The sequence below is a fragment of the Marinobacter sp. DSM 26671 genome (genome assembly GCF_900112835.1).
GTDB lineage: Bacteria > Pseudomonadota > Gammaproteobacteria > Pseudomonadales > Oleiphilaceae > Marinobacter > Marinobacter flavimaris.
In genome coordinates this window covers 1-57,671 of the sequence record NZ_FONF01000016.1, presented here as the reverse complement: position 1 = coordinate 57,671, position 57,671 = coordinate 1, and the positions used below count along the sequence as shown (strand labels likewise).

General features: G+C 59.0%; 53 protein-coding genes (1 of these 53 running past the window's edge). 24 read left to right on the top strand and 29 right to left on the bottom strand.

The genetic code is table 11. The annotated features are described in order from the left end of the window. On the bottom strand, positions 1-794 hold the 5' portion of the coding sequence (locus tag BM035_RS16235; RefSeq protein ID WP_008174191.1) for a PilT/PilU family type 4a pilus ATPase. It extends 328 nt beyond the left edge of the window; only the first 794 of its 1,122 coding nucleotides appear in the window; its start codon is at positions 792-794; its stop codon lies beyond the left edge, outside the window. 194 nt (positions 795-988) lie between these two features. Then, positions 989-2,023, bottom strand: a complete 1,035-nt coding sequence (locus tag BM035_RS16230; protein ID WP_008174189.1) for a type IV pilus twitching motility protein PilT — start codon at positions 2,021-2,023, stop codon at positions 989-991. Between the two features lie 140 nt (positions 2,024-2,163). Here BM035_RS16230 and BM035_RS16225 point away from each other — a divergent pair, with 140 nt between their 5' ends. The 10 genes from BM035_RS16225 (at position 2,164) to BM035_RS16180 (ending at position 11,220) form a co-directional block, all read left to right on the top strand. Beyond that, complete coding sequence (locus BM035_RS16225) at positions 2,164-2,868, top strand: YggS family pyridoxal phosphate-dependent enzyme (protein WP_039882033.1); 705 nt, start codon at positions 2,164-2,166, stop codon at positions 2,866-2,868. A gap of 61 nt (positions 2,869-2,929) precedes the next feature. Next, on the top strand, positions 2,930-3,763 hold the full coding sequence (proC, locus tag BM035_RS16220; protein WP_014575886.1) for a pyrroline-5-carboxylate reductase: 834 nt from the start codon (positions 2,930-2,932) through the stop codon (positions 3,761-3,763). Positions 3,764-3,785: 22 nt separating this feature from the next. After that, positions 3,786-4,370, top strand: a complete 585-nt coding sequence (locus tag BM035_RS16215; RefSeq protein WP_008174183.1) for a YggT family protein — start codon at positions 3,786-3,788, stop codon at positions 4,368-4,370. Between the two features lie 243 nt (positions 4,371-4,613). After that, positions 4,614-6,578, top strand: coding sequence for a dynamin family protein (locus BM035_RS16210; RefSeq protein ID WP_008174181.1), 1,965 nt, complete (start codon positions 4,614-4,616; stop codon positions 6,576-6,578). 128 nt (positions 6,579-6,706) lie between these two features. Next, on the top strand, positions 6,707-7,855 hold the full coding sequence (metX, locus tag BM035_RS16205; RefSeq protein WP_008174179.1) for a homoserine O-succinyltransferase MetX: 1,149 nt from the start codon (positions 6,707-6,709) through the stop codon (positions 7,853-7,855). Further along, positions 7,852-8,451, top strand: a complete 600-nt coding sequence (gene metW, locus BM035_RS16200; RefSeq protein ID WP_008174176.1) for a methionine biosynthesis protein MetW — start codon at positions 7,852-7,854, stop codon at positions 8,449-8,451. The genes metX and metW overlap by 4 nt, the downstream gene beginning before the upstream one ends. Positions 8,452-8,453: 2 nt before the next feature. Continuing rightward, the gene (locus tag BM035_RS16195; protein ID WP_008174175.1) at positions 8,454-8,909 is read left to right on the top strand and encodes a DUF4426 domain-containing protein; all 456 of its coding nucleotides are present in this window, start codon (positions 8,454-8,456) and stop codon (positions 8,907-8,909) included. Between the two features lie 6 nt (positions 8,910-8,915). Further along, positions 8,916-9,515, top strand: coding sequence for an RdgB/HAM1 family non-canonical purine NTP pyrophosphatase (gene rdgB / locus BM035_RS16190; RefSeq protein ID WP_008174172.1), 600 nt, complete (start codon positions 8,916-8,918; stop codon positions 9,513-9,515). Between the two features lie 5 nt (positions 9,516-9,520). Beyond that, positions 9,521-10,687, top strand: a complete 1,167-nt coding sequence (gene hemW, locus BM035_RS16185) for a radical SAM family heme chaperone HemW (protein ID WP_039882032.1) — start codon at positions 9,521-9,523, stop codon at positions 10,685-10,687. Beyond that, positions 10,687-11,220 (top strand): hypothetical protein, encoded by a 534-nt coding sequence (locus tag BM035_RS16180; RefSeq protein WP_008174168.1) that lies wholly within the window; start codon positions 10,687-10,689, stop codon positions 11,218-11,220. Before hemW ends, BM035_RS16180 begins: the two co-directional genes overlap by 1 nt. A gap of 17 nt (positions 11,221-11,237) precedes the next feature. Here BM035_RS16180 and trmB read toward each other — a convergent pair whose 3' ends face one another. The 3 genes from trmB to BM035_RS16165 form a co-directional block, all read right to left on the bottom strand. Beyond that, the gene (trmB, locus tag BM035_RS16175) at positions 11,238-11,969 is read right to left on the bottom strand and encodes a tRNA (guanosine(46)-N7)-methyltransferase TrmB (RefSeq protein ID WP_008174166.1); all 732 of its coding nucleotides are present in this window, start codon (positions 11,967-11,969) and stop codon (positions 11,238-11,240) included. 72 nt (positions 11,970-12,041) lie between these two features. Next, complete coding sequence (locus BM035_RS16170; RefSeq protein WP_092033164.1) at positions 12,042-13,574, bottom strand: YifB family Mg chelatase-like AAA ATPase; 1,533 nt, start codon at positions 13,572-13,574, stop codon at positions 12,042-12,044. Between the two features lie 63 nt (positions 13,575-13,637). After that, positions 13,638-13,892, bottom strand: coding sequence for an accessory factor UbiK family protein (locus BM035_RS16165; RefSeq protein ID WP_008173270.1), 255 nt, complete (start codon positions 13,890-13,892; stop codon positions 13,638-13,640). 381 nt (positions 13,893-14,273) lie between these two features. On the opposite strand from BM035_RS16165, the gene glnK reads away from it, so the two are divergent. Next, entirely contained in the window at positions 14,274-14,612 is a 339-nt protein-coding gene (gene glnK, locus BM035_RS16160; RefSeq protein ID WP_008173268.1) for a P-II family nitrogen regulator, read from the top strand. A 73-nt stretch (positions 14,613-14,685) separates the two neighbouring features. After that, positions 14,686-15,969 carry an ammonium transporter gene (locus tag BM035_RS16155; RefSeq protein WP_092033161.1) on the top strand — a complete coding sequence of 428 codons (1,284 nt, stop codon included), beginning with the start codon at positions 14,686-14,688 and terminating at the stop codon, positions 15,967-15,969. A gap of 64 nt (positions 15,970-16,033) precedes the next feature. Here the strand turns inward: BM035_RS16155 and speE are convergent, their stop codons facing one another. Next, positions 16,034-16,915, bottom strand: coding sequence for a polyamine aminopropyltransferase (gene speE / locus BM035_RS16150; protein ID WP_014575878.1), 882 nt, complete (start codon positions 16,913-16,915; stop codon positions 16,034-16,036). 211 nt (positions 16,916-17,126) lie between these two features. Between speE and speA the strand changes: the two genes are divergently transcribed. Continuing rightward, the gene (gene speA, locus BM035_RS16145) at positions 17,127-19,037 is read left to right on the top strand and encodes a biosynthetic arginine decarboxylase (protein ID WP_053114204.1); all 1,911 of its coding nucleotides are present in this window, start codon (positions 17,127-17,129) and stop codon (positions 19,035-19,037) included. Positions 19,038-19,043: 6 nt separating this feature from the next. On the opposite strand, the gene BM035_RS16140 is transcribed toward speA, so the two are convergent. Next, the gene (locus BM035_RS16140) at positions 19,044-20,081 is read right to left on the bottom strand and encodes an AraC family transcriptional regulator (protein WP_092033159.1); all 1,038 of its coding nucleotides are present in this window, start codon (positions 20,079-20,081) and stop codon (positions 19,044-19,046) included. A 239-nt stretch (positions 20,082-20,320) separates the two neighbouring features. On the opposite strand from BM035_RS16140, the gene BM035_RS16135 reads away from it, so the two are divergent. Together BM035_RS16135 and BM035_RS16130 are read left to right on the top strand one after the other, a co-directional pair. Further along, the gene (locus tag BM035_RS16135) at positions 20,321-20,920 is read left to right on the top strand and encodes a sigma-70 family RNA polymerase sigma factor (protein WP_053114200.1); all 600 of its coding nucleotides are present in this window, start codon (positions 20,321-20,323) and stop codon (positions 20,918-20,920) included. After that, on the top strand, positions 20,917-21,555 hold the full coding sequence (locus BM035_RS16130) for a ChrR family anti-sigma-E factor (RefSeq protein WP_053114198.1): 639 nt from the start codon (positions 20,917-20,919) through the stop codon (positions 21,553-21,555). The genes BM035_RS16135 and BM035_RS16130 overlap by 4 nt, the downstream gene beginning before the upstream one ends. Positions 21,556-21,634: 79 nt before the next feature. Here BM035_RS16130 and BM035_RS16125 read toward each other — a convergent pair whose 3' ends face one another. After that, positions 21,635-22,378 (bottom strand): SDR family oxidoreductase, encoded by a 744-nt coding sequence (locus BM035_RS16125; protein ID WP_092033156.1) that lies wholly within the window; start codon positions 22,376-22,378, stop codon positions 21,635-21,637. Between the two features lie 170 nt (positions 22,379-22,548). Between BM035_RS16125 and BM035_RS16120 the strand changes: the two genes are divergently transcribed. From BM035_RS16120 to BM035_RS16110, 3 genes are all read left to right on the top strand, one after another. Then, positions 22,549-24,324, top strand: a complete 1,776-nt coding sequence (locus BM035_RS16120; RefSeq protein WP_092033153.1) for an acyl-CoA dehydrogenase C-terminal domain-containing protein — start codon at positions 22,549-22,551, stop codon at positions 24,322-24,324. A 272-nt stretch (positions 24,325-24,596) separates the two neighbouring features. Then, entirely contained in the window at positions 24,597-25,388 is a 792-nt protein-coding gene (gene tcdA, locus BM035_RS16115; protein ID WP_169702126.1) for a tRNA cyclic N6-threonylcarbamoyladenosine(37) synthase TcdA, read from the top strand. Positions 25,389-25,409: 21 nt separating this feature from the next. Then, the gene (locus tag BM035_RS16110; RefSeq protein ID WP_092033151.1) at positions 25,410-27,287 is read left to right on the top strand and encodes a cation:proton antiporter; all 1,878 of its coding nucleotides are present in this window, start codon (positions 25,410-25,412) and stop codon (positions 27,285-27,287) included. Here the strand turns inward: BM035_RS16110 and BM035_RS16105 are convergent. The 4 genes from BM035_RS16105 to BM035_RS16090 all read right to left on the bottom strand — a co-directional run bounded on the left by BM035_RS16105 (position 27,273) and on the right by BM035_RS16090 (position 30,783). Continuing rightward, positions 27,273-28,256: an NADP-dependent oxidoreductase gene (locus tag BM035_RS16105; protein ID WP_008173247.1), complete on the bottom strand. Its 984-nt coding sequence runs from the start codon at positions 28,254-28,256 to the stop codon at positions 27,273-27,275. The genes BM035_RS16110 and BM035_RS16105 overlap by 15 nt on opposite strands. Positions 28,257-28,337: 81 nt before the next feature. Then, positions 28,338-28,799 (bottom strand): acyl-CoA thioesterase, encoded by a 462-nt coding sequence (locus BM035_RS16100; RefSeq protein WP_092033148.1) that lies wholly within the window; start codon positions 28,797-28,799, stop codon positions 28,338-28,340. Continuing rightward, positions 28,799-29,884: an SMP-30/gluconolactonase/LRE family protein gene (locus BM035_RS16095; RefSeq protein ID WP_008173243.1), complete on the bottom strand. Its 1,086-nt coding sequence runs from the start codon at positions 29,882-29,884 to the stop codon at positions 28,799-28,801. The genes BM035_RS16100 and BM035_RS16095 overlap by 1 nt, the downstream gene beginning before the upstream one ends. 101 nt (positions 29,885-29,985) lie before the next feature. Next, positions 29,986-30,783, bottom strand: a complete 798-nt coding sequence (locus BM035_RS16090; protein ID WP_008173240.1) for an alpha/beta fold hydrolase — start codon at positions 30,781-30,783, stop codon at positions 29,986-29,988. Positions 30,784-31,172: 389 nt separating this feature from the next. On the opposite strand from BM035_RS16090, the gene BM035_RS16085 reads away from it, so the two are divergent. The 3 genes from BM035_RS16085 (at position 31,173) to BM035_RS16075 (ending at position 34,440) form a co-directional block, all read left to right on the top strand. After that, positions 31,173-32,249, top strand: a complete 1,077-nt coding sequence (locus BM035_RS16085) for an AraC family transcriptional regulator (RefSeq protein WP_008173236.1) — start codon at positions 31,173-31,175, stop codon at positions 32,247-32,249. Beyond that, on the top strand, positions 32,249-33,679 hold the full coding sequence (gene cls / locus BM035_RS16080; protein ID WP_014575864.1) for a cardiolipin synthase: 1,431 nt from the start codon (positions 32,249-32,251) through the stop codon (positions 33,677-33,679). The genes BM035_RS16085 and cls overlap by 1 nt, the downstream gene beginning before the upstream one ends. An 83-nt stretch (positions 33,680-33,762) precedes the next feature. Continuing rightward, entirely contained in the window at positions 33,763-34,440 is a 678-nt protein-coding gene (locus tag BM035_RS16075; RefSeq protein ID WP_008173234.1) for a GntR family transcriptional regulator, read from the top strand. Positions 34,441-34,446: 6 nt separating this feature from the next. Here the strand turns inward: BM035_RS16075 and BM035_RS16070 are convergent, their stop codons facing one another. Next, positions 34,447-36,663: a patatin-like phospholipase family protein gene (locus BM035_RS16070; RefSeq protein ID WP_053114170.1), complete on the bottom strand. Its 2,217-nt coding sequence runs from the start codon at positions 36,661-36,663 to the stop codon at positions 34,447-34,449. A 7-nt stretch (positions 36,664-36,670) separates the two neighbouring features. Further along, positions 36,671-37,273 carry a hypothetical protein gene (locus tag BM035_RS16065; RefSeq protein WP_008173230.1) on the bottom strand — a complete coding sequence of 201 codons (603 nt, stop codon included), beginning with the start codon at positions 37,271-37,273 and terminating at the stop codon, positions 36,671-36,673. 218 nt (positions 37,274-37,491) lie between these two features. On the opposite strand from BM035_RS16065, the gene BM035_RS16060 reads away from it, so the two are divergent. Continuing rightward, on the top strand, positions 37,492-37,857 hold the full coding sequence (locus tag BM035_RS16060; protein WP_008173227.1) for a hypothetical protein: 366 nt from the start codon (positions 37,492-37,494) through the stop codon (positions 37,855-37,857). 12 nt (positions 37,858-37,869) lie between these two features. On the opposite strand, the gene BM035_RS16055 is transcribed toward BM035_RS16060, so the two are convergent. Next, positions 37,870-40,671, bottom strand: coding sequence for an ATP-binding protein (locus BM035_RS16055; RefSeq protein ID WP_092033146.1), 2,802 nt, complete (start codon positions 40,669-40,671; stop codon positions 37,870-37,872). Positions 40,672-40,767: 96 nt separating this feature from the next. Between BM035_RS16055 and BM035_RS16050 the strand changes: the two genes are divergently transcribed. Further along, positions 40,768-41,001 carry a DUF2789 domain-containing protein gene (locus BM035_RS16050; protein WP_008173223.1) on the top strand — a complete coding sequence of 78 codons (234 nt, stop codon included), beginning with the start codon at positions 40,768-40,770 and terminating at the stop codon, positions 40,999-41,001. On the opposite strand, the gene BM035_RS16045 is transcribed toward BM035_RS16050, so the two are convergent. From BM035_RS16045 to BM035_RS16015, 7 genes are all read right to left on the bottom strand, one after another. Further along, on the bottom strand, positions 40,995-42,488 hold the full coding sequence (locus BM035_RS16045) for a GGDEF domain-containing protein (RefSeq protein WP_008173222.1): 1,494 nt from the start codon (positions 42,486-42,488) through the stop codon (positions 40,995-40,997). The two genes, BM035_RS16050 and BM035_RS16045, sit on opposite strands and share 7 nt — an antisense overlap. A gap of 68 nt (positions 42,489-42,556) precedes the next feature. After that, a complete protein-coding gene (gene xerC / locus BM035_RS16040) occupies positions 42,557-43,489 on the bottom strand; it encodes a tyrosine recombinase XerC (RefSeq protein WP_062783982.1) in 933 nt (310 codons plus the stop codon). A 28-nt stretch (positions 43,490-43,517) separates the two neighbouring features. Further along, positions 43,518-44,264 (bottom strand): DUF484 family protein, encoded by a 747-nt coding sequence (locus BM035_RS16035; RefSeq protein ID WP_053114167.1) that lies wholly within the window; start codon positions 44,262-44,264, stop codon positions 43,518-43,520. A gap of 16 nt (positions 44,265-44,280) precedes the next feature. Continuing rightward, positions 44,281-45,195 carry a diaminopimelate epimerase gene (gene dapF / locus BM035_RS16030; protein ID WP_008173211.1) on the bottom strand — a complete coding sequence of 305 codons (915 nt, stop codon included), beginning with the start codon at positions 45,193-45,195 and terminating at the stop codon, positions 44,281-44,283. Positions 45,196-45,209: 14 nt separating this feature from the next. Beyond that, positions 45,210-46,460 carry a diaminopimelate decarboxylase gene (gene lysA / locus BM035_RS16025; RefSeq protein ID WP_014575857.1) on the bottom strand — a complete coding sequence of 417 codons (1,251 nt, stop codon included), beginning with the start codon at positions 46,458-46,460 and terminating at the stop codon, positions 45,210-45,212. A gap of 41 nt (positions 46,461-46,501) precedes the next feature. After that, positions 46,502-46,663 carry an LPS translocon maturation chaperone LptM gene (gene lptM, locus BM035_RS16020; RefSeq protein ID WP_227497818.1) on the bottom strand — a complete coding sequence of 54 codons (162 nt, stop codon included), beginning with the start codon at positions 46,661-46,663 and terminating at the stop codon, positions 46,502-46,504. A gap of 66 nt (positions 46,664-46,729) precedes the next feature. Further along, positions 46,730-49,588 carry a class I adenylate cyclase gene (locus tag BM035_RS16015; RefSeq protein WP_092033143.1) on the bottom strand — a complete coding sequence of 953 codons (2,859 nt, stop codon included), beginning with the start codon at positions 49,586-49,588 and terminating at the stop codon, positions 46,730-46,732. Between the two features lie 109 nt (positions 49,589-49,697). Here BM035_RS16015 and BM035_RS16010 point away from each other — a divergent pair, with 109 nt between their 5' ends. Next, entirely contained in the window at positions 49,698-52,142 is a 2,445-nt protein-coding gene (locus tag BM035_RS16010) for an EAL domain-containing protein (protein WP_092033140.1), read from the top strand. Positions 52,143-52,169: 27 nt separating this feature from the next. Here the strand turns inward: BM035_RS16010 and argH are convergent, their stop codons facing one another. From argH to BM035_RS15975, 7 genes are all read right to left on the bottom strand, one after another. Continuing rightward, a complete protein-coding gene (gene argH, locus BM035_RS16005; RefSeq protein ID WP_092033137.1) occupies positions 52,170-53,579 on the bottom strand; it encodes an argininosuccinate lyase in 1,410 nt (469 codons plus the stop codon). 354 nt (positions 53,580-53,933) lie between these two features. Further along, a complete protein-coding gene (locus BM035_RS16000; RefSeq protein ID WP_092033135.1) occupies positions 53,934-54,410 on the bottom strand; it encodes a hypothetical protein in 477 nt (158 codons plus the stop codon). An 84-nt stretch (positions 54,411-54,494) separates the two neighbouring features. Continuing rightward, the gene (locus tag BM035_RS15995) at positions 54,495-55,004 is read right to left on the bottom strand and encodes a GNAT family N-acetyltransferase (RefSeq protein WP_092033133.1); all 510 of its coding nucleotides are present in this window, start codon (positions 55,002-55,004) and stop codon (positions 54,495-54,497) included. A gap of 81 nt (positions 55,005-55,085) precedes the next feature. Beyond that, entirely contained in the window at positions 55,086-55,478 is a 393-nt protein-coding gene (locus BM035_RS15990; protein ID WP_092033131.1) for a VOC family protein, read from the bottom strand. 76 nt (positions 55,479-55,554) lie between these two features. Beyond that, positions 55,555-56,301 (bottom strand): hypothetical protein, encoded by a 747-nt coding sequence (locus BM035_RS15985; RefSeq protein ID WP_092033128.1) that lies wholly within the window; start codon positions 56,299-56,301, stop codon positions 55,555-55,557. Positions 56,302-56,411: 110 nt separating this feature from the next. After that, positions 56,412-57,101, bottom strand: coding sequence for a VIT1/CCC1 transporter family protein (locus BM035_RS15980; protein ID WP_092033126.1), 690 nt, complete (start codon positions 57,099-57,101; stop codon positions 56,412-56,414). A gap of 127 nt (positions 57,102-57,228) precedes the next feature. After that, complete coding sequence (locus BM035_RS15975) at positions 57,229-57,636, bottom strand: hypothetical protein (RefSeq protein ID WP_217646357.1); 408 nt, start codon at positions 57,634-57,636, stop codon at positions 57,229-57,231. Positions 57,637-57,671 lie beyond the last annotated feature (35 nt).

Here is a 57,671-nt window from a genome sequence, read left to right as displayed (position 1 = left end):
GCCACGATCGCCTTGAGGTTCAGGGACAGGTCCATCCAGATCTGGTTGTGCTGTTCCGGCGGGAAGAACTGGATGATCCGGTCCAGCGCCTGGTTGGCGTTGTTGGCGTGCAGGGTCGCCAGACACAGGTGACCGGTCTCGGCGAATTGCACGGAATATTCCATGGTCTGCCGGGTACGAACCTCACCGATCAGAATAACGTCTGGTGCCTGGCGCAGGGTGTTCTTCAGGGCCACTTCAAAGCTCTCGGTGTCAATACCCACCTCGCGCTGGGTGACGATACAACCCTGATGCTGGTGCACGAATTCGATCGGGTCTTCGATGGAAATGATGTGGCCACGGCTGTTGCGGTTACGATGCCCGAGCATGGCCGCAAGGGACGTAGACTTGCCGGTACCGGTAGCGCCCACGAACATGATCAGGCCACGCTTGGTCATGGCCAGTTCCTTGATTACCTCCGGCAACGACAGATCATCGATTTGCGGGATCTTTACCTCGATCCGACGCAGCACCATCCCGCACAGGTTGCGCTGGAAAAAGGCAGAAACACGGAAACGGCCAATGCCACGGGCACTGATAGCGAAGTTACACTCATGGGTTTCCTCGAATTCGGCGCGCTGCTTGTCGTTCATGGCGCCGTAAACGAACTCCCTGGTCTGCTCCGGCGTCAACGCGTTCTTGGTGACCGGTAGAACCTTCCCGTTCACCTTCATACTCGGCGGCACACCCGCTGTAATAAACAGGTCCGAACCGCCCTTCTCCACCATCAGCCGTAACAGTTTTTCGAATTCCATTTGTCTACCTATACCTTTTTGTCTTCACCACGCTGACTCCCCGAACATTGTTCGAGGAGCGGGGCGGGCGGCCTTCCCGGGACTGTCTGCAGCATGGATGCTGCAGTCAAGCGTACAGGGACGTATTTACAGCGTGTCCCGGGAAGGCCGCCCGCCTCGCTCCTTCCCCCAAGCTCGACGCAAAGAGCCCAAAGTTAAAAGTTGTCAGGCATCTTGGCCTTGGCCCGCGCTGCTTCTCGGGAAATAAGCCCTTTCTGCAGCAGCCGCTCCAGGCACTGGTCCAACGTCTGCATGCCCAGTGAACCGCCGGTCTGGATCGACGAATACATCTGCGCGATCTTGTCTTCCCGGATCAGGTTCCGGATCGCAGACGTACCGATCATGATCTCGTGCGCCGCAATCCGGCCGCCGCCCATTTTCTTCATCAGGGTCTGGGATATAACTGCCTGCAGGGATTCTGACAGCATCGACCGCACCATGGACTTTTCCTCCGCCGGGAACACGTCGACCACACGGTCAATGGTCTTGGCGGCAGAGGTGGTGTGAAGTGTGCCGAACACAAGGTGGCCCGTTTCGGCCGCCGTCAGCGCGAGGCGGATGGTTTCCAGATCCCGAAGCTCACCCACCAGAATGATGTCGGGGTCTTCCCGCAGTGCTGAACGCAGTGCTTCGTTGAAGCCCAGGGTATCGCGGTGAACTTCACGCTGGTTGACCAGACATTTCTTGGAGTCGTGTACAAATTCAATGGGGTCTTCAATGGTAAGAACGTGTTCGTAGCGGGTGTCGTTGATGTAATCGATCATCGCCGCCAGCGTGGTGGACTTACCCGAGCCGGTCGGGCCGGTCACCAGAACCAGCCCCCGGGGCACTGAAGACACGTCCTTGAACACCTGCCCCATACCCAGATCTTCCATGGTCAGTACTTTGGAAGGGATGGTCCGGAACACGGCGCCTGCGCCACGGTTCTGGTTAAAAGCGTTAACACGGAAACGGGCGACGCCCGGAACTTCGAAGGAGAAGTCGGTTTCCAGGAATTCCTCGTAGTCCTTACGCTGCTTGTCATTCATGATGTCGTAGATGAGCCCGTGGACTTCTTTGTGCTCCATGGGCGGCAGGTTGATGCGGCGTACATCACCATCAACACGAATCATCGGGGGCAAACCGGCAGAGAGGTGCAAGTCAGACGCACCCTGTTTCGCCGAAAAGGCAAGCAGTTCAGTAATATCCATAGGAATCCTCGGAAGGCTTTTTCTTTTATCCCGGTAGCTTCCGCCCGGCGGGGCCCCGGCGCGGTTCACTTGGCATTTCAGTGACCTGCGGGTAACGTGTCACCGTACAAGTGACAGACCGAGCGTGGCATTCTCACACTATGAGCAGCATAGCAGACAACATCGGGAGCGTAACCCGACGCATACAAAAAGCAACATTGCAGGCAGGCCGTGCGCCCGGGTCTGTGCATTTGCTCGCCGTCAGCAAAACCCGACCACCGGAAGACCTGCGGGAAGCCTTCGCTGCCGGGCAGCGGGCCTTTGGTGAGAACTACCTCCAGGAAGCGCTGAAAAAGATCGAGGCGCTGTCTGGTCTTGACGGACTGGAATGGCATTTCATCGGCCCGATCCAGTCCAACAAGACCCGGCAGATGGCCTCTGCCTTCGCCTGGGTGCACAGCGTGGACCGCCTCAAGATTGCCCGTCGCCTGAGCGAACAGCGCGATCCTGCGCTGCCGCCATTGAATATCTGTCTTCAGGTCAATATTAATGAGGAAGAGAGCAAATCCGGCTGCACTCTGGATGAGCTGCCGGATCTGGTGGCCGAAATCGGCGAATTGCCAAACCTCAGCCTGAGAGGGCTGATGGCCATTCCGGATCCGGATCAGCCCGAAGCAGGGTTAAGAGCCAGTTTCCGGAAACTTGCCAATACTCTGAAACAGCTGCGGTCAGACCATCCCGACGCCGGCCCACTCGACACACTGTCGATAGGCATGTCCGGCGACCTGGAAGTCGCGATTGCGGAAGGCGCCACCTGGGTACGGGTCGGCACTGCCCTATTCGGCAAACGCCCAGTAAAGAGCTGAACCGGCCGGTTCCTGCTATGATCAGGGCCGGACGTTTAACCGATCAACCGGGGAGTTAACCTTGAGCACATCACCAACCATTTCTTTTATTGGCGCCGGCAACATGGCCAGCGCCATCATTGGCGGTATGCTGGATAACGGCTATAAGGCCGGCAATATCTGGGTCAGCGCGCCGGATGACGCGCACCTGCAGACAATCCGCAAGCGCTTTGGCGTAAGCGTCACCACAGACAACCGGTACTGCGCCCAGCAGGCTGACATGGTAGTTCTGGCGGTGAAACCCCAGGTCATGGCCGATGTCTGTCGCGACATTGCACCAGTGGTCCAGAACACTCGCCCACTGATGGTATCCATCGCCGCCGGCCTGACAGCGGATACCCTCGATGGTTGGCTTGGTGGCGGCCTGCCGATGGTTCGGGTAATGCCCAACACACCGTCCCTGGTCGGCAAAGGGGCTGCAGGCCTGTTTGCCAACAAAGAAGTGAAAGACAAACAGAAGAAGATGGTGGAATCGGTGTTCGAAAGCATCGGGTCAGCGCTCTGGGTTGAGGACGAAAACCTGCTGCACGCGGTTACCGCCCTCTCCGGCAGCGGCCCCGCCTATTTCTTCCTGATGCTTGAGGCGCTTGAGGAAGCGGCCACCGAGGCTGGCATCGCCGCCGGAACCGCGAGGGAACTGGCTATCCAGACCATGGCGGGAGCCGCGGAAATGGCCGGTCGAAGCGAGCACGATCCCGGCCAGCTCAAGCGTAATGTGATGTCTCCTGGCGGAACCACCGAACAGGCCATCAACACGTTCGAGGAAGGTGGTATGCGCGATCTGGTAGCCAAAGCGTACAAGGCCGCCTTCAAGCGTTCGGAAGAAATGGCCAAAGAACTGGCAGGCAAACAGTAACCGATAACGGAGACACGGCTTCATGCTGGCAGATATTCTGATTACCATCCTGCTCATCGCATCCACCTTTTACCTGACCATTGTGCTGCTTCGGTTCCTGCTTCAACTGGCCAGGGCCGACTTCTACAATCCCATCACTCAATTCGTGGTCAAGGCCACCAATCCACCGCTACGCCCGCTACAGCGGGTTATTCCTGGCCTGGGCGGTTTCGATGGAGCTTCGCTGGTTCTTGCAGTCATCATTCAGGGCATCACCTTCTTCCTGATCCTGGTGGCGCTGAACGGCGGCATTCCGGCCATAAATCCGATTACGCTGCTGGTGTGGGCGGTACTGAACGTACTGGACCTGATCGTGAAGATCTATTTCTGGTCGGTAATTGCAGTGGTCGTCGTCAGTTGGATCGCGCCGGGCAGCGGCCATCCGGCCATCCAGCTGGTCGCCCAGATCACCGAGCCGGTCATGCGCCCGGTGCGCAATATCATGCCCTCCATGGGCGGCCTGGACCTGTCACCCATCATCGTTTTCCTGATTCTGAACGTGATCTCAGTGGTGATTGAACACATGAAAATGGCCGCAGGCCTCGGCTCCATCGGGCTCGGTATGTAAACGCCGTCTCAAATATACACTTTGTAACACTTAGCCACGAAATCCATCATTCCCGAGCTGCAAAGTCATGTAACTGATTTTGCAGCTTTTTTAGTGAATTTCCGGCAAGTTTGGCCATTTCTTCCACTCCGGCCCAGCCACAAACTTGGAAATAACAGGATAGTATTAACGGTAATTAATCCGTCACCCGTGAGCACCCCGTTCTGAGCGGGATACCAGGAAGTCGCGCAGAAGGAAAATCCGATGAACCAACAGGGAACTCTGTCGCAGCAGGTAGAGGCTTATCACAACTGGAAAAAAGAGCTGATCCGCCAGATCGGCAGGTACCGGCTGTGGCTGCAGGATAACAATCTGTTCTCCGACGATGTCAGCACCCGCATACGCCACGGGCTGGAGCTGCTGATTGAGGATGAACTGACCATTGCGTTTGTCGGCGAATACTCCCGCGGTAAAACCGAACTGATCAACGCCCTGTTCTTCTCCGAGTATGGCCAGCGCATGCTCCCGTCTCAGGCGGGGCGCACGACCATGTGCCCCACGGAGCTGTTCTTCGATCGCAGCGCCAATGAAAACTACCTGCTCCTGCTTCCCATCGAGACCCGAAACGGCGAACTGTCCCTGCAGCAGTTGCGCAAGCAGCCGGAACGCTGGGTCAAACATGAGCTGGATGAGCGCGACCCTGAGATCATGCGGGAGGTGCTTGCCGAGGTTGCCCGCGTCAAGAGTGTGCCACCTGAGGAGGCTCGCGCACTCGGCTTCGACGAAGGCATGCTCGAGAATGATCGCAACAACCCGGGCAATGTACTTGTACCTGCCTGGCGGAACGCACAGATCAGCATCCGCCACCCCCTGTTCGAGCGCGGCCTGCGGATCCTCGATACGCCGGGCCTGAATGCTCTTGGCTCCGAGCCGGAGCTGACGATCAGCATGCTGCCCCGCGCCCATGCGGTGATCTTTGTGCTGAGTGCCGACACCGGTGTGACTGCCAGCGACATGACCATCTGGAAAGAGCACATCGACACCCAGCACGCCGATCATCGCGCCGGCCGCTTTGCCGTGCTGAACAAGATCGACGTGCTCTGGGATGACCTCCAGGGCGAGCGCCACACCAACGAGGCGATTGAGCGGGTGCGCGGTTATACGGCCGACCACCTGGGCATGCGCCAGCACGATGTTATCCCGGTTTCTGCCAAGCAGGGGCTGGTCGCAAGGGTAAAGAAAGACAACGACCTGTTTGACCGTTCCAATATCAATCAGCTTGAGCAGCTGATTATCCAGCGCATTCTCATGCACAAGGAACAGCTGATCACCCAGAGTCTGATCAACGACCTGCTAGGCATGCTCCAGAACAGCCAGGCAGCCATGCAGTACCGCCTCGAATCCCTGGAGGAAGAACTCCAGGCGTGCGCGGGCGTTACCATGGACAAGGCAGCGCTGGGCCGCCTCGCAGAACGCGCCCAGAAAGACTACGACTTTTACTACAAGAAGCTGATCACCCTGCGCTCCAGCCGTCGCCTCATGGACTCCCAGGGCGACCTGCTGAAGAAGCTGGTGAGCGAAGACCGCTTCGAAGCCCATGCGGAACATGTCCGTACCAGTATGTCGAAGAGCTGGACCACTGCCGGGATGAACCGCGCGATGGATCAGTTTTTCGAACTGCTCGAAAGCGACTTGACCAACCTTCTGAGCGAAGGGCACCTGGCCGAAAAAATGGTGGGCGCGATTTACCGTCGCTATAACGAAGACAACCGGGCCCGTCACCTTGAGCCCATCCCGCTGCGGGCCGGGCGCCATGTTATTGCCATCCGCGAGTTGCGCAAAAAAGCGAGACGCTTCCGCATCAGTCCGAAGAACCTGCTCACCGAGCAGTCGGTCCTGGTTCGCCGTTTTTTCAATGTCATGGTGGGCGAAGCCCGCACACTGCATGCCCGTGTACGCCAGGACGTTGAGCGCTGGCCATCGGAAGCCCTGCTACCGATCATGCAGTATTCCATGGAGCAGAAGCAGCTTCTGGAGCACCAGATCCGGCGCCTTCGCGATATGGTCCGCAACGACAAGGACAGCCGCACCGAGCGCCTGCGCCTGACCAACACCATTGCCGACCTGCGCAGGCAACTGGAACTGGCCGACGCGATGCAGCGCCAGATCCGCAAACCGGCCCCCACCCTGATCCAGCAAAAAGTGGTGAACATCTCCGGCGCTGTGTAGTGTCCCGCAAGCGCGACCATTCAGGCGGTTGCAGCCATCATGCCCCGGCTTTAAACTGCTGGGCTGGCGATGGCTTTGTCATTGCTTTTCCAGACACTTACGGATCGAACCAGGAACCATTCGCGCCGATGCCTGATACCCTGCCTGCGGATTCTGTCGGGATTGTCTCCCCGCAGACCTATCATTTCGACGCTCCCATCGATCTGGCCTGCGGCCAGTCCCTGGAAAACTACGACCTGGTGGTGGAAACCTACGGCACCCTGAATGCCGACGCCAGCAATGCCGTTCTTATCTGCCATGCCTTGAGTGGCCATCACCACGCGGCCGGCTACCACTCTGCCGAGGACCGCAAACCCGGCTGGTGGGACAGCTGTATCGGCCCCGGAAAACCCATCGATACCGATCGTTTTTTTGTTGTCAGCCTGAACAATCTGGGGGGCTGCCACGGCAGCACCGGCCCCAACAGCATCAATCCCGAAACCGGAAAGCCGTTTGGCCCGGAGTTTCCGGTTATCACCGTGGGCGACTGGGTCAAGAGTCAGGCGCTGCTGGCAGATCGGCTCGGCATTCAATGCTGGGCGGCCGTTGTTGGCGGTTCCCTCGGCGGCATGCAGGCCCTGCAGTGGAGCCTGGACTACCCCGATCGCCTGCGGCATGCGGTGGTGATTGCGTCCACTCCGCGATTGACCGCCCAGAATATTGCCTTCAATGAAGTGGCACGCCAGGCAATAACCTCTGATCGGGAGTTTCACGACGGGCGCTATTACGACTTTGATACGGTTCCCAGGCGTGGTCTTATGCTGGCGCGGATGGTTGGCCATATCACGTATCTGTCTGATGCCTCCATGGGCGAGAAATTTGGCCGCGAACTCCGTGACCAGGCTTACAAGTTTGGTTATGACGCGGAGTTCCAGGTCGAGAGCTACCTCCGCTATCAGGGCGAACGCTTTTCCGAATCGTTTGACGCCAACACCTACCTGTTGATGACCCGTGCCCTGGACTACTTTGATCCGGCCTACGAGTTTGGCGGCGACCTCTCGAAAGCACTGGCAGCGGCCAGTTGCGAATACCTGGTGTTGTCATTCAGCACCGACTGGCGCTTCACGCCGGCCCGCTCGGAAGAAATGGTCAATGCCATGATTGGCGCGCGCAGGAAGGTCAGCTACGCCGAGGTGGACGCACCCTGGGGGCACGACGCGTTTCTGATTCCGACCCCGCGGTACACTGACATCTTTAACGCCTATATGGACCGGGTAGCACGGGAGGTCGGCGCATGAGACCGGATCTCGAAATCATCCAGCAGTGGGTTCAGCCCGGCCACCATGTTCTGGACCTGGGCTGTGGCGACGGCACTCTTCTTGATTTCCTCCAGCGGGAACGGGGTGCCAGTGGCTTCGGCCTGGAGATAAACCCGGACCACATCACCGCCTGCATGGGCCGCGGAGTGGCGGTTATCGAACAGAACCTGGACACCCAGGGGCTGGGGAACTTTGAAGATGGCAGTTTCGATATTGTTCTGATGACCCAGGCGCTTCAGGCGGTCCGGCGTCCTGACAGGGTACTGGATGAAATGCTGCGGGTTGGCAGCGAAGGCATCGTGACCTTCCCCAACTTTGCTCATTGGCGATTGCGCTGGGGACTGACTTTGAGCGGTCGTATGCCCGAATCCGAGGCACTGCCGTATAAATGGTATAACACGCCCAACATAAGGTTGTGCACCTTCAAGGATTTTGAGGCACTGTGCCGTCAGAAAGGCATCAGGATCAAAAGCCGCCGGGTGGTTGATGGCCAGCACCAGAACAGTTGGCTGGCTCGTCTCTGGCCGAACTTGTTGGGCGAAATTGCCATTTACCGAATCACACGGGAGACCTAGCAATGATCGCAAAAACCTTTTCCACATTCCGTACGCTGCTGGCAATCACGCTGATTGGCCTGTTCAGCCTGCAGGCACAGGCCGGCTCGAAGGATTTCGGAGACTACAAGGTACTCTGGAGTGTCCTGCCCAGCACCTTCCTGGCTCCGGAAGTCGCCCAGGCCAATAATCTTCAGCGGAGCAAGGGCATAGGCATCGTCAATATCTCCATCATGGAGGAAAACGACGATGGCTCAATGTCCCCGGTGAGCGGCCAGGTCGAGGGCAAGGTAACCAACGATGTCCAGCAGGTACGCTTCCTGGCGTTCCGCCGCATCCAGGAGGGCGACTCCGTGTACTTTATTGCCGAGTATCAGTATTCCTCCGGCGAACTGATGACTTTCAATATTACCGCACGCCCTACCGGACACCAGCAGGACCTGGCGGTACGGTTTGCTCACACACTGTTCAGCGATTAAGCCTATATGACCAACCGACTTGTCATCGCCAGCAATAACAGGGGCAAAATCGCCGAGTTGACCGAGCTCCTGGCACCTCTTGGCATGACGCCGATTGCCCAGGGCGAACTGGGCGTCGGTGAAGCCGAGGAGCCGGCGGTCACCTTTGTAGAAAACGCGATTCTCAAGGCGCGCCACGCGGCCCGGGAAACCGGGCTGCCAGCACTCGCTGACGACAGTGGTCTGGCGGTGGACGCGCTTGAAGGCCGCCCGGGCGTGCGCTCTGCCCGCTTTGCCGGCGATGATGCAACCGATCAGGACAATGTGGACGCCCTGCTGGACGCCATGGCGGGCGTGCCGGACGGGCAACGGGGCGCCCAGTTTCACTGTGTGCTGGTATACCTGCGCCATGCCGAAGACCCGACCCCGATCATCTGCCATGGCCGCTGGCCGGGCTCGATCCTCAGATCCCCTCAGGGCGATGGCGGCTTCGGTTATGACCCGGTGTTCCTGGCACCAGAGCATGGCTGCAGTGCGGCGGAACTGTCCCGCGCCGAAAAGGGCAGCATCAGCCACCGCGGACGCGCCCTGAAGATTCTGCTGGATCAGCTGAAGGCCGAGGCCTGAAACAGTTGAGTAATACCAGCCCCGGGGACGATCAGCAGCCAGCGGCGGTTAGGCCGCCGTTGAGCCTCTATATTCACGTACCCTGGTGCGTGCGGAAGTGCCCCTACTGTGACTTCAACTCCCACGCTTTCACCGGGACAATCCCGGAATCCGCCTATCTGCAGGCTCTGCTCGAAGATCTCGACCAGGACCTGGCCTTTGCCACCGATCGACCAATAGAGACCGTGTTCATCGGAGGCGGCACTCCGTCCCTGATGAGCGGCGACTTCTACGATCGCCTGTTCAGGGAACTGCGGGCACGCCTTGCCTTCGCCACAAATGCCGAAATTACCCTGGAAGCCAACCCCGGCACGCTCGAAGCCGGCCGGTTCGACGCGTTCCGGGCAGCGGGCATCAACCGTCTGTCCATCGGGGTCCAGAGTTTCAATCCCGACCATCTCAAAACGCTGGGGCGCATTCACGATGCCGATGCCGCCCACCGGGCCATACGCGCCGCTCGCCGTGCCGGGTTCGATAACTTCAATATCGATCTGATGCACGGTCTGCCGGGCCAGACGCCCGGGCAGGCACTTGAGGACATCCAGACTGCCCTGGACTACAAACCACCGCATCTCTCCTGGTACCAGCTGACCCTCGAGCCCAATACCGAGTTTTACAGCCGTCCGCCAGAACTGCCCGACGACGATCATCTCTGGGACATCTATCGCCGGGGTTCCGATTACCTGCACCAACACGGCTACGAGGATTACGAAGTCTCGGCCTGGAGCCTCCAGGGAAGGGCCTCCCGTCACAATCTGAACTACTGGACGTTCGGGGACTACCTGGCCCTCGGGGCTGGGGCCCACGGCAAGATCAGCCTGGTGGACGGGGGTATCAGGCGATACTGGAAGACCCGGCAGCCGGACGCTTACCTGAACCGGATCGGCAGCCGAACGGCCGGTTCTGATGCGATTGCCGTGGACGATCTGCCGCTGGAATTCCTGATGAACGCCCTCAGACTGAAAGAAGGAGTGGATGAAAGCCTTTTTTCTGAACGAACGGGTTTACCCCTGACAACAGTTGGAGTAAAACTTGAACAACTGCGGAATGAAAAGCTGCTGGTAAGCGATCGACTCCAGGCAACCGACCTGGGCCAGAGATACCTTAACAGCCTGTTGGAGCGTTTTCTGTAATGGACCCTGCACACGGAGTGGCAGCATTTCCCAAAAGCCTGAAAGCCAGCCTGGTCGTGGCTGCCGTGCTGCTGTTCGCTCTGCTTATGGTCAACCAGCCTCTGCAGACGGCATCAGCACCCCAGGGTATCGTGAGCTATCAGCTGGCCGGGACTGCCGATCAGGCCCACGCCATTTTTCGCAGCTGGGGAAGCGAAGGGGTTGCCTGGGCGAAGGTTTCGCTGTGGCTGGACTTCCTGTTCATTCCTGCCTACATGCTGGCCCTGATTCATCTTACCCGGCACTTTACCCGTGATCGCCCCGGCATTCGCGAGCGGGTGGGTGCCCGTTGGGTACGGGCCCTGTTCGCAACTGCCGGTCTGAGCGACGGTGCAGAGAACATTCTGTTGCTGAACAATTTCAACCCGCCCACCGATGAGATGAGCCTGTCCGCAACCCTATGCGCACTCATCAAATTCACGGCGCTCACGCTCGGCATCGCCGGGCTGGTCATCATCCGGGCGTCACGGCGCCACCCGCTCGCGCATCACTGACCCCCGATCAACGCCTCTTAATTGGTGCGATAGAACAACAGGTCCCAGACACCGTGACCGAGGGTTTCGCCCCGCTTCTCAAACTTGGTAATTGGACGGTCGTCAGGGCGCGGTGAATAGCCACCGGTCTCCTGGGTGTTGGCAAAGCCCTCGGACTCGCTCATCACCTCGAGCATATGCTCGGCATAATTCTCCCAGTCGGTCGCCAGGTGCAGAATGCCGCCTACCCTCAACTTGTGACGAACCCGCTGGACAAACTCGTGCTGGATCAGCCGGCGCTTGTGATGCTTTTTCTTGTGCCAGGGATCGGGGAAGAACACCATCACGCGATCCAGGCACGCATCCGGAAGGCAGAGGTCAATCACATCGTTGGCATCAATACTGTAAATCCGGACGTTTTCCAGGCCACGGTCCTCGATCTCCTTGAGCAACGCGCCAACACCGGGCTGATGAACTTCAACCCCGATAAAATCCTGTTCGGGAGCGGCCTCAGCCATGTCGGCCAGAGACCGCCCCATACCAAAACCGATTTCCAGGTTCAGCATGTTGTCGCGGCCGAACACTTCCCTGGGATCAATCATTCCGTCCTCACGGGTCAGCCCGTACTTCGGCCAGCTCCGCTCGAACGCCTTTTTCTGGCCTTCCGTCATCCGGCCCTGGCGCAAAACAAAGCTGCGCACACCGCGACGGGTGGTGACCGGCGAATCGGCGGCCTCTTTGGGATCTTGCGGTTCTTTATGGTCTGTCATCTGCAATCCTTAACCGCAGGCAGCGGGTCATGGTTAACGGGATTTGCCAACAGTTTACCAGAGTGTTGTCGCTCAGGCGGAGACCACCGAGTTGCGGCCCTGCTGTCGGTCGAGCTGCCGGTAACCCAGAGCCTCAACCAGATGGCTCTGTCGTAGCTCCTCGCTGCCTTCAAGATCGGCAAGCGTTCGGGCAACTCGCAATATGCGGTGCAGTGCACGGGCCGAAAGCCCCAGCTTTTCCATGGCACCGGTGAGCAACTGCTCGCCCTGGCGATCCAGCCGGCACGCAGCCTGCAACGCACGCCCGGACAAGGCCGCATTCAGGCAACCCCGCTCTGATTGCCGGGCTCTGGCAATCAGGACACGCTCCCGGACGGTGGCGCTGGTTTCGCCATCCCCGCCCGACTGCATCAATACGTCGCCACCCTGCACAGGCACCTCCACATGCAGATCAAACCTGTCCAGAAGGGGGCCGGAAATTTTCGACCGGTAACGGGTAACCTGTTGCGGCGTACACTGACACTCGATGGTGGGATGACCACTGTAGCCACAGGGGCAGGGATTCATTGCAGCCACGACCTGAAATCGCGCCGGAAAATTCACCTGCCGTGCTGCCCGGCTGATCGAGATTTCGCCGGTTTCCATCGGCTCACGCAGGACCTCCAGCACCCGGCGTTCAAACTCTGGCAACTCGTCGAGAAACAGTACGCCCCGGTGAGCCAGTGAGATTTCTCCGGGCCTGGGGCTGCTGCCGCCGCCCACCAGGGCAACCGCCGAGGCGGTATGATGGGGCGCCCGGAAAGGAGGCTGACGCCAGCCCCCGGAACGAACCGGCAGCCCGGCCACCGAGTGTACGCTGGCGACTTCCATGGCCGCAGCATCATCGAGGCCCGGGAGAATTCCGGGCAGGCGACTGGCCAGCATACTCTTGCCGGTGCCGGGTGGGCCGAAGAACAAAAGATTGTGGCTACCTGCCGCAGCCACTTCCAGTGCCCGGCGGGGAACCCGCTGACCACGGACATCCGACAGGTCCGGCAGTTCCCGGTTGCTGCCCGGCGCCTGTTCCAGCGACGACCTGGGCACCGGCACCAGGCGGGCGCGACCGCTCAGGTGCTCGCAGATGGCCAACAGGTGGCCGGACGCCAGGACGTCACCCTGGCTGGCCAGGGCCGCCTCCTCGGCATTGCCCTGGGGAACCAGCAGGCTTCGTTGCGCCTGCCGGGCGGCTAGCACCGCCGGCAGCACACCTTTAAGTGGCCTCAATGCACCATCAAGGGACAATTCGCCGAGAAATTCGCAGTCCGAAAGGCTCTCGGCCGGAACCTGGCCCGAGGCCGCCAGGATGCCCAGGGCAATAGGCAGATCAAAGCGACCACCCTCTTTGGGCAAGTCGGCAGGGGCAAGATTAATGGTGATTCTCCGGGCGGGGAACTCGAACCCGGCGTTCAGAAGGGCACTGCGAACACGCTCTTTGCTCTCCCTTACACCGGTTTCCGGCAGCCCCACAATCGAGAGCGCAGGCAAGCCGCCTGAGAGATGGACTTCAACGGTAACGGCGGGCGCCGACACGCCAATGGTGGCGCGGGAATGAACGATAGCAAGCATGACAACCTTCCATGGTAATGACCGGAACTGCTTGCCCGGCGTCCTGCCGGGCGTGTCCGTGGTTTACTGTTTTGGCAGGGAATTTTCCAGTTCGGCTACCCGCTTCTCGAGTGCGTCCACCTTTTCACGGGTCTTCAGCAGGACCGCCTGCTGGGCGTCGAACTCTTCCCTCGTTACCAACTCCAGGCGGGACAGGACGGACATCACGGTGGCCCGGGCCTGGGTTTCAAAATCTTCCCGTGCAGCGCGGGCCATGTCCGGTACAAACTGGCCAAACTGGCCCTGCAGCTGAGCAAAAATATCCTGTGGACCTTTCACACATCACCTCACACATTTCTGAAATATCCGGCTTCGACTAAAAGAGAGGGCCTGTTACCGGTTTGCAGGAGTGTATCACACCGCAGCCCCTGCCATACTGTAGGTGGTCGGCCCTATAATAGCGGTCGAACGGTCAGGCAGCCCGCTCCAATTTGGCTCACTGGCCGGCTACCCGCTTCATTTTGGTGCACAACTTTGCGCCATTCTGGTACGCGGACATCGTAGCCTGTTGTTTTAAATATATTTTTTTGCGTTGGCATACCCGATGCTAAAGCTCTCGTACGCAATCCGCACGATTGGTGTGCGAGGTGGCAGCATCCCGAGCTCAACAACCGGCCGACGGGCCCTCACTGTTGAGACGGCTTTACCAAGGAGAAAGCAATGAAACTTGTGACAGCGATCATCAAGCCTTTCAAATTGGACGATGTCCGTGAGGCATTATCCGAGATTGGCGTTCAAGGCGTAACCGTCACTGAAGTCAAAGGCTTCGGTCGGCAAAAAGGCCACACAGAACTCTATCGTGGCGCGGAATACGTGGTGGATTTCCTGCCCAAGGTGAAGGTGGAAGTTGCTATCGGCGACAACCTTCTGGACCAAGTTATCGAGTCCATCACCAAGGCGGCCAACACCGGCAAGATCGGTGACGGCAAGATCTTCGTGACTGAACTGGCTCAAGCCATCCGGATCCGGACTGGCGAAACCGGCGAAGAAGCGGTCTGAACCAGCTCTGATTTTTCGATCAGCCAACGCAAAAAAATTTATAACCTGAAAAGCCTCGTGCGGAGGGCTTCATATGGAAAGCAATCTTAATCACATTTTTGAACTCCAGTATGCGCTGGATACCTTTTACTTCCTGATTTGCGGTGCCCTGGTCATGTGGATGGCCGCTGGCTTTGCCATGCTGGAAGCCGGCCTGGTGCGTGCCAAGAACACCACTGAAATCCTGACCAAGAACGTGGCCCTGTTTGCGGTCGCCTGTACCATGTACCTGATTGTCGGCTACGACATCATGTACGACGGCGGTATCTTCCTGAGCGGTGTAACAACCGTTGCCGAGATGGACGACGCAGCGATCGCGGGCGTTATTGCAGCCTCCACTGAAGCCGGCTTTGGCGACATGGGCGAATACAGCGGCGCTTCTGACTTCTTCTTCCAGGTTGTCTTCGTTGCAACCGCCATGTCCATCGTCTCCGGCGCCGTGGCTGAGCGCATGAAGCTCTGGGCCTTCCTGGCTTTCGCCATCGTTATGTGTGGCTTCATCTACCCGATGCAGGGTTCCTGGACCTGGAACGGCGACGCGGTATTCGGCATGTACGAGCTGAGCTACAGCGACTACGCCGGTTCCGGTATCGTTCACATGGCAGGCGCAGCAGCGGCCCTGGCAGGCGTTCTTCTCCTCGGTGCCCGTAAAGGCAAGTACGGCGCCAAAGGCGAAATCCGTGCCTTCCCGGGCGCCAACCTGCCCCTGGCAACGCTTGGTACCTTCATCCTCTGGATGGGCTGGTTCGGCTTTAACGGCGGCTCCACCCTGAAGCTGGGTGGCATCGGTGTCGCCAACGAAGTTGCCAACGTGTTCCTGAACACCAACGCAGCTGCAGCCGGTGGCCTGATTGCCGCCCTGATCGTGGCACGCCTGATGTTCGGCAAAGCGGACCTGACCATGGCCCTGAACGGCGCTCTGGCTGGCCTGGTTGCGATCACTGCAGAACCGGCGGATCCGTCTCCCCTGCTGGCCACCATCATCGGTGCCATCGGTGGCACCCTGGTTGTCTTCTCCATCGTAACCATGGACAAGCTGCGCATTGACGACCCGGTCGGTGCCATCTCTGTTCACGGTGTGGTCGGTATCTGGGGTATCTTTGCGGTCCTCCTGTCCGACGCAGACGCTACCTTCATGGGCCAGCTGGTCGGCATGCTCACCATCTTCATCTGGGTATTCGTCACCAGTCTGATCGTCTGGGGCATCCTGAAAGCCGTCATGGGCATCAGGGTCTCGGAAGAAGAAGAGTACGAAGGTGTGGATCTGTCCGAGTGTGGTATGGAAGCCTATCCGGAGTTTGTCAGCGGCAAGCAGTAAACGCTGACAGTGCAAGTAAAAAGGGGCGCCAGTTGGCGCCCCTTTTTTGTAAGTCCGACCTTGCCTAGCCTTCTGTCGGTCTCACCTCATCCTCAAGCGCGTCGACCATGAACTGAGGCATTGCCAGCGCACCCCGATGAACACCGGCATTGTAGTAGCGGGTTACGAACGGGCGATTGTTGGCATCTTCCTCTCGGAAATACTTGATCGGATTCTCCTTGCTCGCCATGGTGCAACTCCACCAGCCCGTCGGATAAACCGGCTGCGGAAATGGCAAGGTCTGTACATGCTCAAACCCCGCCTGGCGCATATCCTCGTGAATACCTTTGATAATGCTATGGGTGTGGAGCAGCGGTGATTCGCTCTGCTGAACAATAATCCCGCCCTCGCGCAGCGCCAGCATGGCATCCCGATAAAAATCCAGGGCAAACAGGCCTTCAGCGGGGCCTACCGGATCGGTGCTGTCGATAATGATGAGGTCAACGCTGTTCGGCTCAATATCCCGCATCCACTGGATCCCGTCGCCAAAGAAGAAATTGGCGCGCGGGTCGCTGTTGGCCTCGCACAATTCCGGAAAATACTCTTCAGACACGCGGGTTACCCGTTCATCAATTTCTACCTGCCAGGCTTCCTCGATGCCCGGATGCTTGAGCACCTCTTTCAGGGTGCCACAGTCTCCGCCGCCAACAATCACCACCTTTTTCGGATCGCGGTGGGTAAACAGGGCCGGGTGCGTCATCATCTCGTGGTACAGGAAGTTATCGCGGGTGGTCAGCATCACGCAGCCATCCAGAACCATCAGGTTGCCAAAGGTCTCGGTCTCGTAGATTTCCAGTTTCTGGAACGGCGTCTGCTCCTCATGGAGCTTCTTTTTCACCTGCAGGGAGAACGCTGTCCCCTGATCCTGGAATACCTCGGTAAACCAGCCGTCATTGAGTGCTGTCATGTCTTGCCTCCCGATGTGGGCCATGGGCTGTGTTAAAAGGGCGTATTGTAGGGACGCCTTACCGTGAGCTAAAGCGATAATCGCGGCAACCGGCCAGATATTTTCCCTGCCCGGTTCTTTTAGCCCGTGGCGGGAATCCATACAATGTCGGCCAGAAGCCGGCTGCCGAACAATTCCCTGCCGGCCAGTGTTTCCTGACAGGATAGCAAGCATGAGCGAAGCCAGCGCCACCCCGGCCCACAAGGTTTACAACATTGCCCACTGGAGCGATGGCTACATAGGTGTCAACGACCAGGGACAGGTACTGATTCGTCCGGATCGGGGCCAGAGCCCGGCACGGATCAACCTGCCGGAGCTGACCCGAACACTGACCGACTCCGGGATTCAGTTGCCGGTGCTGGTGCGCTTCGTTGATATCCTCCACGACCGCGTCAACAAACTGTGCAATGCCTTCAACAAGGTCGCAGAAGAACATGCCTACCAGGGCCGTTACACAGCGGTCTACCCGATCAAGGTCAACCAGCAACGCCGCGTGGTCGAGGAACTGCTGGCCGCCGAGCCCGCTGCCTCTAAAGGGCAGATAGGCCTCGAAGCAGGCAGCAAGCCGGAATTGATGGCGGTGCTGGCGATGTCACAGCAACCGGGATCGGTGATCGTCTGCAACGGCTACAAAGACCGGGAGTACATCCGCCTGGCCCTGATCGGCCAGACCCTGGGTCACCGGGTGTTCATCGTGGTGGAGAAAAAATCCGAACTGCCACTTATCCTGGAGGAGGCAAAAAGCCTGGGCGTTTCGCCCCTGATCGGCGTGCGGGCGCGTCTGGCCACCATCGGCAAGGGCAACTGGCAGAACACAGGTGGTGAAAAGTCGAAATTCGGACTGTCTGCCAGCCAGGTCCTGGATGTCGTCGACACCCTGCGCGAGGCGGGTGCCCTGGACACCCTGCAACTTTTGCACTTCCATCTTGGCTCCCAGATTGCCAACATCCGTGACATCCAGACCGGTCTCCGGGAATGTGCCCGCTTCTACAGTGAACTGCGCCAGATGGGCGCTCCGGTGGGCACGGTGGATATCGGCGGCGGCCTGGGTGTGGACTACGAGGGCACCCGCTCCCGCAGCAGCTGCTCCATGAACTACAGCGTTTACGAATACGCCTATAACGTGGTGCATGTTCTGCAGGCGGAGTGTGATCGCCACGGCATTCCCCACCCGGACCTGATCAGCGAATCCGGCCGGGCCCTGACCGCCCACCATTCGGTGCTGGTAACCAACGTGATCGACCGCGAAGCACCGGAAAACCGGACGCCGGAACAACCAGACGATAACGCCTCCGCGCCACTGCACGACCTCTGGCGCGATCTCGACAGCCTGCAGGATACCAACACGCCGCGTTCATTGGCCGAGATCTACCACGACGTCCTGCATGCCATGGCCGACGTCCATGCGCAGTTTGCCCACGGCGTGCTCTCTCTGCAGGAACGGGCAGATGCGGAGACGCTGTACACCCGCTGTTGCCGCCTGCTTCGCAATCAGTTGGACAGCAGCAACCGGGCCCACCGGGAAATCATCGACGAGCTCAATGAGAAACTGGCCGAGAAGCTGTTTGTGAATTTCTCCCTGTTCCAGTCACTGCCGGATGTCTGGGGCATCGACCAGATCTTCCCGGTGATGCCGATCAACGGCCTGGACCGGCCGCTGAACCGCCGCGCCGTCATCCAGGACATCACCTGCGATTCGGACGGACGAATCGATCGTTACGTGGATGGCCAGGGCACCGAGACCACCCTGCCTCTACCTGAAGAAAAGACCGGCGAACCGCTGCTGATGGGTTTTTTCATGACCGGTGCCTATCAGGAAATTCTGGGGGACATGCACAACCTGTTCGGCGACACTCATTCCGTGGATGTCCGCTTGACGGCAGAAGGTGGCTACGAGATCAGCGACCCCATCACCGGCGATACCGTAGCCAAGGTGTTGCGCTATGTGAACTTTGAACCGGATGCCCTGGTGGAGGCCTACCGACGCAAGTTCGCCGCCTCCACCCTGGCGCCGGAGACCCAGTCAGCGCTGCTGGCGGAGCTGGCCGCCGGTCTTGATGGCTACACCTACCTGGAAGAATAGCCAGAGTCAGGGTTTCTGGTGCGTCCGACGCCAGGCGCTGGGCGAGAGGCCTTCCCATTTTCGGAAGGCCCGGCCAAAGTTGGAAGGGTCGCTGTAGCCGAGGGCGTCGGCAATCTCGTCGATGGTCAGCTCATTGCGCCGCAGCAGCTCCAACGCTCGGCGGTGGCGCAGGGAATCCTGCAACTGCTGGAAACGGACCCCTTCCGCTGCCAGCTGCCTGCGTAGTGTCCTCGTGGATATTTGCAGGTGCTCGGCCACGTCTTCCAGAGCCGGCAAGCGTTGACTCCGTCCCGTCTCAAGCAGGCGCATCACCCTGTCGGCTACCGATGTTGCTCCTTCGATAAATCGCATTTCCTCTTCGCACTGGGCCTCGGCAATCCGGCGTGTCACCGGATTCGACAGGGACATGGGCGAGTCCAGAAACACCCGCCTGAACCTTAACTGGTTCACACCGCTGCCAAACGAGATCTGACTGCCAAACAGCTGCCGATAGGCTGAGACATCTCCGGGCTCCGGAAAGTCTAAGAGGCAGCGGCCGCCGTCCAGGAGTCGTTGACCGAACAGTAAAAGGTTTACATCCATCAACGACGCCATCACCACGTCAACATTGAAACGGTATAGCTCCTCGATTCCGTGGGCCAGATCCAGCTGGATGACCGCCTCACGATCCTCCACGAAAAAAGACAGCCTCATGTAAACAAAACGGATCTGGAAATACTTGATCAACACGGTGAGCGCCTGCTCCAGGGTGTCGCAACTGATGGCAGCCTGGGCGAGGGAACCGTGGGTGGTAAACTTCAGTCGTTTGCCGAACTCCAGCCCCAGGGCAGGATCACCGCTTTGCGCCAGGCTTTCCCGACACAGGGCGCTGAACTGATCAACCGTGATGAAATTGTCCGGGTGCCCAAGCATGGACGGACGGATTCCGGCGGCCGACAGCAACCGCCCACGCTGCAGGCCCCGATCCTCCGCCAACTGGCAGAGGATATCCGCATAGTGCGCCCGGATAACGAGCAAATTTCCGGTAATGCCGGGTGCATTCATGGGGATGGTTTTCTTCCGGTCTCGGTTTATTGCTCAGACTAGACCGCTCGGGCTGTTCCGGCAATTACCGGCGAGACGACCGGCAACCGTCTCTGGCGCCAGCTTTTTTGCATTTTTTTCGGACCGGCAGATCCAACGCGTAAACCACTCCGTAAATCTTGCGACTGACAAAACCGGGACGAGTGCATAGAATGATGACCAGAACAAGCTCAAATCATGCGACTGTCAAGGAGCGTCCGGTGACCACACTGGATCAGAAGCCAGCCAGTTCCGAGGGCCGAAAAGACCCGTGGAGCCAGATGCTGCAGAAAGTGGGCAAGCACCAGGATCGCGAGGCGTACCACGCGCTGTTCGAGCATTTTGGACCGCAAATCAAGTATTACGCTATGGCCAATGGCCTGGCGAGTCATGCGGAAGAGCTCGTGCAGGAAGTGTTTGTATCCATCTGGAGACGATCCTGTCTCTATGACTGGCGCAAGGCTGCCGCTTCAACGTGGATATTTACCATCGCCCGTAACCAGCGCATCGACATGCTCAGAAAGATGCAGCGTACCAGTGCTGAAATGCCGGTCGAGACAGAAGACCTTTGGCAGATTCCGGGTGAGAACGAAAACGAGCCGGTCACTTCTTTGCACCGTCTCATGTCCGAACGGCGAATCAGGGAATCCCTGAGTCATCTGCCGGAAGAACAGATTACGGTCATTGCCAAAGTGTACATGGAAAACAAGTCGCACCAGATGGTTGCGGACGAGTTGGACATTCCTCTTGGCACCGTGAAAAGCCGGGTTCGCCTGGCATTGAATAAACTGAAAGTGATTTTGCAGGACCAGAACGTATGACACGGCACCATCCCGACAGCCTGAGCCTGATGGAGTACAGCGCAGGTAACCTGAGCGAGCCCCATGCCCTGTGCATCAAGCTCCACCTGGACAAGTGTTCCCACTGCCGCAGCCGTGTGGACACGCTTGATAGCCTTGGGGCTGTGATGATGGAGCAGCAGCCAAAGGTGACTGTCTCTGAAAGCATGTTCGACAGCATTCTTTCAAAGATCGACAGCGAGCCGGCAGCTGAGCCGGCAGCAGCGGCTGCCCCGAGGGTCAGCGCCCTGCAGAAGCTACTGGGTGAAGATCTCAACAGCTTGCCGTGGAAGCGCCAGCTGGGTGATGTGAGCGTCCTGGACATCACCGACCGGTTCCCCGGTCAGAAAGAACAGGTTGTACTCCAGAAACTCGCTGCCGGCGGCAAAGCGCCTGCCCACACGCATCGCGGCGAGGAAACGACCATCGTCCTTCAGGGTGCGTTTGCAGACCAGAAAGGGGTGTTTAACCAGTGGGATTTCGTGGTCCTGAACGATGAGGACGAACACAAGCCCGTAGCGGTTGGTTGCGAGGACTGTATAACACTCTCCGTGTTGAGTGCTCCGGTGAAGCTCACGGGCACCTTTACCCGGATGCTCAATCCCTTTATTCGGTAACCTTCCGCCGAATGACGGACACGAAAAAGGGGCGATGGAAATCGCCCCTTTTTTGTAGCCGACACCAGGGTTGCCCGAACTACCAGGGCAGCTCTGTACCATCCCAGCTCAGAAACTTTCCGTTATCGTCTTCCCCCAGTCCATCGAGCACCTCCAGAAGGTTGGTAGCCGTCTCCTCTGGAGTATGCACGTTAAGCTTGGCGAGAGATTGGCTGAACGGTTCGCTCAACGCCGATTCGGTCGTGCCAGGATGCAGGGATACGCAGGCTAGCGGCTTGCACCGGCGCGGCAACTCAATGGACAGGTTGCGAACGAGCATATTCAGCGCCGCTTTTGAACTACGATAGGCATACCAGCCGCCAAACCCGTTGTCGGTTATCGAGCCAACCTTGGCGGAAATAGCCACCACCCGTTTGAATGCCCGATGTCGCAGCCATGGCAATAGCGCCTGGGTCAGCAATCCGAAACCGGTTGCGTTGACAGCAAACGCACGCGCCATACTCTGCGGATCGAGGTCTTCAAGGCGCTTCTCCGGGAACATATCCGGCCGGTGAAGCAGCCCCGCGGCATAAATAAAGCTATCAATCCCATCCTCCCTGTTTAGCAGCGATTCCAGTGCCTCGGCAATCGCACCGGGCGCGGCACTGCTTTCGGCATCCCAGGGCAGCAAAGTGATGCGCTGATGGCTGCGCAAAGCGTCCGGCGCATTCTCCGGATCACGGCACAACCCGATCACCCTGGTTTGGGAATCACGCTCAAGCAACCGGCTTGCCAAAGCGCCACCGATTGCGCCGGAAACCCCGGCTATCAACACTTGTTTCATTTGATACCTCCTTGGTTCAGGAGGACATACGAAAATTCTATCGTCCAGACTGCCAAAACGGTGAACCAGCGCATTAAAACGGGCGTATGAAACCAGTGTTCAAATTATCTTCGGGTCGCTGCCGAATGCTGCAGCGCTCCCGTTAAAACGGCGCACCTAGGAGAGTATCCATGCAATACCAGGCTCCGGCGAATGACCTTCGCTTTCTGTTGTTTGATGTATTGGGCGCAGACCGGCTGCATGAGCTGGAAAAATACGCAGATGCCACCCCGGATCTGATTTCCGCGGTTATTGACGAGGCTGGCAAGCTCGCCGCAGAAGTCATCCAGCCCACCAACCAGGTCGGCGACCGGGAAGGCTGTACCTACGATCCCGAGACCCGCTCGGTGAAAACGCCCGAAGGATTCAAGGATGCCTACAAGAAGTTCGTTGAGGGCGGCTGGACAGCGCTGGACGCACCGCTTGAATACGGCGGCCAGGGCCTGCCCCGCACCCTGAAGTTCGTGGTGGACGAAATGGTCTGCTCCACCAACCTCTCCCTGGGCATGTATCCGGGCCTGACCCATGGCGCCATCAGTGCCCTGCACGCACACGGGTCGGACGAACTGAAAAACATCTATCTGGAAAAACTGATCTCCGGCGAGTGGACCGGCACCATGTGCCTGACCGAACCCCAGTGCGGCACAGATCTTGGCCTGATTCGCACCCGCGCCAACCCGAACGATGACGGCAGCTACGCCATCGAAGGTACCAAGATCTGGATTACCGGGGGCGAACACGACCTGGTGGACAACATCGTGCATCTGGTTCTGGCCAAGCTGCCCGGCGCGCCGGATACCACCAAGGGCATTTCCCTGTTTGTGGTACCCAAGTTCCTGCCGGAATCCGGGGAGCGAAACCCGGCCTTCTGTGGCGGCCTTGAGCACAAAATGGGCATCAAGGGTTCTGCAACCTGCGTCATGAACTTCGAGGGCGCCAAAGGCTGGCTTGTCGGCGAGCCGAACGATGGTATGCGTGCCATGTTCACCATGATGAACGAGGCGCGCCTGATGGTTGGTATGCAGGGCCTGGGCCTGGCCGAAATGGCCTACCAGGAAAGCCTCGGCTTTGCCCGTGAGCGCCTGCAGAGCCGTTCACTGAGCGGCCCGAAGAACCCCGATGGTCCCGCAGACCCGATCATCGTGCATCCGGATGTACGCCGAATGCTGATGCGCCAGAAAGTTCTGAACGAGGGCATGCGTGCTCTGGCCCTGTTTGCTGGCCACCAACTGGATCTCTCTGTCGCCCATCCAGACGAGACCGTTCGGGAATCCGCGGACGATCTGGTTCAACTGCTTACCCCGGTGGTGAAGTCGTTCCTGACAGACGAAGGCTTCAACAACGCCAACACCGGGCTGCAGGTACTGGGTGGCTCGGGCTTCACCACCGACTGGCCGCTGGAGCAGCTGGTTCGTGACGGCCGGATCGCCAGGATCTACGAGGGCACCAACGGCATTCAGGCCATGGACCTCGTGGGCCGCAAGCTGAGTCTGAAAGGCGGTCAGTTGGTGCGCACCCTCTTTGGCACCCTGAGCGGATATCTGAAGGACAATCCGGAAGCGCCGCACCGTGAAGAGCTGAAAAACGCCATGAAGGCGCTTGAGACAGCCACCATGTGGCTGGCCAGCAACGCACCGAAAGATCCGGAGCAGGCGGGCGCCGCCGCGACACCGTATCTGCGCCTGATGGCGCTGACGGTCATCGGTTACCTCTGGTCCAGGATGGCAAACGTTGCCAACGAACAGCTTGCCGCCGGCGAAGGTAACAAGCCCCTGCTCGAGAGCAAGGTTGTCTCTGCCCGCTTCTACTTTGAAAAGCTGCTTCCGGAAGTCGACTGGCTGCTGGGTGACATTCAGAGTGGCAAGGACAGCCTGATGGCGTTCTCGGACGACCACTGGGCCGCGTGATCCGCTATCCGGCCAGTGCTCCCAAGGCCTGGCCGGAAATGACCGATCAATGACAGCTTGTGACCTTCAGGTGAATGCACTGGCCATTGATAATGATCACGTTGATTAGTGTCTCTGAACTAGTCCCGCCCAGCTCCCCGTCGGACTGGGCACTTTGAAAGCCACGCCCTGCGTGGCTTTTTTTATGGTCCTTTTTTGTCTGTGCGGTCACTGGGTTACAATTGCGATCTTTGATTCTGTCCGGTCTGCGACCGGACCTGCACGGGGACACCATGAACGCCGACGATTACGCTTTCCGCTTTGGTGGCATCGAACGACTCTACGGGCGCCGGGCCCTGGAAGCCTTTCGTCACGCCAATATTGCTGTGGTCGGTCTTGGCGGGGTCGGGTCCTGGGCCGCTGAAGCCCTGGCCCGAAGTGGCGTTGGTACCATCACCCTGATCGACATGGACGATGTCTGTGTGTCCAACACCAACCGCCAGCTCCACGCCCTGGAAGGCCAGTACGGCCGTACCAAAACCGACGCCATGGCAGACCGGTTGCGGGCGATCAACCCGGAAGCCGACATTCGGGTGCATTTCGGCTTCCTGACCACGAAGAACGTCAGCGAGCTGATCACCGAAGACATGACCGGGGTGATCGACGCCATCGACAGCGTCAAAGCCAAGGCCGCCCTGATTGCCCACTGCCAGCGCCGGAAAATTCCTCTGGTCTGTGCCGGCGGCGCAGGCGGACAGATCGACCCCACTCAGATCCAGGTGGCAGACCTCAGCAAAACAACCCAGGACCCACTGCTGGCCAAGGTTCGAAACCTTCTGCGGCGGGAATATGGCTTTTCCCGGAATCCAAAGCGGCGCTTTGGCATTGAGGCCGTATACTCCCTCGAGCAGCTGACGTATCCTGCCGGAGACGGGGAAGTGTGCCTGCAGAAACCGGCCACCGACGGTCCGGTGCGCCTGGATTGCGCCTCCGGCTTTGGCGCCGCCAGCCCGGTGACCGCCAGCTTCGGTTTATTTGCGGCTTCCCGACTCCTGAACCGGATTGCCCGGCGCGCCAACCAATAGATCAACGGAACTGAAACCATTATGCCAGTCAGCACTGTCCTGCTTCTTGCCAGCATTGGCGTTTTATCATTGTTCTGCCAGTGGCTTGCCTGGCGCGTGCGTATGCCCGCCATCCTGTTCCTGCTGGCTGGCGGCATTGCCGCCGGGCCTGTTCTCGGCTTCCTGTCCCCGGAAGTGGTTTTCGGGGACCTGCTGTTCCCGGTCATTTCCCTCGCCGTTGCCATCATCCTGTTCGAAGGCAGCCTGACCCTGCGCTACGAGGAAATCCGCGGCCACGGCAAGATGGTCCGCAACCTCATTCCGGTAGGCTCCATTGTCACCTGCATCATCGGCACCCTTGCCGCCCGGTGGCTGCTGGATGTCTCCTGGGCGGTCGCCCTGCTGTTTGGCGCCATCTCGATTGTCACCGGCCCGACCGTGATTGCACCGCTGCTGCGGTCCGTACGACCGGACTCCAAACTGGCCAACATACTTCGCTGGGAAGGCATCATCATTGACCCGGTCGGGGCACTGCTGGCGGTCCTGGTGTTCGAGGGGATTGTCTCCTGGGGCCAGGGCAACGTGTTTGGCCACTCGCTGTACATATTCGGCAAGACCCTGGCCGTGGGTTTCCTGATGGGCGCTGGAGCCGGTTATCTCAATGGCATCGTGTTGCGCAAACACTGGATTCCCCAGTACCTGCATAACGCCGGCACCCTCACCTTCATGCTCGGCGTGTACGCCATCTCGAACGAACTGGCCCATGAGTCGGGCCTGTTGACGGTGACGGTGATGGGCATCTGGATGGCCAACATGAAGCAGGTGCCTATCGAGAGCATTCTGGAGTTCAAGGAATCCCTGAGTGTTCTCCTGATTTCGGCCCTGTTCATTATTCTGGCGGCGCGGGTTGAGTTTGCGGCGATTGCCGAATTGGGTTGGGGCCTGGTGGCTGTGCTGGCCCTGCTGATGCTGGTAGCCCGCCCCCTGAGTATTTTCCTGTCGGCCATCGGCACCAACCTGAACTTGCGGGAAAAGCTATTTCTGAGCTGGATCGCCCCCCGGGGCATCGTCGCGGCCGCGGTGTCAGCGCTGTTCGCTTTCCAGCTGCAGAAGTTGGGTTATGAGAGTGCCGGCGCCCTGGTACCCCTGGTGTTTATGCTGATTATCGCCACCGTTACTCTGCAGAGCCTCACCGCACGGCCGGTTGCCCGCCTATTGAAGGTCGCGGAACCAGCGGAATACGGCTTCCTGATCCTGGGCGCCAATCCGGTGGCCCGTATGATTGGCATGGCCCTGAAAAAGTATGAGGTGCCCGTGACCCTGGCGGACACCAACTGGGAAAACGTCCGTCAGGCCCGCATGGAGAACCTGCAGGTGTACTTCGGCAACCCGGTTTCCGAGCATGCATCGACCCATCTGGACCTGACAGGCATCGGTAAGCTGCTGGTGATCTCCCCGTACAAGCACATGAACTCACTGGCCACGTACCACTTCCTGGACTGGTTCGGAAACAAGTGCGTGTTCAGCCTGGCCGAAGGTGATCAGGACCAGAAGGCCCGGCATCAGACGGCTGAAAAAATACAGATGACCCGGGGCCTGTTCGATGGCGTCAGCTACGCCAAGCTGGCCAGTCTGGTGAGCCAGGGCTACACCGTAAAGACCACCCAGTTGAGTGAGGAATTCGGTTACGAGGAGTTCCTGAACAAATACCAGAACCAGGCCCTGGTGCTGTTCACGTTCGACAGCAAGGAACACGTCGCCCCGGTTTGCAGCATGAAAGACCTGAAACCGGAAAACGACTGGATCCTGATCAGCCTGGTACCGCCCCAGGCCCGCAAGGAGCGCAAGGAGAAAGAGGGAGGAGAACCATCGGCCAGCCAGGATCAACCGGCCGATCAGGAACCCTCATCGACAATCTAGCACCAGCTTGCCGCGCACGTGCCCGCCTTCCAGCAGTTCGTGGGCCTGCGCGACATCGTCCAGCGCGAACGCTTTTTCGATGTGCACCTTGACGTCACCGTCCTCAATCAGCTCGGCAATCTCATCCAGGTGAAATACGTCGGGACGCACAGTCATGCCATGGGCGCGTAAACCCATTTCCTCGGCAGCACTGATGATTTCGTCGGCGGTAACCGTCGGGATGGTCACGAGGACTCCATGTTCGCCGAGGGTGTGCAGGGAGCGTTTGCCGGTATCACCCCCAACAAGGTCCAGTACCACGTCCAGACCATAGCACTCTTCGGCGATATCCGTGTTGCGGTAGTCAATCACCTCGTGGACCCCGAGTTCCGCCAGGAAATCCCGGTTACCGGCCGAGGCCGTTGCAATGACATGGGCACCGCGCTCCAATGCAAACTGCACCGCAAAATGGCCCACGCCACCGGCGCCGGCGTGGATCAGGATTTTCTGCCCCGACTCCAGTTTCGCCATCTCAAACAGAGCCTGCCATGCGGTCAGTGCCGCCAGGGGCAAGGCACCTGCAGACACCAGGTCCAGTTCTTCCGGCACGATAGCCAGTTCATCGGCCGCGGCCAGGGCATACTGCGCATAACCGCCACCGCCGGCCGGGAATCCGACCATGCCCATGACACGGTCACCGGGCGCAAGGGTGGTCACGTTGGCACCTACTCCGACAACCTCTCCGGCGACATCGTAACCGGGCGTCCACGGCAACGAATTCTCGATCTGCCGCGCCGCGAAACCAAGCCCCTTCCGGGTTTTCCAGTCGATCGGATTGAGCCCCGCACCGTGCACCCTGACGAGCACCTGATCGTCTCCGGGGACTGGCACATCGGCCGAGACCACTTGCAGGACGTCACGCTCACCAAAGCGATCGTAGATCACATGGCGCATCGTGGCTTCAGCGTTCTGATCGGCAGTATTTTCCATGAAGATCTCCGGACAACAGGTTAAACGGGATTGGCTTTGAACAAGATTAGCTGAAGTAAAGCACAAAAGACCTCGGGTGACCTACAGCCCTTTGCCTCCGGCTACCACAGCGGAACCGAGAATCTCAGCGAACTCTTTGGGCGCACGGGCAGGCCGCTGGCTTTTCAGATCAACACAGGCGTGAGTGGAAACGGCCCTGACCAAGGTTTTGCCATCCGAGGGACGAACGAGCTGGAACTGCCGTGCAGACCGGAACCGACCATCATAATCGGTGAGCCAGGTCCCCAGAACCAGTTGATCGCCGGCGTTCGCCGAGGCCAGGTAATCGATTTCCGTGCGGGTAATGGCCATCGCCTTGCCGGTTTTCTCGTGCAATTCCCAGGTCATACCCAGGCTTTCTATATGGGCCCAGCTGACGTCTTCCAGCCAGCGTACGTAAACAACGTTGTTGGCGTGCCCAAGCCGATCGGTATCCTCGGGCCGTACCGCTATCTCGATCGTGAAAGGCGCCGGCAGATCCCAGTCAATATCGTATTGCTGCATCAGTTACTGTCCCCCAGACCCGGAATGGCCTGCAACGGTAGCCGACCAATACGATCATTGTGAAGTGAACCAAAGTACAGGTTGCCATCGTGAGGATTCACCGAGGTGATTTCCTGCAGATGGGTCCCGCGAGTGTCGTGGAGACTGGTAATAACCTCACCATCCCGGTCGAACGCGATCACAAGACCATATTCTTGTGGCGCAGGTTTCAGGCTGCTCGGGAGTTTAGCCACCAGATCCTTGAGCCAGGGCCGGGGGTGCATGGCGTCCATCCTCGAATCTCTGAGGGTAGGAAACGCCACCCAGTAGCGCCCCTGATCATCCACCGCGAGGTTATCGGGAAAACCGGGCAGATTGTCGGCAAAGACTTCCGCCTGGCCGGCTTTGGGCCCGTGAATCCAGTATCGGAGGATGCGATATTTCCAGGTTTCGTTAACCAGCACATAGTCGCCCTCCGGAGATACCGCAACACCATTGGCAAAATGCAGGTTGGCCAGGAGAACCTCGGCCTTGCCGGTTTTTGGAGAGTAGCGGAGCAGGCGGCCATGGGGACGCATTTCCAGAAGATCCAGCATGTATTCCGGCTGATGGAACTTGGAGCTGGCGTCGGTGAAATAAATGCGCCCGTCATCGGCAATGTCGACGTCATCGGTGAAGCGGAACAGCGTTCCCTCCGCCTCGCGGGCCAGTACGGTGATCTCGCCCTCAGGACTGATAGACAGCAGCCCCCGCCAGGAGTCTGCAACGATGAGATTGCCCTGGCTGTCAAACACCACGCCCAGGGGCCGACCATCGGTGGACAACCAGTTTTCAACCCGGCCATCCGGGAACACCCGCACGATGAAGCCATCCTGGGTGCCGGTATAAAGCACACCATCCTCGCTCACGGCTGTGTCCTCGGGGCCGTATACCTGGCCCCTGGCGATCAGGTCCGCAAGCCTCAGGCGCTCATTTGGCGCAACCTCACCGGTCAGCGGAGGCGGCGATGGGGGGTTCCAGGCTTTGCTGTCGACGGGCGAGGGAGTCAGCAGGAAACTGCCAAGCAGCAGGAAGACAACCAGCAAACCCACCATCAGCCATTTCATACACTCTGCCCGCCTGTTGTTGTGTCCATTCCGTGTGTCAGCGATTGGCCCACCTTAGCAGACGGGCCGGTGAGCAGGAAAATGCCCTACGCAGGACACCATCATTCATCGGCGCTGAGGAAACGGCGGCACAGGGCAGCAAAGGAGTCGGCTTTCTCAGCGTGCAGCCAGTGGCCGGTCCCCTGGATAATACGCAGCTGTGCCTGCGGGAACAGTCGCTGGATATCATCCCGGTGTTTTTCCTGGATGTAGGCCGAATCCGCGCCCTTCAGAAACAGCACAGGACCATCAAACGGGCCATCACCCTCCGGCGCCCTGGCCAGATGTTCATAGCAGGCATCGATAACCGGCAGATTGAGCCGCCACCGGAACATTGGCCCGCCCTCCTGCTGGTCTTCGCGGGGAATCCGTTCCAGGTTTTTCAGCAGGAACTGGCGAACACCCGGCTCTTCGACAAAATCTGCCATCAGCCTGTCTGCGTCCTGACGGGAACGCACACCGGTCAGATCCATGCTGGTCAACCCGTCCAGAATAGCATCGTGCCGGGGTTTGTAGTTTACCGGGGCAATGTCGGCCACGATCAGTTTTTCCACGCGCTCCGGAGCCTGGAGGGCAACCTGCATCGCCACCTTGCCACCCATGGAATGACCCAGCAGGCTCACCTTGTCCAGCGCCTGGGCGTCCATGTAGGCGATGACGTCGGCGGCCATGGCCGGATAGTCCATGGTATCCGTGTGGGGCGAACTCCCGTGGTTGCGCTCGTCCAGTGCGTGAATCTGCCACTGGTCTTCCAGACGGCGGGCGATACCCCCCAGGTTGTCCAGGGAGCCGAACAGCCCGTGCAGCAGTATCAGGGGCGGGCCTTCGCCGGTAATGCGGTGGTTCAGCGCAACAGTCATGGGCAGTCAGTCTCCGGATTGGTCTGCGTTCTCAGACCGGATACATTACCACTGCCAGTCTTGCGAGCAAGTGCCGGTATTAGCGGTCATTTTCCGTGGACGAAAAAAAGCCGGGCAAAGCCCGGCTTGAAGGTCATAGACGTGACGTCTGAAGGATCAGCAATAGAAGATGCTGTTCAGATACTCGGCAAGCTCAATCACGTTTTTACGCTCAAGCTCGGTATGAGGTACGAAAATTTCCTGTTCCATAAAACACCTCCTGATTGCTTTTCCATTGCTTCAACCTGATACGTTGATGCTATCGTTAAAGCCACGGGTAACCCTTGACAGGCCGTTGCACCCACTTGACATTTTGTATCAGTCATCATGACAGGTCGTTAACTATCAACGTGACATCTGCCCAATCAGACTCCACCAGCGCACCCCTGGTCGCTGCCTCCAGCACGCTGGCGCTGGTTCACTATCTGGAACGCCAGGGTGTTCTCAATGCGCCAAGGGTGGAACAGCTGACCGGGCTGGCCATGTCGGAGCTCACCGACCCGGACCGGCGCGTGCCCGCCGATGCCCATTACCGGCTGTGGGAACACGCCGAGCTGGTAACGGGCGATCCGGCTGTCGGGCTGCACGCCGGAAAAGTGGTGGATCCCGAGCGGATGGGACTGGTCGGGCATGTGTTTTTCAACTGTGACACCCTGGGTGAAGCCGTTACCCAGTACGTGCGCCTGCATCGGCTGATCAACGAGTCGGTATTCCTGAGCTTCGAACAGACCGCCGACCAGGCCATTCTCTGCTGGCAACCGGACATGGCCGAACATTACTGCCGGCAGGATATGGACCGGACCCTGGCTGCGGCCATCACCCGTACCCGCCACTTCATTCATCCGGGCATCCGGGCGGAATGGGTAGAGATCGCCCATCCGGCGCCGGTGTACGCCGACGAGTACGAAAAGCTCCTCGGTGGCCCGGTGCGGTTTGATTGCGGTATTACCCGGCTGGCGTTCAACAGCCGGCATCTGGGGCACCCGATACCACGCCGCAATCCCTACGTGTATTCGGCAGTACTGAAGCAGGTCAATACGCTGCTGGCGAGGCTTCAGAGCCGCCGCTCGTTCGGCCGCAGGATTCGCCGACTGATCTCGAAGCAGATGGCGACCGAAAGAATCGATGCCGACAGCCTTGCCCGGCAATGCCATATGAGCCGCCAGACGCTCTACCGCAAGCTCAAGAAGGAAGGCCTGAGCTTCCATGGCCTGGTTGAGCAGGTTCGCCAGGACAAGGCGCTCAGGTATGTTGCGGCCGACCAGTACGCTCTGGGTGAAATTGCTTTTCTGCTGGGTTTTTCAGAGCTCAGCGCCTTCAGCCGGGCGTTCAAGCGCTGGACCGGCACCTCACCGGCAGAGTACCGGGCAAGGCATCTGGCCACATCGGGGCCCTACGGCCACCAGGCAGATGAGGGAGCGCAATGATGGACGAGCTGTCTCTCGTTGCACTGGTGGTCGGGGCCGTTTACCTGGGCGCATTTGCCTGTATTTACCGTATTCTTCTGACCTATCGGACAACACAGGGTGCCATTGCCTGGGTCATTGCCCTGATCGGCCTGCCCTACCTGGCTGTGCCCATGTTCGTGCTGTTCGGGCGGCATCGGTTTGGCGGCTACGTGAAAGCCCGACGGCTTGGCGACGAATCCCTGACCAATCTGCTGAACCGGTTCGAGCAGCAAACAACCTCCATACCCATCCCCGCCAGCGAACGGTTCACCGACGAACTTCAGGTGCTCTGCCGACTGGGCCGGCAGCCGTTCACCGATGGCAACCGATGTACCCTGCTCAGGGACGGTGAGGCCACGTTCGAGGCCCTGTTCGAAGCCATGGAAGACGCCGAGCACTATATCCTGCTGGAATTCTACATCGTGCGGTCAGACCGGGTTGGCCGCCGGATCAAGTCAATTCTCGAGCGCAAACTGGCCCAGGGTGTGGAAGTCTGGTTTCTGTATGACGACATTGGCAGCGTCTGGCTGCCGCGCAAGTACCTGAACCAGCTCGCCGCCGCCGGCGCCCGCGTGGCCTCGTTCGGTAACGGCAACATCCGCCGGAGGCGGTTCCAGATCAATTTCCGGAACCACCGGAAACTGCTGGTCTGCGACGGCAAGATCGGCTTTGTGGGTGGCATCAACCTGGGAGACGAATACCTGGGCACTGCCATGGACCAGGAACCCTGGCGCGATACCCACTGCCGGATTGAGGGTCCGGCCGTCACCGGCCTGCAGCTGGCATGGCTGGAAGACTGGAACTGGGCCAGCAACGATTTTCCCAGCCTCGACTGGGCGCCGGTCGACAACCAGCCCGGCGACGACGAGGTGCTGATGCTGCCAACAGGACCTGCGGACAGCTGGGAAACCTGCACACTGTTTTTCCTCAATTGCATCAATAATGCCCGCACCCGGCTCTGGATCGCCTCGCCCTATTTTGTTCCGGATTTCCAGATCATGAACGCCCTTCAGTTGGCGGCGCTTCGGGGCGTGGACGTACGAATCCTGATTCCGGAGAAATCGGACAGCCGCCTGATTGGCCTGGCGGCTTACTCTTACCTCGTCCAGGCCTGCAAGACCGGCATCGGCATCTATCGCTACCAGCCTGGCTTCATGCATCAGAAAGTGATCCTGGTGGATGATCGATACGCGGCGGTGGGAACCGCCAACATGGACAACCGCTCGATGCGACTGAATTTCGAGATCACCGCCATAACCACCGCAAGGCATTTCATCCGGAGTGTGGAATCCATGCTGGAACACGATCTGGACAATTCCCGCCTGATGATCGAGAGCGACTACAAGGATCGGTCGATCCTGTTCCGCCTGTGTTGCCGGGCCGTCCGCCTGCTGGCGCCACTGCTATAGGCCATCCGCCCACTGGCTCCGGAATAGCCGATGTGCGACTATGCCAGGACGATTCAGCCAGTATGCAGTAGCGACAGATCACCATGAATGCCTTCAAGCCCAGAGAAACACTGACCGAACAGGTCGCACGCCACATCGAAAACCTGATTGCCTTTGGCCAGCTGCGCTCCGGTGAACGGATCTACGAGGGCGCCATGGCGAAACAGATGGACGTCAGTCATGGATCCATACGGGAGGGCTTGCTGCTGCTGGAGAAGCGGCATCTGGTCCGCAACGTACCCCGCAAAGGCGCGTTCGTGACTCCGCTGGATGAATACTTCGTTCGCAGCCTGTACGAGACTCTGGAGCTCTACCTCACCCACACCGGTCGCAAGCTGGTGCGTCACTGGCAGCCCGAGGACATGGCCCGGCTGGAGAGCCTGTATGAGCAGATGCAGGCCTGCTACAGGAAAAACGATCTTATGGCGTTTCTGGAGCTGGGCATTGAGTACACCAAGGCATCGCTGGCCTATGCCGACAACTACTTCATTGTCTCTGCCATTGATGACCTCTGGCCTTCGGCAAAGCGCTGTGCCTTCGTCGCCTTCCAGGAAGGAGGCAATCGTGTCATTGAGGACAACCTGTCCCACATGGAACAGTCAATCAGTGCCATCAAGGATCGGGATGAGGATCGCCTGGCAGACATCCTGCACCGCTATGCCCTGCAACAATGCCAGCAGGTTCTCACTGCCATTGAAAAGACCGGCAGCAGAACGGCCTGAAGGCACTCAGTAAAAGAGCTGGGTGAACGAGAAACCAATGTTCAGGTAGGCCGTCCAGTTGTCTTCGTTGTTGTAGGCTGCGGCCACCTGAACCGGGCCGAGGAAGGTATCCACGCCGGCGAATACGCTGGACGATTTCACCGAACTGTCCCAGCTCGCCTCATCCAGAGAGGGCCAGGCATTACCCGCCTCGAACCCGGCGCCAACGAACCAGGGCAGCAGCGGGCCGCCAAAGGTCTGGCTGGCATAGGCTGAAACCATTAACGCGTTGTCTCCGGTAATCTCACCCGGCGCGTATGCCGATAGCCGGCGGAATCCACCCAGGCGGACGGCATTTTCAATTCCGGGAGTGCCCCGGGTTACCGCATGGCCGAAGACCAGTCCGGTCAGGGTCAGGCCTTTCCAGCTTCCGGTTCCCAGCGCCAGGCCGGTTACCGAATCGAACTCCCGGTCGGATCCCAGGCCCTCCCGTTCAAAACGTCCACGGAGGCCGGCAAAGCCACCGTCGCGAGGATAGAAAGTATCGTCCAGAGAGTCGTGTACCAGTTGCACGGCCAGCCCACCCTGGTGCACCGACCCCTCCGGCGCTACCGGTTGCCCGATCTGCTCGTCAACCGTCGCATAGCCCCGCGCATAGATCAGGCGAACTTCGGCATTGCCGCCGATTTCCATGCCCAGTGCCAGATCCGCTTTCCGGAAGGTCACATCCACCTCCGTAACGCGGGTTCCGGCGGCATCAAACAGGCTGAAGGTATCCCGGGAGTACTCGCCACCGAGCACCAGAAAACGCTCATAGCCGTAATCCAGCGGCTGATACCACTGGCTGCGAACCCAGGGCTCGGTGCCCAGCTGAACACCGGTCTGCCACTCCCCGCCCAGGGCATTGAGCTCGGTCATTCGAAGGGAAGAGGCAAGATTGAACCGGGTTTCCCCGTCAAAGTTATCCTCATAACTCAAACCGAAAGACAGGTAGTTCGGCCCCCAGCTCTTCTCCTGGACGCGGATGGTCAGAACGGTTCCCTCGGGCAAAGACGAGGTCGAATAGGACACAATCTCGTAATAGCCAAGCCCGTAGATCCGTTTGAGGTCGGCTTCCAGGCGGGCGGTGTCCAGTGGCTCTCCGATTCTCTGCCGGATTCGTTCCTTGAGGAAGTCCCGGGCCAACCGACGACTGTCTTCGATCTCGATGCGTGACACGATACGCGCACCCGCGTCCTGCGCTGACACGCTGTCGCGCCAATCGGCCCAGGCCTTGCGGGATAATGCCAACGGACGCAGTTCGACGCCGTGTTCCCGGGCCGAGCTGGCGCCCAGCTCAAACAGAACCGGCGCATCGTAAAAATCAGCGGAGGTGTAGCCTTCGAGGTCGGGGCGGATCAGAACATCGTCTTCGGCGAGCAGATCCAGCTGCTGGTCGGTGTTCCGACGGGTCATGATGGTTGTGAGTTGACCGACAACGGAAAACGCGCCCCGCAGCTCGTCGGTTTCCATCAGACTGTCGGTAATATCCACTGCGATGATGATGTCGGCGCCCAAATCCCTGGCAACGCTGATGGGCAGGTTGTTGGCGACGCCCCCATCCACCAGCAACTGGCCATCACGTTCCACCGGCGCGTATACCCCGGGAATACTCATGCTGGCACGGATGGCCTCGGAGAGGTTACCGTCACCGATGACCACCTGCTCACCGGTCTCGAGATCGGTGGCAACCGCCCTGAAGGGAATGGGGAGCCGGTCGAAGTCTTCAACCAGGGCGGCGTTGTGGGTCAGCTCGTTGAGGATAAAACCTAGATTCTGCCCGGCAATCAGCCCGCCGCCGACACGCAGGCCATCGGCGCGAACACCGATGCCCGGGACCACCGGAAACCGCCAGTCATCCTGCTTGCGCCGAACCGGCTTGTAGACCCGGCCGGGATCGTCGCGAAAGCTGGAAAGCCAGTCCATCTCGATAAAGCGCTGCTCGATGTCACTGACCGGCATACCACTGGCATACAGGGCACCGACTGCGGAACCCGCGCTGGTGCCCACCACCAGATCAACAGGAACCCGCATTTCCTCCAGAACCCGCAGCACGCCAACATGGGCCATACCCTTGGCGCCGCCGCCACTCAGAACCAGCCCTACCTTGGGACGCTCCTCAGCCGAAGCCAGTGGTGCCAAGAGAATCATGATGACGGCGATCAGTCGAGGGGCATTCCGGCCCCAGGGGTTGCACTGGCTCACAATTAGGTTATTTCCGCTCGGAGGAGTCGTCCGCCAGTGACAGGTGGGATACGTCAGGTATCATCGGCGGCGGCAGGTCACGCTCGACACCCAGATCACTGCCAGCCGGAGCAAGGCTCCACTCGTCCAGATGCTGAAACATCGGTGGCTCCACTTCGGTCTTCTCTGTCAGGTTGACCCCGACCGGATCCAGACTCAGACCGGAGCCGGAAAGTATCGTATCCACCTTCTCGCCCGCCACCGGCAAACGATCGCCAGGCTCGGTTTCAGGAACCCCACGGCGCTGCCCTTCCGCCGGCGGGGCAGAGGGCGCCGGCTGCGGACGGGGCTGACTTGCGGGGGCCGACGGGGCTGGCTGTGGTGCCGCACTGGCAGCAGGCCGGGCGTCAGCCATCGGCTGGACATAAGCTACCATGCCGTGCTTTTTCAACACCGCCCGGTATTTTTCAGCCTGAACCTCTTCCAGCTTGTTGCGAATAACCACCGGCTGACCACTGAACATGCGATCAACCTGATCAAGAGACGCCTTGAACAGGGTTCTGGCATTGTTGCGCGCCGTTTCCAGATCCGTTCCGGGAACGCATTCCCCTTTAAAGACAAGCTGAAACATGCGTTTTCCTCTCTAAGTCCGTCTTACCCACATCATAGTTGATCGTGCACCGGACCGGGAGCCCGAAAGCCCGGTCGTCACTGTATCGAGACTGCAAACAATTGAAAAATTAATGTCACATATCACGCAAAATGCGACAGACTCTGCAATAATCAACGGTAACCAAACTTTACACTTGGTTACAGATTAACCGGAATGTCACCAGGGAGTGGCCTCCAATGACGATCACACGCTCACTTCGCCTCGCTGCCACAGCCCTTTTGCTGTCGGCACCGCTTGTTCATGCCGAAAATCTTGATGTACTCATGAGCCAGGTGTTTCCGGAAGCCCAGGCGACCTATATCGGGTACGAGAGCGTTGAACGACAGGATATCCCCGCCAGCGCGGCGGTCGAGCGCAAATACCTGATTGTGGATTTCCGCCTGGCTTCTAACGACATGGCCTCTGAACAGCTTCAGGCCAGCGTGCACAAGGTCTGCATGACTCTGCTGAAAGACCGCGACCTGATCCGCCAACTCTCGGATTCCGGTTACGACATGGTCTCGGTCGCTTTCGACCGTCGCTCGCAGTTCGATTGTCTGTAACCCACCCGGCTCTTACTCTTCGCGGCCGAGCAACTTCGGGAAAGCCTCAAGAGCACTGTTGACCGCGTCCAGGTTGAATGCCTCGACATCCGCAAGCAGCTTCTCCCCGTAACGGGTAACGGAACGTGACCGGAATCGCTGGCCCCAGGCCAGCACCCGGCGTGCAAAGTCTTTCATCTGCTCCGGATCGCCACTCTCTCTCACAGCTTCCCACTCGTCACCGAAATCCGCCGCGAGCTGTTCCCTGAGCCAGCCCCGCTCCTGCATGCTGAGAGTCTGGGCCAGCAGCCGGTCGGATTCCTTGGGAACGCCCTCGTCTTCCGCCTGTTCCACCGTCGCCTCAACCCGGGGCAAGGTCACCGTAAAGACCGAACCGGAACCTTGCTCACTCTCAACTTCCAGCTCACCGCCCATCATACGGGCCAGCTTCCGGCTGATGGCCAACCCGAGACCGGTTCCACCATAGCGCCGCGTATTCTGCCCCTCCTGCTGCTCAAAGGCATCGAAAATACGCTCCACCTGATCCGGCGGGATACCGATACCGCTATCGCTGACCGTGACGATCAACTTGTAATACTGGCGTTCCGGCGCTTCCGGGTTCTGTTCCGCTTCTGCCGACCGCTTCTTGAGCGGCTTCGCGGTTGCCCGAACTGTGACACCACCGTCGTGGGTGAACTTGATGGCGTTGCCGACCAGGTTGAACAGAACCTGCCGAAGACGGGTTTCATCCAGCATCATGGCGCCGGGCATTCGCGAGTCGACACTCACTTCCAGGGTTATGCCCTGCTCCCGGGCCCGCAGATCGAAAATGTGGCGAACATCATCCAGGAGACGACGGACCGATACGGCGGAATAGTCCAACCGCATTTTCCCCGCCTCGATTCGGGACAGGTCCAGAATGTCGTTGATCAGCATCAGCAGACTTCGACTTCCCGCCCGGATGGCGTCCAGGTAATTGCGCTGCTGCGGGTCGGTAACACTGTTGCTGAGCAGATCGCTATAGCCGATCACCGCGTTCATCGGCGTTCGTATTTCGTGGGACATATTGGCCAGGAACTCACTCTTGGCCAGGCTGGCGGCCTCCGCCTCCCGGGCCAACCTCTCGGCTTCGAGCTTGGCAGCCCGCAACTCGTCTTCGCTCCGGCGCAGGGCATTCTCCGAACGGATACGCTCATCCACCTCCCGCGACAACTTGCGGTTCCAGTACAGGAAAATCAGCACGACCAGGATGGCGATCAGCACCACCCGCCGCACCACGGTGTAATCGGTCTCCTGCTCGATATCCAGATGAATCCACCTGTTGTAGATGGATTCTGTCTCGCTGGCTTCGAGGCTGCCCAGCGCCTTGTTCAGCACCCGGTGCAGCTCAGGGTTGTCCTTGCGTACGGCCAGTCGCAGGTCGTACTGGTAGGGAGTGATGCTGGTAATCCTTAGGTTCGACAGTCCCAGCCGGGCGACTGTGTAGCTGACCGCCGGTATATGGGTAACCATGACATCCAGGTCGCCGTTGGATAGCGCCAGAAGCCCCTCCTCCACCGTATCCATCGGGTAAAGATCCAGGTTCGGATGATTGATCAACAGGTAATCGTGGGCCGCATGCCGGTTCACCACACCCACCCGTTCCGTGCGGAGTTCCCGGAGATCGCCGATAAAGCGACCGTCGTCCCGGATGGCAAGGGCGATGGGCACGGTCAGATAGGCCCGGGTAAACAGAAAGGCCTCTTCGGTGCGCGGCGTCCGGGACAACCCGGGAAGAATATCCACCTCGCCCGAACGCAGCTTCTCTTCAGCATCCATGCGGCTTCCAGCGACAGAGCGCGTAAACCGCACGTTCAGCTCGGTTTCCAGCCGGGTCAGCAAATCCGGAACCAGGCCGGTGGGCCGGCCGTCCTGGGTGTATTCAAACGGCGGCCAGTCCGCGCGAAACGCGACTTTCAGATCCGGATGCTGTTTGAGCCACTCCATATCCGACCCGGACAACTCCAGGCCACTTCGTTCGAGGGACGGCTGATCGGCCTGCAGCCATGACTGGCGGATGGTGCGGTGCTCGTTATGGCCGATTGCGGCAATGGCCTTGTTCAGCACCTGGTAAAGCAGGTCCCGATCGGTATCCACCCGCAACACCACATCTACCGGGCTGTTATCGAGCAGTACCGACAGACCGATACCATTTACCATCGCCGACTGAAGGTAATCGGACACCACGGGCACCGGCGCCAGAAACGCATCGGCCTGCCCCGAAAGAATCTGGCCGACGGCTTCGCTGACGTTGCTGACCGGCACCGGCGTAAACTCCTCGACGGGGTCCAGCATGGGATACTGGTTGGGGTCACCGGCAATAACTGCAATCCGGCTGCCCTCAAGATCGGCAAGGGTCCGGATGGCCGCATCGCCGGCGCTGACGAACACGCCATAGGTAAGAGACATCAGGGGATCGGTGAAACGCTTGCCGGGCACCACCGGCATCCCCGGCATTCTGGTGGTCAGAACCGCGTCGGTTGCCAGCTCACTCCTGACCGGGCCGTTATCCTGCCCGGTTTCCAGGACGATGGGTTCCATGGCGACGCCCAGTTTGTCGGAGAGCCGGGCAAGGTAGTCAATGTAGGTGCCCGCAAGCACGCCATTGCCGGTATCGAAAACCAGCGGCACCTGATCGCTGCGAAGACCGATACGAAACCGGTCCTGCCCTTCCAGCCAGGTCAGTTCCTCTTTGCCTAGCACGGGGGCCGGCGATGCTTGCGGCGGTTCCGCCCGCAGGGGGGATTGAAACAGCGCCAACAGGCAGCATAGTAGAAAGGCAAGGGTAACCTTCACTGGATATCCTTAAGGGTTCCGCTACATTTCAGGGAACAATACCTGCAAACGCCATTGATTTCATTCAGGCAAACGGCCAACGGGAGACGAATGTCCATGGACACCAGCAAACACACCCTCAGTACTCTGTTCGAGCAACTAGGCCTGGCGTCCGACGCCAAAAGCATTGAGGATTTTGTCGCCAGGTACTCGCCCCTGCCGAGCGAAGTTGCCATCCAGGATGCTCCCATCTGGTCCGAAAGCCAGTCTCACTTCCTGGAAGAAGGCCTGGAGGAAGACAGCGACTGGGCGGAGGTGATCGACGAGCTGGACGCAATGATGCGTCACTGAACGTCGGCACTATCGCTGATCATCACCTGGTCCCGGCCGGCGTCCTTGGCCTGATAGAGGGCCCGGTCGGCCCGGTCAAACACCGACTCCTCGGTGTCGCCGGCAATGAATCCCGCGAGGCCGGCTGAGAAGGTCACAGTCACCGGCTCGCCGCGGAAGTGGAACGGCAGCTTGCCGACATGTTCCCGCAACTTGTCCACCACTGCTCGCGCGTCTGAAGGTTCGGTTTCCGGGAACAACACCACGAATTCCTCGCCGCCAAAACGAGCCACAAAATCCGTGGTGCGCAAGCGATCCCTGAATTCCCTCGCAACCAGCTGCAGCACCCTGTCGCCGGCCTTGTGACCATAGGAGTCGTTGATCCGTTTGAAAAGATCGATATCCAGCACACCGATGGTCAACGGATGGCTGTAGCGTTGCCAGCGGTTGTACTCGAATGACAGTCGCTCCTGCCAGGCTTCACGATTGGGCAACTCGGTAAGCAGGTCAGTCATGGCCCGGAGCCGCTCCTTACGGACCTGTTCCTGCATCTGCTCGGAGTGGGCCTCCATGGCCGCCACTTTCTCCTGCATGGCCTCAAGCTGCTCGGAGAGCGCACGCTCGCGCTCGGATTCCTGGGTACGGAAACGGCCTACCGCCTGACCAATGGACTCAAGATGGCGACTGACCGACTGTTTTAGGTCCTGAAGGTCATCGCTCTCCTGCAAACGTTGCCCGACCCGCTCAATTTCCTCGCGGATCTCGCGATCAAGGTGCTCTGAGGCATCCAGTCGGCCGCACTGGGCCGAGGACTGGGCCGAGAAGTGTTCTTTCAACAGCTCCAGACGTTCATCAAGGCGTTTGAGAAAGGCTTCGAATTCTCGCTTGCTCCGGGTAACCGCAGCGATGACCAGCTCAGCCACATGGTTCAGGCCTTCGCGCAATTCGTTCCAGTCGTTACTGGCAAGCAGAGATTGCTGCAGCGCCCGTGCCCGGGCCTCGGCGGCGGGCTCAAGGGAGACCTGGGTAAGCATCTGACCCAACAGCTGGCCCACACGGCGGGCAATGCGCAACCGCTGGACGTTGTCCTCGATATCCTGTTCATTGCCCGGGAGGGACTCAGGCTGCTCGCTGCTTTCCGGTAAAGGTTCCGCGCTGACCTGTTGCTGCTGTTGCTGGGACTCTTGCTCTGGCTCTCGCGCCAGACGGGAGAAAAAGGAAGGCTTCCTGTCGTTGGCCGACTGGCGCTCATCGAGCAAGGCGACCTGGCGATCAATCTGATCCTGCAAGTCCTTCCAGGCGTCCACATCTACCCGGTTCTTCCGCAGGTCCTTCCGGATGCGAGCCAGCAACCGATCCAGCTCCGGGGTCTGGCCTTCGGAGGCGAGACTGGTGCGCACCAGCATGCGTTCAAGGGTATTCCGCTCCGCCTTCCACTGCTTTTCCCGATTGTCTGCAGACTCGAGTTCCTGAAGGTATTTTTCCTTCCAGGACTGATCCGATGCCATGGAGCGCTCCCGCCTATCCTTGCTGTACTGTTGATGTGTGAAAAACCCCTGGATGACCCTTGCTGGTCTCAGGAACTCTCGTCACTGGTTTTACCATGATACCGATCGCGTCGTGCTCTGGGGTGACTCTGGTCATAAACCCGGGCCAAATGTTGAAAATCAAGATGAGTATAGACCTGGGTCGTGGCAATGTCGGCATGGCCCAGAAGTTCCTGTACGGCACGAAGGTCACCACTGGATTCAAGCATGTGGCTGGCAAACGAGTGTCGCAGCAGGTGCGGATGGAGCTTCTGGTCGGCACCGCGGCTGATTCCCCAGCGGCTCAGGCGGGCCTGGATACTTCGGTGGCTGAGTCGTTCGCCCCGCTGGCTGACGAACAGAGCAGCCTCACCGTCATTGGCCAGCGCCGCTCTGTACGGTAGCCAGGCCTGTATGGCTGCAATGGCTTTTCGTCCGACGGGCAGCAGCCGTTCCTTGCCACCCTTACCCATCACGCGAACCTCACCACTGCGCAGATCGACGGTATCCAGATCCAGGCTTGCCAGCTCCGCCAGCCGCAGCCCGGAAGAATACATCAGCTCGAACATACATAGATCCCGCACTTCCAGGGGATCGTCCGGCTGTCCGTCCAGTAGATGATTCAGTTGATCCACATCTGCAACGCGAGGCAGACGGCGGCCACTCTTGGGGGCCCGGATATCCAGCGCCGGATTATCCGATGCCAGCTTCTCCCTGAGCAGGAACTGGTAGAAACGGCGGGTCGCCGAGAGATGTCTGGCAATGCTCCGGCCTGACAACCCCTCCCGGCTGAGCGTCGCGACGTAGCGGCGCAGGTCGTGGTTGGTCACCCGTTGCCAGGCAACGAATCCACTGCGGCCCAGCCAGTCCGCCAGACGCAGCAGGTCGCGCTGGTAGCTGTCGCAGGTTCTTGGAGAATGGCGTTTCTCAGAAGCCAGGTGCCGGATAAATTCCGCCAGCGGCCCGGTCAGCTCATTGGGCACTGCCGGACTCTCCGGGGCTTCTGACACGTTAGCGGGACTCCGTCGCCATGTCGGTGACCGGAGCAGCCGCTGTGTGGCGCTGCACCATGGGCGGCAGCAGGCGGCTGAGTGTGTCGCTGATGTAGCTCAGGAACAGGGAACCCATGCTCTGGTCGAAATAGCCGGGCTGGCAGCTACCGACCGCAAACACGCCCGCCAGCTCGTCATGCCTCAGCGGCACCAGGGCGACCGAGGCAATGGGTTCTTCACGGTCCGGGAACAGAAACTCCCGTTCGCTCTCCCGGAACTGGCCGCACACGGCACGCTCACCTTCCAGCAGGCTGCCCAGGCGCTCACGGGCCGCAGAAGGACTGACCACATGCAGGGCGCCTTGAGAGGCCTCAGGCAGCTCAACATCGGTAAACAACAACACGGAAGCGGCGTCGAGACCGAAATCACCACGGATACTGTCATCAATGGCAGCAGCCATATCGTTGAGCGTCCGCGCTTCAATCACCTGCATCAGCAAACGCTTGCTCTTCTCGAACAACCGGTCGTTATGGCGGGCGATGGATACAAGCTCTACCAACTCCCTGCGCAGGGTGTCCCGCTGCTCCCGGAACAGATGCACCTGGCGTTCGACCAGCGAAATGGCCCGGCCACTGTCGTGGGGCAGGGTCAGGCTGCGCAGCAGCTCGTCCTGGTCGATGAAGAAATCGGGGTTGGCGCGCAGGTAATCCGCCACCTCTTCCCGGGTGAGCTCACCGGCCTTCTGGCGGGCCGTTTGTTCTGTCATGGAGTACTCCTGGCTGTCAGGATCGTTGTTTATGGGGGCGAGCGCTCCTGCGTCGACGACCACCAGAATCACCCGGCAGCCTCAACTGCCCCTCAAATACGCTGGTTGCAGGCCCTTCCATCATAACAGGGGTCCCTTCACCCTGCCATTCAATGACCAGAGGGCCACCCCGCAATTCCACTTCCACGCGGGCATCCAGCAGGCCTCGCAGGCAGCCGGCCACCACGGCGGCACAGGCACCACTACCGCAGGCGAGGGTCTCGCCCGAGCCACGCTCAAACACCCGCAGGCGGACATGGGTACGATCCAGAATCTGGAGAAACCCGATGTTGGCCCGTGCCGGGAAGCGGGGATGCCGCTCGAGCTTGGGCCCCAGCGTTTCCACCGGCGCCTGGTCTACATCCTCAACCAGCAGCACACCATGGGGGTTACCCATGGACAAGGCGCTCAGTTCCACTGTCTGGCCGTCCACATCCACGGTGTAGACATCCTTTCGACGGTCGGCGGCGAACGGAATGGCCGGCGGATTGAACTCGGGCACGCCCATATTGACCATCACCATGCCTTCCCGGCCGACACGGAGCTCGATCACGCCCTTGGCGGTCTGGACGCGGATGACCTTTTTGTTGGTCAGTCGCTGGTCCCGGACAAACCGGGCGAAGCAGCGGGCACCGTTGCCGCACTGCTCCACCTCGGACCCGTCCGCATTGAAAATGCGGTAGCGGAAATCGACATCCGGCAGCCCGGGCGGCTCCACCACCAGCAACTGATCGAAGCCAATTCCGAAATTCCTGTTGGCCAGTTCGCGGATCATCTCGGGGCGCAGACGAAAAGGCTGGCTGATGGCATCCACCACCATAAAATCATTACCCAGCCCATGCATCTTGGTGAATCGAAGCATGGGGCCCTGGGTCCGGCGTTGCTGTGTCATCTCCTCGCTCCCGCTCATTCCGGAAGGCAGCTCTCGGGTGCGAGCTGGTCTTCGAGAGTTTCACGGCGGCGGACCACATGCACCTGGTCGCCATCGACCATGAGTTCCGGCGGCCGGTTCCGCGTGTTGTAGTTTGAGCTCATGACAAAGCCATAGGCTCCCGCAGAGCGAACCGCCAGCAGATCCCCGGCCTGCAGGCGCAGGTGACGGTCCTTGCCCAGGAAATCGCCGGTTTCACAGACCGGACCAACCAGATCCCAGGCCTTTTCCTCACCATCCTGGTGTGGCTTGACCGGGATAATCGCCTGCCAGGCGCTGTACAGGGCCGGCCGGATCAGATCATTCATGGCGGCATCAATGATGGCAAAATTCCGGTGCTCGGTGCACTTCAGGAATTCGACTCTGGTAACCAGGATGCCAGCGTTGGCGGCAATGGATCGGCCGGGCTCCAGAATCAGCTCCAGTTTGCGGTCACCCAGGCGCTCGGCCAGCGCTTTCACGTAATCCGACGGCTGTGGTGGCTGCTCCTGGTTGTAGGTGACGCCCAGGCCACCGCCCATATCCAGGTGATGAATGTGGATGCCCTGGTCCGCCAGGGAATCAATCAGGGCCAGCACTCGGTCCAGTGCGTCGAGGAACGGTGACACGCTCGTCAGCTGTGAGCCGATGTGACAATCCACACCCTTCACGTCGAGATTCGGCATACCTGCCGCACGGGCATAGACCTGCGACGCTTCGGCAATATCAATCCCGAACTTGTTCTCTTTCAGACCCGTGGAAATATAGGGATGGGTACCGGCATCAACATCCGGGTTCACCCGCAGAGAGATCGGCGCCTTTACGCCGAGTTCTCCCGCCACCGCATTGAGCCTGTCCAGTTCGGTATCGGATTCGACGTTGAAGCAGCGCACGCCCACTTCAAGGGCCCGCTTCATTTCCCATTCCTGCTTGCCAACGCCGGAGAAGACCACCCGCGACGGATCACCACCGGCCCGCAGTACCCGCTCCAGCTCACCGGCCGACACGATATCAAAGCCGGCACCGAGCCGCGCGAGAACGTTCAGCACCGCCAGATTGCTATTGGCTTTAACGGCGTAGCACACCAGGTGCGGGTGATCCCGAAGAGCGTCATCATAGGCCCGGTAATGTCGCTCAAGCGTGGCGCGCGAATACACGTAGGCCGGTGTGCCAAAACGATCGGCAATGGCAGAGACAGGGATATCCTCGGCGTACAGCTCGCCGTCGCGGTAGTTGAAATGATCCATGAGTTTCCTGATTCGTTTAACGGGGCCGGGAGGCCATGGCGCTAGTCGCGGGTTTCTTCGCGATCGGGCTGCTCCTGGGCCGAATCCGGCCCGGACGTTATCGAAGCGGCCTGACTGTCACGGTACAACGGACCTTTCTGACCGCAACCGCTCACAACCAGAGCCAGCATCAACGTCATGATCGACAGAGTCCACGCTCGCATATCGGCTACCTACCCCTGAGTTCACTATGGGCGCAGTATACCTGACACCCGCCCCGGGCCGCGAGGTCAGCGAGTCCTCGCGAGGTGGCGGTTCAGGGAATCTTCCAGCACAGACCGGTAATACAGGTATTGGCTGGTCTGGATATCCTGCTGATACACCCGGGGGTCGAGGTCGTGGGGCAGGTGGATATCGGTCAGGTACACCGGGTAGACCTCATCGCTATGTCGGAGGGAGCGGATGTAGTGGGCCACTGCCGGAATCAACTGGTCGCCGTACTCCTGGACGCTGAATTCCTGGTCACCACAGAAAATGTCAAAGCGCAGGCGACTGTCGCCCTCGTGGATGCCCACGGCCTGCACCTCAAATCCGGGCAGAGGCACTCCCGAATCCGACTCCGGCCGGTACTCGGCCCGCCAGGCCCCGTCCCGCCGGACAATCTCGTAGCACTGGACGCCGGCCACAACGCCGGCGGAATCGGTATGGCGCAGCAATCGCCGCTCGATCAGGTTATCCAGGAAACGCAGTACCGGCACCAGCAAATGCCGTCGACTGGTCACCGCCTGTTCCCAGCTGAACACAGAACCCAGTTCGTCAACGACCCAGAGCCGGGCCTGATCGCCGAGAATACGATAAAACACCTGGATGTTGTCCGGTTCGCTGGCCAGGCAAACCGCCCGCAAGGCCGGCTCGTCCTGCAACGCGTAACGATCGAACACCACCGGCAGGTACCGCTCCTGGGGCAGCGCCAGATGCTCCATCAGCGCCTCAAAGCTGTCGAGTGCCACAAACCCCGGTTCCAGGCCGTTGAACTGGAGCAGGAAGTAGCGACGATCCATTTCAATCACATAGCGCAGCGGATGCGGGCCGGTACCTCCGGCAAAAAAGGGCCGGAGGACATCGGCAAACAGCTCCTGAACCCGGCGGGCAATGGCAGAGCCATGACCACGGTTGTGGCAGTGAACCTGAACGGCCGGCAATTCGTCGGGATTGGCTGCCACCGAGGCGAGAACATTCTTCAGGCACTGGATCAGTGTATCGCCCGCTGCGTAATGCTGGAGACTGACTTCATGCCAGCTGTTGAAGGTAATCTGGTCGATGCTGATGACCAGATTCTCCCGCCCGCCGCTAAAGCCCAGGGAATCGTGCCGGGAACTGAGCTTGTGAAGGCCCTTTTCCGTGAGGTGGGCCTGAGGGTCAATGCCGACGTTCACCAACAGCAGATTCCTCAATGGCCGGACGCCCCGGGACAACGCTTCCCGTTCCGCCGGGGCAATCGGAAATGGCAGGAACGCAGACAGGGCATCAAGCATTTCACGCAACTCGCTGACGGACGCAATACTGTTGCCCGACCGCACATTCAGCCGAGTCGAGCGGGTCAGCAGACCGTTGCAATAGCACCAGACCATCAGTTCCGCCAGATTGCCGGAGCGACGGATAACCGGCTGCCAGAAAGCGTCTGCCGGGTCTTCGAGGTCCCGGTAAAGCAGCCAGCCGTCGGCGTCGCCGCCCTGCTCCGACTGATGATGAAATGCCAGGTTTTCCTCCGCCAGCGACGGGGCCAGCCCGGGATTGATCTGCTCGATCTTGCCCGCCTTGCGCTGAAACGCGGCATAAAGCTTGCGGCCGAGGAGATTGATATCGTTGGCGCTGATGGCGGCGCGTTGGCCATGCTCCCTGGCCATTTTCGACAGCAGGCGGTAACCGTGGGTCAATTCGTTGACGATGGTGCGACGCAGGGTGGTGACATCCTCTGCCCGCCAGCGTTGACGATCATCCAGCTCCGCCAGCGTGTTTTCACTCCAGCCCCAACCTGTCACCAGCTGGCGCAGCAGGCGGGCACGCCACTGCTCACCGGAGACCTCGGACCGTGTCAGTGGCAAACCGGCTTTCAGATACAGGCTCCGGCGAATCAGGTCCAGCCTCGACGCCACTTCCGGCCCGGTCAGCCAGCCCTCCAGCCGATTGTAGAGCATGACGTAAGGGTCCAGACGGTCGGCATCGGTTTCGCCGCGGAAAACGGCCCGCTTGAACTGGCTGGACAACAGAGCCTCACCGGTGGTCCGCGCATAACATTCGATCAGAAGGAGTTTCAGAATCGACTTCCAGGGCGCATCAATCCCCTTGTACAACTGCCAGACGCCCGCACCAAGAAATTCTTCCTCCGGAATCGCCGGCACCGGGCCAAAATCGATATAGTCCTCGGCGCGCACAAACCGGTAATCTACCAGCTTGCGCATGCAGTCATCGTAGGTTTCCTCCCGCTCCGCAGGAATCAGCCACCACATGGGCCAGGCACCGGCCAGATGGATGCTGGTCCGATAGAACTCGTCCAGCAGCAGGAAATGCTGGGCGCTGCCACAGTTCTCGCCGGTCACCTCTACCCGTTGCCGACCGGCACGCCAATCCGAAGCACAGAAGACGAATACGTGCAGTTCGACACCGAAAGATTCCGCCCAGCGGGCCAGCTTCTCGGCTTTGCGCTCAAGACAGCGGATGCCCCGCTCGGGCAGGTCACTGCGGTGACAGAGCCAGACGTCGAGGTCACTGGCCACGGAATGGCCAAGGGTTCCCGGGCTGCCCATCAGGAACATGGCGTCCAGATCCGGTTTGCGCTTGCCTTCATCCTTCAGCGAAAAAGTCCGGGCCAGTCGACGAGCCGCATTGATGGTGGCCGGTGACGGCTGATAGTTGCTCAGGCCATAGGGGCAATCGCTGTCCAGGTAACCGGGCAGGGCCGGATGGTTGAGATGAAACACCAGCGGCAGAATTTCCAGCACCATCTGCTGGCGATAGGACAACGCAGAATGGGCACGGTCCCAGCGCTGCTGATTGACCAGCAGAAACCGGTCCCTCAGGCGACGGAGGGTCTTGCGATCTATTCCCTCCTCAAAGTCGAGGGAAATCGGGGCAACGTGGGCGGTCAAGGCGGCTCCGCAGAGAGGTTCTTTTCAGCATCAGTATGAGTATGATGTCGGCATCGTGGCAAAACCTTTAAAAAAATAAAAGCTGCAGGACACGCGAGGCTTACCCGCTGTGAAAGAATTCATCATTCGCCGCTACCGTTCGGACCAGTCCGCGACCTCCGGGCGCCAGACCGTTTTACGCATCGACGATGAAGGAAAAGTACTGTTCGCTGACCACCAGGCCGAGGCAGTGCTCGGTTATGAGAGTAGTGAACTGGAAGGCCAACCGGTGCACCGGATCCTGGCATCTCGCCAGGATGATCCTTTTGCACCGGCAAACCGCCACCGGATCGAGCGTGGCCAGAACGTCCTGGTGACCTTCCGGCACAAGGAAGGTTTCTTCTACACCGCCTGCCTGAGCCTGCGACTCGACGTTCGGGATTCCGACAAGGCGGCGAGTGCCACGATTGCCCTGTGCGACAGCTCAAGCAGGGATTCCCGCCTGTTGCGAGCAGCGGAGAGCATTGCCGGTTTCGGGATCTGGGAACTGGACACCCGCACGAATGAAATGACCTGGACCGAGGGAATGTTCCAGCTTCTTGAGCTGAGACCGGGCGCCGAAATCACGCCCGAACAGGCGCTTTTCTACTGCCAGACCGGCCAGGCCAGGGTCCGGGCCATGTTCCGCCGTTGCCTCCGAACCGGAGACGCATTTTCCCTCAATCTCGATATTGTTACCTCGCAACAGAACCATCGGCGGGTGACCCTCAGTTGTCGGGCCCTGAAACAGGGCGGCCGGATTACCGGGCTCGGCGGCACCCTGGTAGACCGGACCGCCGATATGAAACTCGACAGGGCTCGCCAGCACGCAAACACCATGCTCGCAGCGGTCACCAGCGCCACCTCCGATCTGGTTGTGGCAGTCGATCTCTCGTTCAACCTGCTCCACTTCAATGACGCCTGGGCCAGACAGTTTGCTGAAACCTTTGGCGGGCGCCCGGAGGCAGGCGACAACCTGAGCGACCTGCTTCAGGAGTTCCCGAACGAACGCAGGCTGATGGAACGGCTCTGGCACCGGGCTTTCGAACGTGACAACTTCGTGGTCGAGATGCCCATGGCCCAGCAGTCGCGCCAGCTACCAGTGCATGAGTTCCATTACCAGCGCCTGACCAACGACCAGGGCGAAATCACCGGCGCGGTGCACGTGGCCCGTCGCATTGAGCCCAGGCTGAATCACGCCTCCAGTGAGGAATACCGGATACGTCACGATCCGGTTACCGGCCTGATGAACAGAAAGGCATTCATCGCTCGGGTATTAAGAACCCTGGAGCAGAAAACCCATCGGGAATCCTGCGACAGCCTGCTCTACCTGGATCTGGATGAATTCGAACGCTTTAACGATCTTGCTGGCAGCGGCACCTGTGACCGCTACCTCAGGGAGCTGGCCGGCAACCTCGGCGTGCGCGTCCGGCAGCGTGACGCCCTCGCCCGCCTCGCTGGCGACACCTTCGCCCTTCTGATCGAGAACTGCCCGGAAGCGCGGGCCCGCAAGATTGCCCAGGAAACCCTTGATTTGATCGGCGACTTTGTCTTCGACTGGCAGGGTCACAGCCTCCAGACCACCGCATCGGGCGGCCTGTTGATTCTGGACAACGACGTCCCTGCGGATCCGGAGCAGCTTCTGGGCCAGGCTGCGGACCTGTGCCACACCGCCAAAACCTCCGGACGCAACCGGGTTCACGCGGCCAGGGCCATTGCCAACCAGACGGACGATTCAGTGGCCAGCAAACGGGTCGAGCAGATCCGCGACGCGCTGGACAAACAGTCGCTGATTCTGAAATACCAGGCCATGAGGCCGGTGGCCAGCCCCACCTGGGGCGATCACATCGAAATCCTCTGTCGGATTCCAACAACGTCGGATGATGAGACGACACTCCTGCCCGACGATTTCCTGCCCATTGCGGAACGGTTTGACCTGGCAAAGCGCCTGGATCGCCAGGTGATCCGGCAAACCCTGGAATGGCTCGGTAACCAGCCCTTGCTGGAACCCCGATTGAAGTACTGTGGATTTAACCTGTCACTGGCAACTGTGTTGGATGACACCTTCGCCGACTTCATGGCCGATGCCCTGAACCAATCCCCGTTTGCCCCGGACTGTTTCTGCCTGGAAATCCGTGAGGCCCACGCCACCCAGTATCCCGACGACGTGGCCGTGCTTTGCGACGCCCTGCATCGGGCAGGCTTCCGCGTCGCCCTGGACGGTGCCGGCGCATCGGTGGAAAGCTACAGCCTGGCGGCGAGATTACCCGTGGATATCATCAAACTGGACCGGAGAATGGTTCAGCAGCTGGAGGAAGACCCGGTGCAGCAGGTGATGCTGGAAGCACTGCACCGGATTGCCGAGGCCGCCGGCAAAGTGACGGTGGCCACGTTTATCGAAAGCGACGATGCCCTTCGCAAGGTACGGACTCTGGGCATTCACTACGGACAGGGCTACCGGCTATGCCGACCTGAGCCACTGGACGAACTCACGCCGGCGGCGGTAGACCTCGCTACGGGGCGAATCGGCGGTTAACCGTTTCGCCCCGCTGAGTGCGCCGGCTCAGCCCAGCTGGTTGCGGGCCCGACCGACCGCCGCACGCACCTGATCCGGCGCCGTGCCGCCGAGATGATCACGGGCCTGGACCGAACCTTCCAGGGTCAGCACATCGAAAACATCGGCGCCGATATGATCGGAGAACTGCTGCAGCTCTTCGAGGGTCATATCAGACAGGTCACGACCTTCAGCCACACCGAACGCCACGGACTTGCCCACGATCTCGTGGGCGTCCCGGAAAGGCACGCCTTTCTTGACCAGGTAATCCGCCAGATCGGTAGCGGTCGAGAAACCGCGCTTGGCTGCCACTCTCATGTTATCGGCCTTGGAGCGAATGGCCGGAATCATGTCGGCGTAGGCTTTCAGGCAGCCCTTGATGGTATCGACCGTGTCGAACAGTGGTTCCTTGTCTTCCTGGTTGTCCTTGTTGTAGGCCAGCGGCTGGCTTTTCATCAGGGTCAGCAGGCTGATCAGGTGGCCATTGACACGACCGGTCTTGCCCCGGACCAGTTCCGGCACGTCGGGGTTCTTTTTCTGGGGCATGATGGACGAGCCGGTGCAGAACCGGTCCGGCAGATCAATGAAGTCGAACTGGGCGGAGGTCCATAGCACAAGCTCCTCGCTGAATCTGGAAAGATGCGTCATCAGCAGTGCCGCAAAGCTGCAGAACTCGATGGCAAAATCCCGGTCGCTGACAGAGTCCAGGCTGTTCTCGGTGGGCCGGTCGAAGCCCAGCAGTCGGGCGGTCATTGCCCGATCAATGGGATAGGTAGTGCCTGCCAGGGCCGCTGCGCCCAGGGGCATTACGTTCACCCGCTTGCGGCAATCCTGCAGACGCTCGGCATCCCGAACCAGCATCTCGTACCAGGCCAGCAAGTGGTGCCCGAAGGTCACCGGCTGGGCAGTCTGCAGATGGGTGAAGCCGGGCATGATGGTGTCCGCCTCGCGCTCGGCGAGATCCAGCAGGCCAGATTTCAGGCGATTCAGTTCCTCGGCAATCACGTCGATCTCGTCCCGCAGGTACAGACGGATATCGGTGGCTACCTGATCGTTGCGGCTTCGGCCGGTGTGCAGCTTCTTGCCCGTAATACCGATACGGTCGGTGAGGCGTGCTTCAATGTTCATGTGCACGTCTTCAAGGCTGACCGACCACTGGAAGTTGCCGGCCTCGATGTCTGCCTTGACGCCTTTCAGGCCCTCAATGATCTGGTCCCGCTCGTCGGCGGTAAGCACGCCAACCTCGGCCAGCATGGTGGCATGGGCAATGGAACCGGTGATGTCGTGATGGTACAGGCGCTGGTCAAATCCCACAGATGCAGTAAATTTTTCAACAAAGGCATCGGTGGGTTCACTGAAGCGCCCGCCCCAGGGTTTTTCAGAGCTTGTGGTCTGGTCAGACTTTTTCTGATCCGTCATGGTTTTAGTCCTATAGTAACATGTAACTTTTGCTTAAGCGTCTGTTTTCACGTGGAATTGTAAAAGTGACACTTTTTGCTATTTTTCGGGTAATTTTGTCCTCATTGTAACGCTTCAAGATTCTGGAATCGCGCTAAATATCGTAGGACGGCTGGGGGTTGCCAAACATATCTTGGGTGGTTGCTGTTCGAACTCGGCATGGGGAAAATTTTCCTAAAGCCTAAAATCGTTCGTAAAGGTCGCAAAGCGAACATTCAGACTAGGGGTAACGCTGAAATAAGCGGCGGCCCGACAGGGACGTCCTGTGGAGGCCGAAGGCCGGAACGAACTTAATTGACTGGTTAAAACCTACCATCAGGAACCACTTGAATTAGCCAGCCGCACCGCAACATTGCTGTACTGCGACCCGGTTCCGTTGTCATGCCGCGACCCGAAAAGGCTGACCCATTGCCCCTGAACGAGCAGCATCTCGCCGTTGCCTGCACTGCTCCCATTTCTCGTTGTATAACTTCCAGAATAGTTGAACAGAAATTGGCGGGGCGAGCCTGCGACTGACTTGAGTTCATAACCGATGGACAAATCACCCGAAGAAGCAAAGCCTTTATCCTCGCTCGACACACTAACCTTTAAAAGACTGGATTCCCTGAGAAAACTTGGCAACAGGTCGGAGAGTGCGCCATCGGTTTTGGTGGCCAGGCACTGACAGTACCGAACCTCCAATACCAGCGGTTTATTAGCGAGATAGTCCTCAGGAGCCAAGTTTTCGGCAAGAGCAATACTGGGGATCAAAAATAGAAAAAACAGAGTAACTTTCGATGCGATCCGTTGCATGTGACCTCCTGTGTTTTCGTTTAACGACCAAGCTCACCTGCGACAATGGAGCGCAGCGGAATTGCCGTCCGGTGCAGCGCCTTGTTAGCTGTTACGTTCATATATAAATAGCTCGCCAAAATTTCCAAAATATTTGTGACTCTGGACACCTTTTGGTTTAAACCCAGATTTCTTCGCAACTACTTGAGCCGCATAGTTTTCTGGATGGCAATAAGCACGGACTTCTACTTCAGAGGATAACAGTTTGGCCAAAGCTGAAGTGACTTCAGTTGCTATTCCTTTACCAACTTCGTCATTGTTTACGCTGTAGTAGCATTCGACTATTCCATCATCATAAGGCGCATAGCCGCAAGAGCCGACATATCTATTGTTTTCTTTTTCAGCTATTGCATAGGAGTGAATAGGCTCATTTGAATCGTATGCATCGCGCACATAGTCAAAGAGTGCTCTTGCTCCATCTTCGGTTTTTTGTTCAGCCTCAAACATTAAGTATTTCGTTGACTCTTCATTCAACATGAATTCCAAAAAGCTTTGTAAGTCACGTTCTTCAAATCTTCGTATAACGAAACGTTTTGTTTCAACAGGTATTTTCATCAATCTATTCTTTATGCTTATGATTTTACAGCTAGCGCAACTCACCAGTTGCCCAGCTACATCTTCGACTGGCTGCACTTGTTAGCTGCCTTGATCTTTCTCTGAAAAGGGCTGGGCAAAATGCAAAAGTACGCCGCAGGGATCATATGCGTACGTGACTATTGCACCATAGGATTCAATCTGCGGAGGTTTGACACGAATGTTCTCGAATTCGCCCGACTCTACGATGCGATTTAGATGCACATACCATGCATCGGCATCGTCCACATCAATGTAAATCATGAAATTTTCAGCCCACTCCTTTGCATAGAAATCTTGAAGGTATAGGCGTTTGCCTGCCAACTCGATCTCAGCCAGCCCTTCCACGCGCCAATTGCATCGCCATCCCACGGCTTCATAAAAACGCAGTGATACTGCAATGTCCTTTGACGGGACGAAGACTTTTACGTCGCGAACTGATGGTGAATTTGACATGGTCTAAATAGTTCTCCTGTGACAGCTAACGCGAAAACGAAGCGGCGCGTCTCACGCGTCCGCCTTACGTGCTTTGTTACACCTTATACCCAGGCTGGAACTTAATGAATTCAATTCCTGGATATAACCTAACGGCCTCTGAATGAAGCTCATCTATAGCTTCGACCAAAGAATCGTAGGTCTGATACACGTGACTAAAGACGTTTTCCGTGGATTTGTAGGCAGTGATAGCTATTCTGTCTCCAACGATTCTAATTAGATCTTCGAGCGAGGCATCGTCGTCATCAAAACCAGACGCATCCAGTGCTGGTTGAAGCTCGTTAAAATGAAACTCTGTCCTCAGCCTTACTGATGTGATCGCCGCTTCAAACCGCTCCTGCTCGACAGAAAGCTGAAAGAGAAGATTTGGATCGCTCTCGCGTAATAGAAAATCGATTTCACTTAAATCCAACCTGAGATCACGGTACTCGGATGGGTAACTAGCAGGCATCTCGTAGAAGGCAGTTTTCTTGTCCTTCCAGTCGTCAAATCCCTTTATAAGATTCAGCAAAGCATTTGCCTGCCGCACGATTACGAAAAGAGCTCCGTTGACGGCATTAATTCGCCTCAACTGTTCTTTTTCTTCCTCTCTTTTTTGATTAAGAAGAAAAGCTGAGTAGGAACCAAAAAAAGCTGCTGCAATTATACTCACGGCATCAATCACAAAAGTGTAGGACTTTGGAATGATGCTTTCATCAACCGCTAGAGAGGAAAGGTACCAAAGGTTGAGCACAAGCCCCGCGACCAGTACGCCGAGAATTTCAGGGCGATATTTCTCCCACATCTAATTTGATTCCTCCGTGTAACGCCGCGCTCTGCGGCAAATTTGGAGCGCAGCGGCAAATTTGTCCGACAGCAGCGCCCTGTTAGGCGAGAAAATGCACCGCCAGCACATCATACGGCCACCCCGAAAAGCGCACCGACCCCAGCCGTCAAAGCCATTGCCAATGCCCCCCAAAACGTAACCCGAGAGGCAGCCTGAAGAACAGGAGCGCCGCCGACTTTCGCTGACAATGAGCCGAGCAAGGCAAGGAAAAGCAGTGAACTGCCGGGGACGGCCCACATAAGCAACGACGCTGGAAACAACAGGACGACGCATAGGGGAAGGGCCGCACCTACCGAAAATGTGCCTGCCGATGCAAATGCAGCCTGGATTGGACGGGCAGTAGAGACTTCTGAAATGCCAAGTTCATCGCGGGCATGCGCGCCCAGCGCATCCTGTTTCATCAGTTGACTTGCTACTGTGTCTGCGAGGGCTCGGTCTAACCCGCGCCTGACGTAGATCGCGGCAAGCTCCGCATGCTCTTGTTCAGGCGCATCAGCCAGCTCGGCCTTCTCTCTAGCAAGATCGGCCCCCTCGGTGTCGGCTTGAGAGCTGACTGACACGTACTCACCTGCTGCCATAGACATAGCGCCAGCAACTAGACCAGCAACGCCTGCAACCAACACAGCCTTGGAGTCCGCCCCTGCCGCCGCCACACCCAGGACCAGGCTTGCAGTAGATACAATCCCGTCGTTTGCACCAAGAACTGCAGCACGCAGCCATCCGATCCGTTTTGTTCTGTGCCGTTCAGAATGCTTCATGCGAAGTCCAAATATAAAGGTGGGCAGTAGCGCCTAACGCCGAAGCACAGCGGCGGCCTTGGAGTGGCGACGAAGGAGCCACGTAAAGGGCGTCCGGCGGCCATCGGCCGCGAACTGCTGCGCCTTGTTATGCACGCTGAGCCACCTTGCGAGACGCCACAATGAAAACGATTAGCGGCAGCCATACCAAAGTAGCCAGAACTGCCGCTTTGAAGCTATAGGGTGCAAACATTAACCCGTAGACCGCCCACGCTGGAAGGTTGAGCCAGACCGACACAATGTCAGATGCCCAAAACCCCTGACAGTGAAAACCAATCACCATTGCATCAGTAATATAGCAACCAACAGATTCAGCGGTCAGCGCACCACGCCCGATGAATACTGCGACGAAGATATCTGCCAACACTGCCAAACCGATCAATGTCAGCGCTCCACCTGATAATTTTTTAGCGATTGGCCAGTTCATCATCCTGCATAACGCTGAGCGAAGCGGCGGCCCGTCAGGGACGTCCGCCTTACGCGGCTTGTTAATCAAAATTTACCACCGTACCCCAAATAGCAAACGCACCG

Bases quoted from the DNA above. Each gene is read 5' to 3' on its own strand.
- BM035_RS16230 (WP_008174189.1), bottom strand. From the start codon at position 2,023: ATGGATATTACTGAACTGCTTGCCTTTTCGGCGAAACAGGGTGCGTCT.
- speE (WP_014575878.1), bottom strand. From the start codon at position 16,915: ATGACAGCACTCAATGACGGCTGGTTTACCGAGGTATTCCAGGATCAG.
- lysA (WP_014575857.1), bottom strand. From the start codon at position 46,460: ATGGATCATTTCAACTACCGCGACGGCGAGCTGTACGCCGAGGATATC.
- BM035_RS16225 (WP_039882033.1), top strand. From the start codon at position 2,164: ATGAGCAGCATAGCAGACAACATCGGGAGCGTAACCCGACGCATACAA.
- BM035_RS16000 (WP_092033135.1), bottom strand. From the start codon at position 54,410: ATGCAACGGATCGCATCGAAAGTTACTCTGTTTTTTCTATTTTTGATC.
- BM035_RS15980 (WP_092033126.1), bottom strand. From the start codon at position 57,101: ATGAAGCATTCTGAACGGCACAGAACAAAACGGATCGGATGGCTGCGT.
- BM035_RS16050 (WP_008173223.1), top strand. From the start codon at position 40,768: ATGGACACCAGCAAACACACCCTCAGTACTCTGTTCGAGCAACTAGGC.
- trmB (WP_008174166.1), bottom strand. From the start codon at position 11,969: ATGACAGACCATAAAGAACCGCAAGATCCCAAAGAGGCCGCCGATTCG.
- BM035_RS16035 (WP_053114167.1), bottom strand. From the start codon at position 44,264: ATGACAGAACAAACGGCCCGCCAGAAGGCCGGTGAGCTCACCCGGGAA.
- BM035_RS16095 (WP_008173243.1), bottom strand. From the start codon at position 29,884: ATGAAATGGCTGATGGTGGGTTTGCTGGTTGTCTTCCTGCTGCTTGGC.
- BM035_RS16180 (WP_008174168.1), top strand. From the start codon at position 10,687: ATGGACCCTGCACACGGAGTGGCAGCATTTCCCAAAAGCCTGAAAGCC.
- BM035_RS16170 (WP_092033164.1), bottom strand. From the start codon at position 13,574: ATGCTTGCTATCGTTCATTCCCGCGCCACCATTGGCGTGTCGGCGCCC.
- BM035_RS16215 (WP_008174183.1), top strand. From the start codon at position 3,786: ATGCTGGCAGATATTCTGATTACCATCCTGCTCATCGCATCCACCTTT.
- lptM (WP_227497818.1), bottom strand. From the start codon at position 46,663: ATGCGAGCGTGGACTCTGTCGATCATGACGTTGATGCTGGCTCTGGTT.
- BM035_RS16105 (WP_008173247.1), bottom strand. From the start codon at position 28,256: ATGGAAAATACTGCCGATCAGAACGCTGAAGCCACGATGCGCCATGTG.
- argH (WP_092033137.1), bottom strand. From the start codon at position 53,579: ATGACGGATCAGAAAAAGTCTGACCAGACCACAAGCTCTGAAAAACCC.
- metX (WP_008174179.1), top strand. From the start codon at position 6,707: ATGCCTGATACCCTGCCTGCGGATTCTGTCGGGATTGTCTCCCCGCAG.
- BM035_RS16120 (WP_092033153.1), top strand. From the start codon at position 22,549: ATGCAATACCAGGCTCCGGCGAATGACCTTCGCTTTCTGTTGTTTGAT.
- dapF (WP_008173211.1), bottom strand. From the start codon at position 45,195: ATGACACAGCAACGCCGGACCCAGGGCCCCATGCTTCGATTCACCAAG.
- metW (WP_008174176.1), top strand. From the start codon at position 7,852: ATGAGACCGGATCTCGAAATCATCCAGCAGTGGGTTCAGCCCGGCCAC.
- speA (WP_053114204.1), top strand. From the start codon at position 17,127: ATGAGCGAAGCCAGCGCCACCCCGGCCCACAAGGTTTACAACATTGCC.
- BM035_RS16125 (WP_092033156.1), bottom strand. From the start codon at position 22,378: ATGAAACAAGTGTTGATAGCCGGGGTTTCCGGCGCAATCGGTGGCGCT.
- cls (WP_014575864.1), top strand. From the start codon at position 32,249: ATGGACGAGCTGTCTCTCGTTGCACTGGTGGTCGGGGCCGTTTACCTG.
- BM035_RS16100 (WP_092033148.1), bottom strand. From the start codon at position 28,799: ATGCAGCAATACGATATTGACTGGGATCTGCCGGCGCCTTTCACGATC.
- BM035_RS15990 (WP_092033131.1), bottom strand. From the start codon at position 55,478: ATGTCAAATTCACCATCAGTTCGCGACGTAAAAGTCTTCGTCCCGTCA.
- BM035_RS16210 (WP_008174181.1), top strand. From the start codon at position 4,614: ATGAACCAACAGGGAACTCTGTCGCAGCAGGTAGAGGCTTATCACAAC.
- BM035_RS16110 (WP_092033151.1), top strand. From the start codon at position 25,410: ATGCCAGTCAGCACTGTCCTGCTTCTTGCCAGCATTGGCGTTTTATCA.
- BM035_RS15995 (WP_092033133.1), bottom strand. From the start codon at position 55,004: ATGAAAATACCTGTTGAAACAAAACGTTTCGTTATACGAAGATTTGAA.
- BM035_RS16130 (WP_053114198.1), top strand. From the start codon at position 20,917: ATGACACGGCACCATCCCGACAGCCTGAGCCTGATGGAGTACAGCGCA.
- BM035_RS15985 (WP_092033128.1), bottom strand. From the start codon at position 56,301: ATGTGGGAGAAATATCGCCCTGAAATTCTCGGCGTACTGGTCGCGGGG.
- BM035_RS16155 (WP_092033161.1), top strand. From the start codon at position 14,686: ATGGAAAGCAATCTTAATCACATTTTTGAACTCCAGTATGCGCTGGAT.
- BM035_RS16060 (WP_008173227.1), top strand. From the start codon at position 37,492: ATGACGATCACACGCTCACTTCGCCTCGCTGCCACAGCCCTTTTGCTG.
- BM035_RS16090 (WP_008173240.1), bottom strand. From the start codon at position 30,783: ATGACTGTTGCGCTGAACCACCGCATTACCGGCGAAGGCCCGCCCCTG.
- rdgB (WP_008174172.1), top strand. From the start codon at position 8,916: ATGACCAACCGACTTGTCATCGCCAGCAATAACAGGGGCAAAATCGCC.
- BM035_RS16045 (WP_008173222.1), bottom strand. From the start codon at position 42,488: ATGGCATCGGATCAGTCCTGGAAGGAAAAATACCTTCAGGAACTCGAG.
- BM035_RS16065 (WP_008173230.1), bottom strand. From the start codon at position 37,273: ATGTTTCAGCTTGTCTTTAAAGGGGAATGCGTTCCCGGAACGGATCTG.
- BM035_RS16140 (WP_092033159.1), bottom strand. From the start codon at position 20,081: ATGAATGCACCCGGCATTACCGGAAATTTGCTCGTTATCCGGGCGCAC.
- BM035_RS16195 (WP_008174175.1), top strand. From the start codon at position 8,454: ATGATCGCAAAAACCTTTTCCACATTCCGTACGCTGCTGGCAATCACG.
- BM035_RS16075 (WP_008173234.1), top strand. From the start codon at position 33,763: ATGAATGCCTTCAAGCCCAGAGAAACACTGACCGAACAGGTCGCACGC.
- tcdA (WP_169702126.1), top strand. From the start codon at position 24,597: ATGAACGCCGACGATTACGCTTTCCGCTTTGGTGGCATCGAACGACTC.
- glnK (WP_008173268.1), top strand. From the start codon at position 14,274: ATGAAACTTGTGACAGCGATCATCAAGCCTTTCAAATTGGACGATGTC.